The 56,480-nt window shown below is 71.7% G+C and carries 55 protein-coding genes and 1 pseudogene (2 of these 56 cut by a window edge); 40 read left to right on the top strand and 16 right to left on the bottom strand.

What is annotated here, in order from left to right; all coding sequences use genetic code 11:
• From proS to ABT084_RS09260, 18 genes and pseudogenes are all read left to right on the top strand, one after another.
• Positions 1–377 carry the 3' portion of a proline--tRNA ligase gene (gene proS, locus ABT084_RS09345; RefSeq protein ID WP_351039996.1) on the top strand. 1,036 nt of this gene lie to the left of the window's left edge, so 377 of the gene's 1,413 nt are visible here — the last part of the coding sequence; the start codon falls outside the window, past its left edge; its stop codon occupies positions 375–377.
• A 199-nt stretch (positions 378–576) separates the two neighbouring features.
• Complete coding sequence (locus ABT084_RS09340) at positions 577–1,176, top strand: hypothetical protein (protein ID WP_351039994.1); 600 nt, start codon at positions 577–579, stop codon at positions 1,174–1,176.
• A 200-nt stretch (positions 1,177–1,376) separates the two neighbouring features.
• Positions 1,377–1,817, top strand: coding sequence for a 30S ribosomal protein S16 (gene rpsP, locus ABT084_RS09335; protein ID WP_330332868.1), 441 nt, complete (start codon positions 1,377–1,379; stop codon positions 1,815–1,817).
• A 2-nt stretch (positions 1,818–1,819) separates the two neighbouring features.
• A complete protein-coding gene (locus ABT084_RS09330; RefSeq protein ID WP_030011889.1) occupies positions 1,820–2,059 on the top strand; it encodes an RNA-binding protein in 240 nt (79 codons plus the stop codon).
• A 96-nt stretch (positions 2,060–2,155) separates the two neighbouring features.
• On the top strand, positions 2,156–2,737 hold the full coding sequence (gene rimM / locus ABT084_RS09325) for a ribosome maturation factor RimM (RefSeq protein ID WP_351039989.1): 582 nt from the start codon (positions 2,156–2,158) through the stop codon (positions 2,735–2,737).
• Positions 2,737–3,558 (top strand): tRNA (guanosine(37)-N1)-methyltransferase TrmD, encoded by an 822-nt coding sequence (trmD, locus tag ABT084_RS09320; protein ID WP_351039986.1) that lies wholly within the window; start codon positions 2,737–2,739, stop codon positions 3,556–3,558. The genes rimM and trmD overlap by 1 nt, the downstream gene beginning before the upstream one ends.
• A gap of 141 nt (positions 3,559–3,699) precedes the next feature.
• Positions 3,700–4,050 carry a 50S ribosomal protein L19 gene (gene rplS / locus ABT084_RS09315; protein ID WP_351039983.1) on the top strand — a complete coding sequence of 117 codons (351 nt, stop codon included), beginning with the start codon at positions 3,700–3,702 and terminating at the stop codon, positions 4,048–4,050.
• 46 nt (positions 4,051–4,096) lie between these two features.
• A complete protein-coding gene (gene lepB, locus ABT084_RS09310) occupies positions 4,097–4,861 on the top strand; it encodes a signal peptidase I (protein ID WP_351039981.1) in 765 nt (254 codons plus the stop codon).
• A pseudogene (lepB, locus tag ABT084_RS09305) lies at positions 4,854–5,935 on the top strand (signal peptidase I). Before lepB (ABT084_RS09310) ends, lepB (ABT084_RS09305) begins: the two are co-directional and overlap by 8 nt.
• The gene (gene lepB / locus ABT084_RS09300; protein ID WP_351039978.1) at positions 5,904–6,776 is read left to right on the top strand and encodes a signal peptidase I; all 873 of its coding nucleotides are present in this window, start codon (positions 5,904–5,906) and stop codon (positions 6,774–6,776) included. The pseudogene lepB (ABT084_RS09305) and the gene lepB (ABT084_RS09300) overlap by 32 nt, the downstream one beginning before the upstream one ends.
• Positions 6,777–6,821: 45 nt before the next feature.
• Positions 6,822–7,601 carry a signal peptidase I gene (gene lepB, locus ABT084_RS09295; protein ID WP_351039975.1) on the top strand — a complete coding sequence of 260 codons (780 nt, stop codon included), beginning with the start codon at positions 6,822–6,824 and terminating at the stop codon, positions 7,599–7,601.
• Positions 7,582–8,079, top strand: coding sequence for an NUDIX hydrolase (locus ABT084_RS09290; protein ID WP_502968875.1), 498 nt, complete (start codon positions 7,582–7,584; stop codon positions 8,077–8,079). The genes lepB (ABT084_RS09295) and ABT084_RS09290 overlap by 20 nt, the downstream gene beginning before the upstream one ends.
• A gap of 55 nt (positions 8,080–8,134) precedes the next feature.
• Entirely contained in the window at positions 8,135–8,443 is a 309-nt protein-coding gene (locus ABT084_RS09285; RefSeq protein WP_005311352.1) for a DUF2469 domain-containing protein, read from the top strand.
• A gap of 191 nt (positions 8,444–8,634) precedes the next feature.
• Positions 8,635–9,033 (top strand): YraN family protein, encoded by a 399-nt coding sequence (locus ABT084_RS09280; RefSeq protein ID WP_351040111.1) that lies wholly within the window; start codon positions 8,635–8,637, stop codon positions 9,031–9,033.
• Positions 9,033–10,658 carry a YifB family Mg chelatase-like AAA ATPase gene (locus ABT084_RS09275; protein WP_351039969.1) on the top strand — a complete coding sequence of 542 codons (1,626 nt, stop codon included), beginning with the start codon at positions 9,033–9,035 and terminating at the stop codon, positions 10,656–10,658. Before ABT084_RS09280 ends, ABT084_RS09275 begins: the two co-directional genes overlap by 1 nt.
• On the top strand, positions 10,655–11,860 hold the full coding sequence (dprA, locus tag ABT084_RS09270) for a DNA-processing protein DprA (RefSeq protein WP_351039966.1): 1,206 nt from the start codon (positions 10,655–10,657) through the stop codon (positions 11,858–11,860). Before ABT084_RS09275 ends, dprA begins: the two co-directional genes overlap by 4 nt.
• Before the next feature lie 209 nt (positions 11,861–12,069).
• A complete protein-coding gene (gene whiG / locus ABT084_RS09265) occupies positions 12,070–12,903 on the top strand; it encodes an RNA polymerase sigma factor WhiG (protein ID WP_351039963.1) in 834 nt (277 codons plus the stop codon).
• A 52-nt stretch (positions 12,904–12,955) separates the two neighbouring features.
• Positions 12,956–13,513 (top strand): TetR/AcrR family transcriptional regulator, encoded by a 558-nt coding sequence (locus tag ABT084_RS09260; protein ID WP_351040108.1) that lies wholly within the window; start codon positions 12,956–12,958, stop codon positions 13,511–13,513.
• Positions 13,514–13,523: 10 nt separating this feature from the next.
• Here the strand turns inward: ABT084_RS09260 and ABT084_RS09255 are convergent, their stop codons facing one another.
• Entirely contained in the window at positions 13,524–14,069 is a 546-nt protein-coding gene (locus tag ABT084_RS09255) for a M23 family metallopeptidase (RefSeq protein ID WP_351039960.1), read from the bottom strand.
• A 250-nt stretch (positions 14,070–14,319) separates the two neighbouring features.
• On the opposite strand from ABT084_RS09255, the gene rpsB reads away from it, so the two are divergent.
• From rpsB to ABT084_RS09210, 9 genes are all read left to right on the top strand, one after another.
• On the top strand, positions 14,320–15,228 hold the full coding sequence (gene rpsB / locus ABT084_RS09250; protein WP_351039957.1) for a 30S ribosomal protein S2: 909 nt from the start codon (positions 14,320–14,322) through the stop codon (positions 15,226–15,228).
• A gap of 162 nt (positions 15,229–15,390) precedes the next feature.
• Positions 15,391–16,227 carry a translation elongation factor Ts gene (gene tsf / locus ABT084_RS09245; RefSeq protein ID WP_351039954.1) on the top strand — a complete coding sequence of 279 codons (837 nt, stop codon included), beginning with the start codon at positions 15,391–15,393 and terminating at the stop codon, positions 16,225–16,227.
• A 162-nt stretch (positions 16,228–16,389) separates the two neighbouring features.
• Positions 16,390–17,172, top strand: a complete 783-nt coding sequence (gene pyrH, locus ABT084_RS09240; RefSeq protein ID WP_351039951.1) for a UMP kinase — start codon at positions 16,390–16,392, stop codon at positions 17,170–17,172.
• A gap of 68 nt (positions 17,173–17,240) precedes the next feature.
• The gene (gene frr / locus ABT084_RS09235) at positions 17,241–17,798 is read left to right on the top strand and encodes a ribosome recycling factor (protein WP_351040105.1); all 558 of its coding nucleotides are present in this window, start codon (positions 17,241–17,243) and stop codon (positions 17,796–17,798) included.
• Positions 17,798–18,865 (top strand): phosphatidate cytidylyltransferase, encoded by a 1,068-nt coding sequence (locus ABT084_RS09230; RefSeq protein ID WP_351039948.1) that lies wholly within the window; start codon positions 17,798–17,800, stop codon positions 18,863–18,865. The genes frr and ABT084_RS09230 overlap by 1 nt, the downstream gene beginning before the upstream one ends.
• Before the next feature lie 130 nt (positions 18,866–18,995).
• Positions 18,996–20,108 (top strand): dual-specificity RNA methyltransferase RlmN, encoded by a 1,113-nt coding sequence (rlmN, locus tag ABT084_RS09225; protein ID WP_351039945.1) that lies wholly within the window; start codon positions 18,996–18,998, stop codon positions 20,106–20,108.
• Between the two features lie 266 nt (positions 20,109–20,374).
• The gene (locus ABT084_RS09220; protein WP_351039942.1) at positions 20,375–21,463 is read left to right on the top strand and encodes a thiamine ABC transporter substrate-binding protein; all 1,089 of its coding nucleotides are present in this window, start codon (positions 20,375–20,377) and stop codon (positions 21,461–21,463) included.
• 89 nt (positions 21,464–21,552) lie between these two features.
• Entirely contained in the window at positions 21,553–23,169 is a 1,617-nt protein-coding gene (locus ABT084_RS09215; RefSeq protein WP_351040103.1) for an ABC transporter permease, read from the top strand.
• Positions 23,169–24,206 carry an ABC transporter ATP-binding protein gene (locus ABT084_RS09210; RefSeq protein WP_351039940.1) on the top strand — a complete coding sequence of 346 codons (1,038 nt, stop codon included), beginning with the start codon at positions 23,169–23,171 and terminating at the stop codon, positions 24,204–24,206. The genes ABT084_RS09215 and ABT084_RS09210 overlap by 1 nt, the downstream gene beginning before the upstream one ends.
• Positions 24,207–24,826: 620 nt before the next feature.
• Here the strand turns inward: ABT084_RS09210 and ABT084_RS09205 are convergent.
• From ABT084_RS09205 to ABT084_RS09180, 6 genes are all read right to left on the bottom strand, one after another.
• Positions 24,827–25,729, bottom strand: coding sequence for a DMT family protein (locus ABT084_RS09205; protein ID WP_351039937.1), 903 nt, complete (start codon positions 25,727–25,729; stop codon positions 24,827–24,829).
• Between the two features lie 33 nt (positions 25,730–25,762).
• Complete coding sequence (locus ABT084_RS09200) at positions 25,763–26,908, bottom strand: LOG family protein (protein ID WP_351039934.1); 1,146 nt, start codon at positions 26,906–26,908, stop codon at positions 25,763–25,765.
• 26 nt (positions 26,909–26,934) lie between these two features.
• A complete protein-coding gene (locus tag ABT084_RS09195) occupies positions 26,935–28,014 on the bottom strand; it encodes a hypothetical protein (protein WP_351039931.1) in 1,080 nt (359 codons plus the stop codon).
• Complete coding sequence (locus ABT084_RS09190) at positions 27,996–28,826, bottom strand: ABC transporter ATP-binding protein (RefSeq protein WP_351039928.1); 831 nt, start codon at positions 28,824–28,826, stop codon at positions 27,996–27,998. Before ABT084_RS09190 ends, ABT084_RS09195 begins: the two co-directional genes overlap by 19 nt.
• 170 nt (positions 28,827–28,996) lie before the next feature.
• Positions 28,997–30,376 carry an aspartate aminotransferase family protein gene (locus ABT084_RS09185; protein ID WP_351039925.1) on the bottom strand — a complete coding sequence of 460 codons (1,380 nt, stop codon included), beginning with the start codon at positions 30,374–30,376 and terminating at the stop codon, positions 28,997–28,999.
• Complete coding sequence (locus tag ABT084_RS09180; protein ID WP_037791052.1) at positions 30,361–30,864, bottom strand: Lrp/AsnC family transcriptional regulator; 504 nt, start codon at positions 30,862–30,864, stop codon at positions 30,361–30,363. The genes ABT084_RS09185 and ABT084_RS09180 overlap by 16 nt, the downstream gene beginning before the upstream one ends.
• A 169-nt stretch (positions 30,865–31,033) precedes the next feature.
• Between ABT084_RS09180 and ABT084_RS09175 the strand changes: the two genes are divergently transcribed.
• The 3 genes from ABT084_RS09175 (at position 31,034) to ABT084_RS09165 (ending at position 34,370) form a co-directional block, all read left to right on the top strand.
• A complete protein-coding gene (locus ABT084_RS09175) occupies positions 31,034–32,473 on the top strand; it encodes a gamma-aminobutyraldehyde dehydrogenase (protein WP_351039921.1) in 1,440 nt (479 codons plus the stop codon).
• Between the two features lie 99 nt (positions 32,474–32,572).
• Positions 32,573–33,751 carry a polyamine ABC transporter substrate-binding protein gene (locus tag ABT084_RS09170; protein ID WP_351039918.1) on the top strand — a complete coding sequence of 393 codons (1,179 nt, stop codon included), beginning with the start codon at positions 32,573–32,575 and terminating at the stop codon, positions 33,749–33,751.
• 124 nt (positions 33,752–33,875) lie between these two features.
• Positions 33,876–34,370: a hypothetical protein gene (locus ABT084_RS09165; RefSeq protein WP_351039915.1), complete on the top strand. Its 495-nt coding sequence runs from the start codon at positions 33,876–33,878 to the stop codon at positions 34,368–34,370.
• On the opposite strand, the gene ABT084_RS09160 is transcribed toward ABT084_RS09165, so the two are convergent.
• The 5 genes from ABT084_RS09160 to ABT084_RS09140 form a co-directional block, all read right to left on the bottom strand.
• Positions 34,360–35,556 carry a serine hydrolase domain-containing protein gene (locus ABT084_RS09160; protein WP_351039912.1) on the bottom strand — a complete coding sequence of 399 codons (1,197 nt, stop codon included), beginning with the start codon at positions 35,554–35,556 and terminating at the stop codon, positions 34,360–34,362. The two genes, ABT084_RS09165 and ABT084_RS09160, sit on opposite strands and share 11 nt — an antisense overlap.
• Before the next feature lie 126 nt (positions 35,557–35,682).
• Positions 35,683–36,450: a response regulator gene (locus tag ABT084_RS09155; protein WP_351039909.1), complete on the bottom strand. Its 768-nt coding sequence runs from the start codon at positions 36,448–36,450 to the stop codon at positions 35,683–35,685.
• Positions 36,447–37,673, bottom strand: coding sequence for a sensor histidine kinase (locus ABT084_RS09150; protein ID WP_502968874.1), 1,227 nt, complete (start codon positions 37,671–37,673; stop codon positions 36,447–36,449). Before ABT084_RS09150 ends, ABT084_RS09155 begins: the two co-directional genes overlap by 4 nt.
• Positions 37,670–38,368, bottom strand: a complete 699-nt coding sequence (locus ABT084_RS09145; protein WP_351039906.1) for a glycerophosphodiester phosphodiesterase — start codon at positions 38,366–38,368, stop codon at positions 37,670–37,672. The genes ABT084_RS09150 and ABT084_RS09145 overlap by 4 nt, the downstream gene beginning before the upstream one ends.
• Positions 38,369–38,401: 33 nt before the next feature.
• Positions 38,402–39,427, bottom strand: coding sequence for an adenosine deaminase (locus ABT084_RS09140; RefSeq protein WP_351039903.1), 1,026 nt, complete (start codon positions 39,425–39,427; stop codon positions 38,402–38,404).
• 110 nt (positions 39,428–39,537) lie between these two features.
• On the opposite strand from ABT084_RS09140, the gene ABT084_RS09135 reads away from it, so the two are divergent.
• Complete coding sequence (locus ABT084_RS09135; RefSeq protein WP_351039901.1) at positions 39,538–40,272, top strand: DUF4190 domain-containing protein; 735 nt, start codon at positions 39,538–39,540, stop codon at positions 40,270–40,272.
• Between the two features lie 74 nt (positions 40,273–40,346).
• Here ABT084_RS09135 and ABT084_RS09130 read toward each other — a convergent pair whose 3' ends face one another.
• Positions 40,347–41,963 carry a TROVE domain-containing protein gene (locus tag ABT084_RS09130; RefSeq protein ID WP_351039898.1) on the bottom strand — a complete coding sequence of 539 codons (1,617 nt, stop codon included), beginning with the start codon at positions 41,961–41,963 and terminating at the stop codon, positions 40,347–40,349.
• Between the two features lie 337 nt (positions 41,964–42,300).
• Positions 42,301–42,852 carry a riboflavin biosynthesis intermediates N-glycosidase gene (ybiA, locus tag ABT084_RS09125; protein ID WP_351039896.1) on the bottom strand — a complete coding sequence of 184 codons (552 nt, stop codon included), beginning with the start codon at positions 42,850–42,852 and terminating at the stop codon, positions 42,301–42,303.
• 174 nt (positions 42,853–43,026) lie between these two features.
• Between ybiA and ABT084_RS09120 the strand changes: the two genes are divergently transcribed.
• The 8 genes from ABT084_RS09120 to ABT084_RS09085 all read left to right on the top strand — a co-directional run bounded on the left by ABT084_RS09120 (position 43,027) and on the right by ABT084_RS09085 (position 52,850).
• Complete coding sequence (locus ABT084_RS09120; protein WP_351039893.1) at positions 43,027–44,541, top strand: gamma-aminobutyraldehyde dehydrogenase; 1,515 nt, start codon at positions 43,027–43,029, stop codon at positions 44,539–44,541.
• A 48-nt stretch (positions 44,542–44,589) separates the two neighbouring features.
• Entirely contained in the window at positions 44,590–45,843 is a 1,254-nt protein-coding gene (locus tag ABT084_RS09115; RefSeq protein ID WP_351039891.1) for a polyamine ABC transporter substrate-binding protein, read from the top strand.
• Between the two features lie 63 nt (positions 45,844–45,906).
• A complete protein-coding gene (locus ABT084_RS09110; RefSeq protein WP_351039888.1) occupies positions 45,907–47,058 on the top strand; it encodes an ABC transporter ATP-binding protein in 1,152 nt (383 codons plus the stop codon).
• The gene (locus ABT084_RS09105; protein ID WP_351039885.1) at positions 47,055–47,981 is read left to right on the top strand and encodes an ABC transporter permease; all 927 of its coding nucleotides are present in this window, start codon (positions 47,055–47,057) and stop codon (positions 47,979–47,981) included. Before ABT084_RS09110 ends, ABT084_RS09105 begins: the two co-directional genes overlap by 4 nt.
• Positions 47,981–48,787: an ABC transporter permease gene (locus ABT084_RS09100; RefSeq protein ID WP_351039882.1), complete on the top strand. Its 807-nt coding sequence runs from the start codon at positions 47,981–47,983 to the stop codon at positions 48,785–48,787. The genes ABT084_RS09105 and ABT084_RS09100 overlap by 1 nt, the downstream gene beginning before the upstream one ends.
• A gap of 42 nt (positions 48,788–48,829) precedes the next feature.
• Positions 48,830–50,248: an NAD(P)/FAD-dependent oxidoreductase gene (locus tag ABT084_RS09095; RefSeq protein ID WP_351039880.1), complete on the top strand. Its 1,419-nt coding sequence runs from the start codon at positions 48,830–48,832 to the stop codon at positions 50,246–50,248.
• 246 nt (positions 50,249–50,494) lie between these two features.
• On the top strand, positions 50,495–50,971 hold the full coding sequence (locus ABT084_RS09090; RefSeq protein WP_351039877.1) for a hypothetical protein: 477 nt from the start codon (positions 50,495–50,497) through the stop codon (positions 50,969–50,971).
• A gap of 70 nt (positions 50,972–51,041) precedes the next feature.
• A complete protein-coding gene (locus ABT084_RS09085; protein ID WP_351039874.1) occupies positions 51,042–52,850 on the top strand; it encodes a chitinase in 1,809 nt (602 codons plus the stop codon).
• On the opposite strand, the gene ABT084_RS09080 is transcribed toward ABT084_RS09085, so the two are convergent.
• On the bottom strand, positions 52,789–53,343 hold the full coding sequence (locus ABT084_RS09080) for a phosphatase PAP2 family protein (protein WP_351039871.1): 555 nt from the start codon (positions 53,341–53,343) through the stop codon (positions 52,789–52,791). The two genes, ABT084_RS09085 and ABT084_RS09080, sit on opposite strands and share 62 nt — an antisense overlap.
• Before the next feature lie 477 nt (positions 53,344–53,820).
• Positions 53,821–55,155: a 4-aminobutyrate--2-oxoglutarate transaminase gene (gene gabT / locus ABT084_RS09075; RefSeq protein ID WP_351039868.1), complete on the bottom strand. Its 1,335-nt coding sequence runs from the start codon at positions 55,153–55,155 to the stop codon at positions 53,821–53,823.
• A 251-nt stretch (positions 55,156–55,406) separates the two neighbouring features.
• Here gabT and ABT084_RS09070 point away from each other — a divergent pair, with 251 nt between their 5' ends.
• Positions 55,407–56,480 carry the start of an ATP/GTP-binding protein gene (locus ABT084_RS09070; RefSeq protein WP_351039865.1) on the top strand. 1,380 nt of this gene lie beyond the right edge of the window, so only the first 1,074 of its 2,454 coding nucleotides appear in the window; the start codon lies at positions 55,407–55,409; the stop codon falls past the right edge of the window.

Raw genomic sequence — 56,480 nt, 5'->3', positions numbered from 1 at the left:
AGATCGGCCCCCGCGACCTGGAGGCCGGCACCGCGATGCTGGCCCGCCGGATCCCGGGCGGCAAGGAGCCGGTGCAGATCACGGCCCTGGCCGAGCTGCTGCCCAAGGTGCTGGAGGAGGACCAGGCGCAGCTGCTGCGCGAGTCCCGCGAGCGCCGTGAGTCCCGTACCTCCGACGTCGCGACCATCGGGGAGGCCGCCGAGGCCGCCGTCGCCGGTGGCTGGGCGCGCATCCCGTGGGCCGACCTGGGCCCCGAGGGCGAGGCGAAGCTCGCCGAGCAGGCCGTCTCCGTACGCTGCCTGGTCGCCGAGGACGGATCGGTCCCGCTGACGGACGACGCCCCGGGAACCCTCGCCATCGTGGCGCGTTCCTACTGATGTGACCTGAAGTGACGCTGGGGGTGCCCCCGGAAGGTGACTGACCACCTCCGGGGGCACCCCCATACGTACCGACTCCTCCGGAGATCTGCGCACCCGGCCTCATCAGGACGCATGAGACTGAACTGACTGGTACGTGCAAAAAATTTGGAATGGCCCGGAATCGGAACACCGGGGCACCCCGGCTCGTTGTCACGACGTGAGCACGACACCACCTGTTCTCGCCGCAGAGCTGGCGCAGGCGTGGGCCGATATTCAGCGGTACCACCCCGAGCTGCCTGACCTTGCCGCGCCCGAGTCCCTGATCGGAGAGTCCTCGTCCGCATGCGGCGCGGAACTCTCCTTCGAGCGACTGCTGCACGAGGCAGTCCACGGCATCGCCGCAGCCCGCGGTGTCCGTGACACTTCGCGTGCCGGCCGCTACCACAACCGCAGATTCCTCGCGATCGCCGAGGAAATGGGCCTGGACCACTCCGAAGAGCCGCATGCCAGCAGCGGCTTCTCGCTGGTCGCCCTCAACCCCGAGGCGAAGAAGCGGTACCGGCCGACCATGGAGCGCCTCCAGCGCGCCCTGAAGGCCCACACCGCCGCCACCGCCGCCGACACCAAGCGCAGTTTCCGCGGCCCGGCCGCCCGGCACGGCTCCTCCGGCGGCGGTGTGCGGGTCAAGGCCGTCTGCGACTGCGGGCGCAACGTCCGGGTCGTGCCGTCGGTGCTCGCCCAGGCCCCGATCGTGTGCGGCGGCTGCGGCAAGCCCTTCCGCATCCCCGAGGTGGCCGTCTCCGCCGCGGCCTCCTGAGCGCGGTCCGGGTGCGGGCCGGGCGGGGACGGCCCCGGGTCGAAGCGCCGCAGGCATGTGGCACAATGGCTAGCTGTACTCGACAGTCGAACAGGACCCCTCTCTCCTACGGCTGACGCGTCCATCGGGCACCCGAGTACCGCAACCCCACGTGGCATCTCATGTGCCCAACCACGTCAAGTTCAGGAGACACCACTCCAGTGGCAGTCAAGATCAAGCTCAAGCGCCTCGGCAAGATTCGCCAGCCGCACTACCGCATCGTTGTCGCCGACTCGCGCACCCGCCGCGATGGTCGTGCGATCGAGGAAATCGGTCTGTACCACCCCACGTACAACCCCTCGCGCATCGAGGTCGACGCGGAGCGTGCGCAGTACTGGCTCTCCGTCGGCGCCCAGCCGACCGAGGCCGTCCTCGCCATCCTGAAGCTCACCGGTGACTGGCAGGCGCACAAGGGCCTCCCGGCCCCCGCGCCGCTGCTGCAGCCGGAGACCAAGGAAAGCAAGCGTCGCACCTTCGACGAGTTCGCCAAGGCCCTCGAGGGCATCGGCGAGACCAAGGGCGAGGCCATCACGCAGAAGGCCAAGAAGGCCGACAAGAAGGCGGACGAGGCTGAGGCCGCCGCCGAGTCGACCGAGGCCTGATCATGCTCGAGGAGGCTCTTGAGCACCTCGTGAAGGGCATTGTGGACAACCCCGACGAAGTGCAGGTCGCCTCGCGCAACCTGCGTCGTGGGCAGGTGCTCGAGGTCCGGGTCCACCCGGATGACCTCGGAAAGGTGATCGGCCGCAACGGTCGCACCGCACGTGCCCTGCGTACCGTCGTGGGCGCCATCGGGGGTCGTGGAATCCGCGTCGACCTCGTTGACGTGGACCAGGTCCGCTGAGACCGCGTCCACCGCAGGAATGAAACACCGGCACGGGCCGGGGAGGGCATCTGTGCCCTTCCCGGCCCGTCGTCGTCTGAACAGGAGAAAGCAAGCGTGCAGCTCGTAGTCGCGCGGATCGGCCGCGCCCATGGGATCAAGGGTGAGGTCACCGTCGAGGTCCGCACCGACGAGCCGGAGCTGCGGCTCGGCCCCGGCGCCGTCCTCCAGACCGAACCGGCCTCGGCCGGTCCGCTGACCGTCGAGACCGGCCGGGTCCACAGCGGTCGGCTCCTGCTCCGCTTCGCCGGCGTCAAGGACCGCACCGGTGCCGAGGCGCTCCGCAACACCCTGCTGATCGCCGAAGTGGACCCCGCCGAGGTCCCGGAGGACCCGGAGGAGTTCTACGACCACCAGCTGATGGACCTGGACGTGGTCCTGGCCGACGGCACCGTGGTCGGCCGGATCACCGAGATCTCCCACCTGCCCTCGCAGGACCTGTTCATCGTCGAGCGGCCGGACGGCACCGAGGTGATGATCCCCTTCGTCGAGGAGATCGTCCTGGAGATCGACCTGTCGGAGCAGCGCGCGGTCATCGACCCGCCGCCGGGGCTGATCGACGACCGGGCCGTCATCGCGTCCGAGCGCGACGCCGAGGGCGATGCCGAGCGCGACACCGACGCCGAGGGCGATGCCTGATGCGGCTGGACGTCGTCACGATCTTCCCGGAGTATCTCGACCCCCTCGACGTCTCGCTCGTCGGCAAGGCCCGCGCCCGCGGCCAGCTCGACGTGCACATCCATGACCTGCGGGAATGGACGTACGACCGGCACAACACGGTCGACGACACGCCCTACGGCGGCGGCCCCGGCATGGTCATGAAGACCGACCCGTGGGGCGAGGCGCTGGACAGCGCCCTCGCCGACGGCTACGAATCCGGCGCCCACGGCCCGGTCATGGTCGTCCCCACCCCGAGCGGGCGCCCGTTCACCCAGGAACTCGCCGTCGAGCTGGCCGAGCGGCCCTGGCTGATCTTCACGCCCGCCCGGTACGAGGGCATCGACCGCCGGGTCATGGACGAGTACGCGACGCGCATGCCGGTCTACGAGGTCTCCATCGGGGACTACGTGCTGGCGGGCGGCGAGGCGGCCGTCCTGGTCATCACCGAGGCCGTGGCCCGGCTGCTCCCGGGGGTCCTCGGCAACGCCGAATCGCACCGGGACGACTCCTTCGCCCCCGGTGACATGGCGAACCTGCTGGAGGGGCCGGTCTACACGAAGCCCCCGGAGTGGCGCGGCCGCGGCATCCCCGAGGTGCTGCTCAGCGGGCACCACGGGAAGATCGCCCGCTGGCGCCGGGACGAGGCCTTCCGCCGTACGACGCTCAACAGGCCCGACCTGATCGAGCGTTGCGAGGCGTCCGGCTTCGACAAGAAGGACCGCGAGATCCTCTCCGTCCTGGGCTGGACCCCGACGGCCGACGGCCGATTTTGGCGCAGGCCCCCCGCCGTGGAAGAATAGGCGGCTGCTGTACTGCTGTACGCCCACGCGCGCCCCTGCCACAGGGGGACCGTCGCCCGTCGGGCGGGACAGCACCCGAATTCTCTCCGGAAAACCCGCTCGGCGGCCTGTGGCGTCGTGCGAAGAAAGCAGACGAAGAACATGTCTCACGTGCTCGACGCCGTCACCGCCGGCACCCTGCGTACGGACCTCCCGGCCTTCCGCCCGGGTGACACCGTCAACGTCCACGTCCGCGTGATCGAGGGCAACCGCTCCCGTATCCAGCAGTTCAAGGGCGTCGTCATCCGTCGCCAGGGCTCTGGCGTCAGCGAGACCTTCACGGTCCGCAAGGTCTCCTTCAGCGTCGGCGTGGAGCGTACCTTCCCGGTGCACTCCCCGATCTTCGAGAAGATCGAGCTCGTCACCCGCGGTGACGTGCGTCGCGCCAAGCTGTACTTCCTCCGTGAGCTCCGCGGCAAGGCCGCGAAGATCAAGGAGAAGCGCGACCGCTGAGGTCCCCTCCGGTGTCCGGAGGCGGCCGGATAGGCTCGCCCCCGATATGGACACCGAGGCATCTCACACGCAACGCGGCCACTCTTCCCCCGTCGAGGGGGAGGGGCGGTCGCGTTCCGCGTTTTCCGGGGCGGCGGCGCTGTTCGCGCGCCCCGGCTGGTTCACCTGGCGCCGCGCCGGTCTGCTCGGGATCGTCTGCACCGTCTTCCTGCTGCTGCTCAGTAATTTCGTGGTGCAGCCGTTCCTGATCCCGAGCCGCTCGATGGAACCGACGCTGGCGACCGGGGACCGGGTGCTGGTCAACAAGCTGGCGTACGGGTCCGGCGGCGGGCCGAAGCGCGGGGACGTGGTGGTCTTCGACGGCACCGGGTCCTTCGTACCGGAGCACGCCGGTGACGGCGGCAATCCGGTCGGCGAGGCCCTGCACGGCGCCGCGTCGGCCCTCGGGCTCGCCGAACCCTCCGACACGGACTTCGTGAAGCGGGTCATCGGCGTCGGCGGCGACGACGTGGTGTGCTGCGACGCGGGCGGGCGGCTGAAGGTCAACGGGGTCCCGCTCGACGAGCCGTACCTGTATCCCGGGGACGCGGCCTCGAAGGTGCCCTTCCGGATCGTCGTACCGCTTGGCACCCTGTGGGTGATGGGCGATCACCGCTCCCAGTCCCGGGACTCCCGGGACCACCTCGGGGAGCCGGGCGGCGGGATGGTGCCGGTGGACAAGGTGATCGGACGGGCCGACTGGATCGGCTGGCCGGCGTCCCGCTGGGGGGCGCCGGGAGCCGCGGGAGGTTCCGGTGGCGGACATGGGTAGCCGGGGGCGGGAGCGCGGCGGGGAGCCGGAGCCCGTCCGTACGGCCGGGCAGGCGCGGACACAGGCGCAGGCGCGGGCCTGGGCAGCGGATCGGCAGCCGGCGGATCCGCAGGTCGCGGATCCCCAGGCCGCGGATCCGGCGGTGGCCGTGCTCGGCGGCCGCGCCGAGCGGCGCAGGCTGGCCCGCAAGGTCCGACGGCGCAGACGCACCCGGCGGGCCGGTGAGCTGCCGCTGCTGGTCGTGGTGGCGCTGTGCATCGCCCTGATCCTCAAGACCTTCCTCGTCCAGGCCTTCTACATCCCGTCGGGCTCGATGGAGCAGACGATCCGGATCGGCGACCGGGTCCTCGTGGACAAGCTGACGCCCTGGTTCGGCTCCAAGGTCGAGCGCGGTGACGTCGTGGTCTTCAAGGACCCCGGCGGCTGGCTGCGCGGCGAGTCCTCCCGGCCCGCGCCCGACCCGGTGGTCGTCAAGCAGATCAAGCAGGGGCTGACCTTCATCGGCCTGCTGCCCTCGGCCAGCGAGCAGGACCTCATCAAGCGGGTCATCGGGGTCGGCGGGGACACCGTCAAGTGCTGCGACACCCGGGGCCGGGTCACCGTCAACGGAGCGCCGCTCGATGAGCCGTACGTGTCTCCCGGCAATGCCCCTTCCGAGATCATGTTCGAGGTGAAGGTGCCCGCCGGGCGACTGTTCGTCCTGGGTGATCACCGGGCCAACTCGGCAGACTCCCGCTACCACCTCGACGAGGCCTTTCACGGCACGATCGCCGAGAGCGGAGTCGTGGGGCGGGCCGTCGTGATCGCCTGGCCCTACGGCCACTGGGGGGAGTTCGATCAGCCCGCCACGTTCCTCTCCGTCCCGGACCAGGCGCGCCGGGGCCGTCGCGGGCGCCGCGGGCGTCGGCGGGGGTCCGCGTTCGCATAGTGTGTCCTAGGTCTCCCACGCCTTACTTGGGGAACTCCCGCTCGTTAAGGGAGGGGAGGGCCCCGCCGGTTCGGCGCGGGCGGCACATCGGAGTGAGGAGTGGATGTGGGGGACGTGGCGGTAGGCGCGCGATCCGGACGCGATGAACCCGAGGATGAGCGGCCGGAGGCGGCAGTCGAGGGCGAGGCCCACGACGAAGACGGCGCCCCGCCCGCGCACCGCTCCTTCTGGAAGGAGCTGCCCCTCCTCATCGGCATCGCGCTGGTGCTGGCCCTGCTGATCAAGACCTTCCTGGTCCAGGCCTTCTCGATCCCGTCCGAGTCCATGCAGAACACGCTGCAGAAGGGCGACCGGGTCCTCGTCGACAAGCTGACCCCGTGGTTCGGCTCGGAGCCCGAGCGCGGTGAGGTCGTGGTCTTCCACGACCCGGCGGACTGGCTGGCGGGCGAGCCGACCCCGGACCCGAACGTCGCGCAGAAGGTGCTCAGCTTCATCGGTCTGATGCCCTCGGCCGAGGAGAAGGACCTGATCAAGCGGACCATCGCGGTCGGCGGCGACACGGTGGAGTGCAAGAAGGGCGGACCGGTCGTCGTCAACGGCAAGCAGCTCGACGAGCCGTACATCTTCCCGGGCAACACCCCGTGCGACGACAAGCCGTTCGGCCCGCTGACGGTGCCCAAGGGCAAGATCTGGGTGATGGGCGATCACCGCCAGAACTCGCAGGACTCGCGCTGGCACCAGGAGGACTCCACCGGCGGTTTCGTCCCGGTCGACAAGGTCGTCGGGCGCGCCGTGGTCGTCGCCTGGCCGGTGACCCGCTGGGCCACCCTGCCGGTGCCGGACACCTTCGACCAGCCGGGCATCGACAAGAAGCCCGCGGCGACCGCGCTCGGCGCGGCTGCTCCGGCCGGACTGGGCCTCGCGACGGCGCTGCCGATCGTGCTGTGGCGCAGGCGGAAGCTGACCAACGGGCCTACCGCCGGGTAGGGTGCCGCCCAGGTCGACGATCTCCGAGGTGCTGGGGGCGCTGTAATGGGCGGTTCACAAGGTTCGATACGTGGCAGGGACGGCCGCGGCGGCCTCGGCAATGTCTTGTCGGGGATCGCCGTGGCCATTGGTTTTGCCCTCTTCCTCGGCGGTTTCGTGTGGGGCGCGCTGGTGTACCAGCCGTACACCGTGCCGACCGAGTCGATGGTCCCGACGGTGCAGGCCGGGGACCGGGTGCTGGCGCAGCGGATCGACGGCTCCCAGGTGCGCCACGGGGACGTGGTGATCTTCACTGATTCCGTCTGGAGCGACTCGCCGATGGTCAAGCGCGTCGTCGGGCTCGGCGGCGACACGGTGCGCTGCTGTGACGCGGCGGGCCGGCTGACCCTGAACGGCAAGCCGCTGGTCGAGTCCTACATCGCGGACCCGGAGTCCACGCTGACCGGCACCGGTTCGGGCAAGGCCTCGGACGTCACCTTCGAGGTGACCGTGCCGCAGGGCAAGCTCTTCCTGCTCGGCGACCGGCGCTCGATCTCCCTGGACTCCCGGGCGCACCTGCAGGAGGCCGGGCAGGGCATGGTCCCGCTGACCTCCGTGAGCGCGCGGGTGGACGCGCGGGCCTGGCCGGACCCCGCGATGCTGGCGCGGCCGACGACGTACGCCGCGCTGCCGGGCGGCACCTCCAGCCCGGGCCCGCTGCGGCTCCAGGTGACCGCCGTGGTGGCCGGAGCGGCGCTGGTGGTCCTCGGGGCCGCCTACGGGCCCCTGGCGCGGGTCCTCGGGCGCACGGGGCGGCGGCGGGAGCGTGCCGGTGCCCGGGGCTGAGGTCCGCAAGGTGTCCCGGGTGATCCTGCTGGACCCGGCGGACCGGATCCTGCTGCTGCACGGCTTCGAGCCGCGGGACCCGGCCGACAGCTGGTGGTTCACCCCCGGCGGCGGGCTGGAGGACGGCGAGAGCCGTGAGCGGGCCGCGCTGCGGGAGCTGGCGGAGGAGACCGGGATCACAGAGGTGGAGCTGGGCCCGGTGCTCTGGCAGCGCCGGTGCGCGTTCCCCTTCGACGGGCGCCGCTGGGAACAGGACGAGTGGTACTTCCTGGCCCGTACCGACCGCACGGAGGTGGCCTCGGACGGCTTCACCGAGCTGGAGCGGCGCAGCGTCAGCGGAGCCAGGTGGTGGACCTCCGAGGAACTTCTCGCGGCCCGTGAGACGGTGTACCCGACCAGACTCGGCGAGCTGCTGCGCACGCTGCTCGCCGAGGGTCCGCCGGATGCGCCGGTGATCCTGGCCCCGGAAATCGTTTAGGGGCGGACGGGCCTGGCGCACAATAGGGGGACGCACGGCTGAAGGGGAACATGCCATGAGCGCCGAGGACCTCGAGAAGTACGAGACCGAGATGGAGCTGAAGCTCTATCGGGAGTACCGCGACGTCGTCGGGCTGTTCAAGTACGTGATCGAGACCGAACGTCGTTTCTATCTGACCAACGACTATGAGATGCAGGTGCATTCGGTCCAGGGCGAGGTCTTCTTCGAGGTCTCGATGGCGGACGCCTGGGTCTGGGACATGTACAGGCCCGCGCGGTTCGTCAAGCAGGTCAGGGTGTTGACGTTCAAGGACGTGAACATCGAGGAGCTGAACAAGAGCGACCTGGAGCTTCCGGGCAGCTGACGCACCCGAAAGGGTGAGCGAGTTGTCCACAACGCCCTGGTTGTCCACCAAGATCCACAGGGTGGGCGGGGCCGCGGGATCGTCGGTACCGGAGGTGGTGCCGGATGGACGCGAAGGGCGTGGCACAGAGGGAGGCGTCGGTACGGGCGGCGTCCGCGGTACGGGCGTCGTCGGGGCCGGGGTCGGGGCCTTTGGGGCGGCCGACCCCGGGGCGGGCGGCGGCCCGGCAGGCGCTCGGGCGGTACGGCGAGGAGCTGGCCGCCCGGCGGCTGACCGGGGCCGGGATGACCGTGATCGCCCGGAACTGGCGCTGCCGGGGCGGTGAGATCGACATCGTCGCCCGCGAGGGGGACACCCTGGTGGTGTGCGAGGTCAAGACCCGGCGCGCCGGGCCCCGCGGCCGGCCGATGTTCGAGCACCCGATGGCCGCGGTCCGCCCCGGCAAGGCCGACCGTCTGCGGCTGCTCGCCGGGCGCTGGCTCGCCGATCACGGCGGACCACCCCCGGGCGGGGTCCGCATCGACCTGGTCGGGGTGGTGCTGCCCCGGCGTGGGGCGCCCCTGGTGGAACACGTCAGGGGGGCGGCCTGATGGGCTTCGCGCGCACCTGCTCGGTGGCGCTCGTGGGTGTCGAGGGCGTGGTGGTCGAGGTCCAGGCCGACCTGGAGCCGGGGGTGGCCGCCTTCACCCTGGTCGGGCTGCCCGACAAGACGCTCGTGGAGAGCCGGGACCGGGTCAGGGCCGCCGTGGTGAACTCCGGGGCCGAGTGGCCCCAGAAGAAACTCACGGTCGGGCTCAGCCCGGCCTCCGTGCCGAAGTCCGGCTCGGGGTTCGACCTCGCGGTGGCCGCGGCCGTCCTGGGCGCGGCGGAGCGCGTGGACCCGGCGGTGATCGCGGACCTGCTGCTCATCGGGGAGCTCGGGCTCGACGGGCGGGTCCGGCCGGTGCGCGGGATCCTGCCCGCCGTGCTCGCCGCCGCCGAGGCGGGCTACCGGCAGGTGGTGGTGCCGCAGCAGTGCGCGGCCGAGGCCGCGCTGGTGCCCGAGGTGTCGGTGCTGGGGGTGCGGAGCCTGCGCCAGCTGATCGCCGTCCTGACCGACGGGGAGGTGCCGGACGAGGGGCCCCCGGACGCCTTCGGGCGGCCCGATCCGATGACGGCCGGGCTGGTGGTCCCGGGAGCCGGTCTCGGAGCGGGGCTGGCGAGCACGGGGTACGGAGCGTGCGCCCCGCCCGACCTCGCGGACGTGGCGGGGCAGCGCGGGGCCCGGCGCGCGCTGGAGGTGGCCGCCGCGGGCGGGCACCACCTGTTCCTGACCGGCCCCCCGGGCGCGGGCAAGACCATGCTGGCCGAGCGACTTCCCGGGATCATGCCGCCCCTCACCCGGCAGGACTCCCTGGAGGTCACCGCCGTGCATTCGGTGGCGGGCATCCTGCCGCCCGGCGAACCCCTGGTCACCGCCGCGCCGTACTGCGCCCCGCACCACTCCGCGACCATGCAGTCGCTGGTCGGCGGCGGCAATGGACTGCCCCGGCCCGGAGCCGTGTCGCTGGCCCACCGCGGGGTGCTGTTCCTGGACGAGGCCCCCGAGTTCAGCGGGCGGGTGCTCGACGCGCTGCGCCAGCCGCTGGAGTCCGGTCAGGTGGTCATCGCGCGGGCCGCGGGGGTGATGCGGCTGCCGGCCCGGTTCCTGATGGTCCTCGCCGCCAACCCCTGCCCGTGCGGTCGGCACACCCTGCAGGGCGCGGGCTGCGAATGCTCGGCCGCGGTGGTCCGGCGCTACCAGGGGCGGCTGTCCGGGCCGCTGCTGGACCGGGTGGACCTGCGGGTCGAGGTGGAGCCCGTCACCCACTCCGACCTCGTGGGGGAGGGCGGCCGGGGCGAGAGCAGCGGGGCCGTCGCGCAGCGCGTCGCCGGGGCCAGGGCGCGGGCGGCGGACCGGCTCGCCGACACCCCCTGGCGGATCAACGCCGAGGTGCCGGGACACGAGCTGCGCACCCGCTGGCTGCCCGCGCCGGGCGCCCTGGCGCAGGCAGAGCGCGACCTGGAGCGGGGCCTGCTCACCGCGCGCGGTCTCGACCGGGTGCTGCGGGTCGCCTGGACCGTGTCCGACCTGGCCGCCAAGGACCGGCCCGACGCGCGGGACGTGGCGGTGGCCCTGGAACTGCGCACCGGCATCTCCCGCGGTGTTCCCCTCGCGCGGGGTTACGCGTCATGACCGCGGCAGGAGCCGCCCCGTGGAGCGGAGCGGGCGGCCCGGAGGAGGAGCGGCGGGCGCGGGCCGCGCTCACCGGTGTGCTGGAGCCCGGCGACGAGCGGGCGGGGCGGCTGGTGCGGGAGTGGGGCGCGGTCGGGCTGATACGGGAGCTGACCGCGCCCGGCCGGGGGCCGCAGGCCCCGGCCGCGGCGGACCGGCGCCGGCTCGACGGGTACCGCGGGCGCGCGGCGACCGCGGACCCCGACCGGTACCTGGCCACCGCGGCGGCGGTCGGCGGCCGGTTCGTCTGTCCGGGCTCGCCGCAGTGGCCGACGCAGCTCGACGACCTGGGGGACGCCCGCCCCGTCGGCCTGTGGCTGCGGGGCCTGCCCGACCTGCGGACCTGGGCCCTGCGTTCGGTCGCGGTGGTCGGGGCCCGCGCCTGTACGCCGTACGGGGCGCACATGGCGCAGAGCCTGGCCGCCGGGCTCGCCGAGCGCGGCTGGGTGGTGGTGTCCGGTGCGGCGTACGGGATCGACGGCGCGGCCCACCGCGGGGCGCTCGCCGCGGGCGGGGCCACGGCGGCCGTGCTGGCCTGCGGGGTGGATGTCGCCTACCCCCGCGGACACGCCGGGCTGCTCGGCCGGATCGCCCAACAAGGGCTGGTGATCGGTGAACTGCCACCGGGCAGCCATCCCACGGCCGGCCGCTTCGTCCTGCGCAACCGTGTCATCGCGGCCCTGACCCGCGGGACCGTGGTCGTCGAGGCCGCCCATCGCAGCGGGTCCCTGGTCACCGCCCGGCGGGCGCAAGGACTCGGCCGCTTCACCATGGGCGTCCCCGGGCCCGCCACCAGCGGGCTCTCGGCCGGGGTGCACGAACTGCTGCGCGGCGAAGGGGTGCTGGTCACGGACGCCGAGGAGGTGATCGAGCTGGTCGGAGGAATGGGGGAGCTGGCTCCCGCGCGGCGCGGCCCGGTGCTCGCCCGGGACCTCCTGCACCCGGACACCGCCCGAGTCTTGGACGCCGTACCGGCCGTGGGGAGCGCCCGGGCGGCTGACCTCGCACATGCCGCGGGCACGGGCACCGATGAAGTCATCGGCAGACTGTACGAACTTCACTCTCTGGGGTTCGTCGAACGGCAGGGCGACGGCTGGCAGTTGACCAGGCGGACACCTGGAGGAGCCACTCGAACCGGTGGCACCCGGCGAGGCGGTCATTGACCTGGGGCGTTCCGGTGAAAGAGTGAAGCCGATGAGAGACGCGGTCTTCCCGGTGGCAGCCGCCGGGACCGTGCGCGAGGCGCCGGTCCCGGACCTCCCGCGCGAAGCGGGCGGCCTCGGCGCCCCCGCGCGATCCCGTACTCTTCGCGCACCGCGACACTCTCGTCACGCTACGCTCCCCACGAATCCGGCTCCGGCAAAGGCGAAGCATGCCCCAGCACACCTCAGGGTCTGACCGCGCTGCGGTGCCCCCCGCTGCCCGGGGCAGCGCGCGGACCACCGCGCCCTCCTCCCTGGACGTGCTCTGGCGCTCGTACAAGGAGTCGGGGGACGAGCGCCTGCGGGAGCAGCTGATCCTGCACTACTCGCCCCTCGTCAAGTACGTGGCCGGCCGGGTCAGCGTGGGCCTGCCGCCCAACGTCGAGCAGGCCGATTTCGTCTCCTCCGGGGTCTTCGGACTGATCGACGCCATCGAGAAGTTCGACATCGAGCGCTCCATCAAGTTCGAGACGTACGCGATCACCCGGATCCGGGGCGCGATGATCGACGAACTGCGGGCCCTGGACTGGATCCCGCGCTCGGTCCGGCAGAAGGCGCGGGCCGTCGAGCGCGCCTACGCCACGCTCGAGGCCCAGCTGCGCCGCACACCGACGGAGATCGAGGTCGCCGACGAGATGGGGGTGGCGCTGGAGGAACTCCACGCGGTCTTCAGCCAGTTGTCGCTGGCCAACGTGGTCGCGCTGGAGGAGCTGCTGCATGTCGGCGGGGAGGGCGACCGGCTCTCGCTGATGGACACGCTGGAGGACACCGCCGCCGACAACCCCGTGGCGGTGGCCGAGGACCGCGAGCTGCGCAGGCTGCTCGCGCGGGCCATCAACACGCTGCCCGACCGGGAGAAGACGGTGGTGACCCTCTACTACTACGAGGGCCTCACCCTGGCCGAGATCGGTCACGTCCTCGGGGTCACGGAGAGCAGGGTCAGCCAGATCCACACCAAGTCGGTCCTGCAGCTGCGGGCCAAGCTGGCGGATGTGGGGCGCTGAGCCCCCGGCACCTCCGTAGAGTGGTCGCGTGCCCAGGATTCGAGCGGCCTCAGTGGCCGAGCACCGGACGATGCAGCGAGGCGCCCTGCTGGACGCCGCGCGTTCCCTGCTGTCCGAGGGCGGGACGGAAGCGCTGACCTTCCCCGCCCTCGCCGAGCGGACGGGTCTGGCCCGGTCCTCCGTCTACGAGTACTTCCGCTCCCGCGCGGCGGTGGTCGAAGAGCTGTGCGCGGTGGACTTCCCCGTCTGGGCCGCCGAGATCGAGGCCGCGATGGAGCGGGCCGCGACGCCGGAGGCCAAGATCGAGGCGTACGTCCGCAGCCAGCTGGGTCTGGTGGGCGACCAGCGGCACCGGGCCGTGGTCGCGATCTCCGCCAGCGAGCTGGACGCGGGCGCGCGGGAGAAGATCCGCGCCGCGCACGGGGGACTGATCGCGATGATCGTCGAGGCCCTGGCGGCCCTGGGCCAGGAGCACCCGCGGCTGGCCGCGATGCTGCTGCAAGGAGTCGTGGACGCCGCGGTGCGCCGGATCGAGCTGGGCGCGGGCGAGCATCCGGCCGAGGTGACCGAGACGGCCGTCGCCATGGCCCTGCGGGGCGTCCGGGGCTGAGGCCCCACCGTCAGGGAGCCCGCGGCAGCAGCCGCGGAGCCGGGCGCGGGACCAGGGTCAGTGGGTTGAGGTAGGTCTCTCCCGCCAGCAGCCCCCAGTGCAGACACGGGGTCGCGCAGTGGCCGCCCGCCTCGAGGACCGCCACCGGGCGGCCGGTGGTCACCTCCTCGCCTTCGGCGACGAGCGGGCGCACCGGCTCGTACGTGGTGCGCAGGCCGCCCGGGAGGGTGAGCGAGAGCACCCCGCGCCCCGCCACCCGTCCGGCGTAGTGGACCCGGCCCGCACCCACCGCCCGGATCTCCGTGCCCACCGGCGCGGCCAGGTCCACACCCCGGTGGCCCGCGGCGTACGGCGTGGGCGGCGGATCCCACCACCGCACCACCCGCAGCGGCGCGGGCAGCGGCCGCCCGCCGCCCCCGGTGGGCCCGGCCCCGGCGGCACCCACCCCGGACATCACGGACAGGGGCCGGGCTGACGGCGCGGGCGCGGGCGCCGGAGCGAGCGCCGCCACCGGCGCCGTCAGCAGGGCCATGAGCAGCAGGGTCACGGTCTTCATGCCCCCACGGTCGCGCCCCGGGGCCGCCCGTGCGCCGGCCTGTGGACGACCGGGCCGTTGTGGAAATCGGCGTCACCCGGCACACCGCCGGGTCCCGTACACTTCTTGTGGCGATCCGGGTCACCGGGTCGACTTCGCACGCCCCAGCACCGGCCTCTCTGGCCGGGTGGCAGCGCCTCTCGGTCCCCTCTTCAGGGGGCAGGGCGCGATGGGACGTCAGGAACCAAACCGAGAAAACAAGGAGATGGCCATGGCCGTCGTCACGATGCGGGAGCTGCTGGAAAGCGGCGTCCACTTCGGTCACCAGACCCGTCGTTGGAACCCGAAGATGAAGCGCTTCATCTTCACGGAGCGCAACGGCATCTACATCATCGACCTGCTGCAGTCGCTGTCGTACATCGACCGCGCCTACGAGTTCGTGAAGGAGACCGTCGCCCACGGCGGTTCCATCATGTTCGTCGGTACCAAGAAGCAGGCCCAGGAGGCCATCGCCGAGCAGGCGACGCGCGTTGGTATGCCGTACGTCAACCAGCGGTGGCTGGGTGGCATGCTCACCAACTTCTCCACCGTCTACAAGCGCCTTCAGCGTCTGAAGGAGCTTGAGGCGATCGACTTCGAGGACGTCGCGGCCTCGGGTCTCACCAAGAAGGAGCTCCTCGTGCTCTCGCGCGAGAAGGCCAAGCTGGAGAAGACCCTCGGCGGTATCCGCGAGATGTCGAAGGTTCCCAGCGCCGTCTGGATCGTCGACACCAAGAAGGAGCACATCGCCGTCGGTGAGGCGCGCAAGCTCCACATCCCGGTCGTCGCGATCCTCGACACCAACTGCGACCCCGACGAGGTCGACTACAAGATCCCGGGCAACGACGACGCGATCCGCTCCGTCACCCTGCTCACCCGCGTGATCGCCGACGCCGTCGCCGAGGGCCTCATCGCCCGTTCCGGTGCCGCCACTGGCGACTCGAAGCCGGGCGAGAAGGCCGCCGCCGAGCCGCTCGCCGAGTGGGAGCGCGACCTGCTCGAGGGCGACAAGAAGGCTGACGACGCCGCCGAGGCTCCGGCCGAGGCCGCTGCCGAGGCCGTCGAGGCCCCGGCCGCCGAGGCCGAGGTTGCCGCCGAGACCGTCGTCGAGGCCCCGGCCGCCGACGCCGAGCAGGCCTGACCCACTGAGAGCGCCCGGCGTTCACCCGCCGGGCACTCCCAGCACGGACGATGACGGCGGGGGAGCCGCGCCACGAGCGCGTCTCCTCCGCCATCCCCCAGCTACCGCTGGGAGGGGCCCCCAGCCCGCAGATCTACGACTTCGAGAGAGAATCACAGACTCATGGCGAACTACACCGCCGCTGACGTCAAGAAGCTCCGCGAGCTGACCGGCGTCGGCATGATGGACTGCAAGAACGCTCTGGTCGAGTCCGACGGCGACGTCGACAAGGCCATCGAGGCGCTCCGCATCAAGGGTCAGAAGGGCGTCGCGAAGCGCGAAGGCCGTTCTGCCGAGAACGGCGCCGTCGCCTCGCTCATCGCCGACGACAACACCTCCGGTGTCATCGTCGAGCTGAAGTGCGAGACGGACTTCGTCGCCAAGGGCGACAAGTTCCAGGCCGTCACCAACCAGCTGGCCGCCCACATCGCCGCGTCCACCCCGGCCGACCTCGAGGCGCTGCTCGCGTCCGAGATCGAGCCCGGCAAGACGGTCCAGGCGTTCGTGGACGAGGCCAACGCCAACCTCGGCGAGAAGATCGTCCTGGACCGCTTCGCGCAGTTCACCGGCGGTTACGTCTCGGCGTACATGCACCGCACGATGCCCGACCTGCCGTTCCAGATCGGCGTCCTGGTCGAGCTCGACAAGGAGAACGCCGAGGTCGCCCGCGGCGTCGCGCAGCACATCGCCGCGTTCTCCCCGAAGTGGCTCTCCGAGGACGAGATCCCGGCCGAGATCCTCGAGTCCGAGCGTCGCGTCGCCGAAGAGGTCACCCGCGCGGAGGGCAAGCCCGAGGCGGCTCTGCCGAAGATCGTCGAGGGTCGTGTCAAGGGCTTCGTCCGCGACAACACCCTGCTCGGCCAGGCCTACGCCCTGGACGCCAAGAAGTCCGTCCAGAAGGTCCTGGACGAGGCCGGTGTCACCCTGGTGCGCTTCGCGCGCATCAAGGTCGGCATCTGAGTCCGTCCGTACGCGACGGACACCGGACCCCGGTAGGGTCTGAAGCAGTCGCCTGCGTTCGCGCCGGACGACCGCAGATCTGACGAGGAGGCCATTGCCGTAGAGGGAACCGCGAGGACCCACCGGCAATGGCCTCCTTCGTATGTGCACGAGGAGATCTCCATGAATCAGGGCGTGGACCCCCACACCACCGCTTCCGACGACAAGAGCGACCACGAGAAGAAGGGTCGCCGCTTCATGCTCAAGCTGTCCGGCGAAGCCTTCTCGGGTGGCGGCGGGCTGGGTGTCGACCCCGACGTCGTGCACGCCATCGCCCGCGAGATCGCGGCCGTGGTCCGCGACGGCGCCGAGATCGCGATCGTGATCGGCGGCGGCAACTTCTTCCGCGGCGCCGAGCTCCAGCAGCGCGGCATGGACCGGGCGCGGTCCGACTACATGGGCATGCTGGGCACGGTCATGAACTGCCTCGCCCTCCAGGACTTCCTGGAGAAGGAGGGCATCGACTCCCGTGTCCAGACCGCCATCACGATGGGCCAGGTCGCGGAGCCGTACATCCCGCTGCGCGCCGTGCGCCACCTGGAGAAGGGGCGCGTCGTGATCTTCGGCGCGGGCATGGGCATGCCGTACTTCTCCACCGACACCACCGCCGCCCAGCGCGCCCTGGAGATCGACGCCGAGGCCCTGCTGATGGGCAAGAACGGCGTGGACGGGGTCTACGACTCCGACCCGAAGAAGAACCCGGACGCGGTGAAGTTCGACGCGCTGGAGTACAGCGAGGTGCTGTCCCGCGACCTCAAGGTCGCCGACGCGACCGCCATCACGCTGTGCCGCGACAACAAGCTGCCGATCCTGGTCTTCGAACTGCTCGCCGAGGGCAATATCGCCCGCGCCGTCAAGGGTGAGAAGATCGGCACGCTCGTCAGCGACCAGGGCACCCGGGCCTGACACGGGCGCCCGGGGCCGGCCGGCCCCGCCAGCCTGAACCATCCATTCAAGACATGCAGGAGCACGTGGTGATCGAAGAAACCCTCCTCGAGGCCGAGGAGAAGATGGAGAAGGCCGTCGTCGTCGCCAAGGAAGACTTCGCGGCGATCCGCACCGGCCGCGCGCACCCGGCGATGTTCAACAAGATCGTGGCCGAGTACTACGGCGCGGTCACGCCGATCAACCAGCTCGCCTCCTTCGCGGTGCCCGAGCCGCGCATGGCCATCGTGACGCCGTTCGACGCGTCGGCCCTGCGCAACATCGAGCAGGCCATCCGCGACTCCGACCTCGGCGTCAACCCGAGCAACGACGGCCGCATCATCCGGGTCACCTTCCCCGAGCTGACGGGGGAGCGCCGCAAGGAGTACATCAAGGTCGCCAAGACCAAGGCCGAGGACTCCAAGATCTCCATCCGTTCCATCCGCCGCAAGGCGAAGGACACCCTCGACAAGATGGTGAAGGACAAGGAGGCCGGCGAGGACGAGGTGCGCCGCGCCGAGAAGGAGCTCGACGACGCCACCGCGAAGTACGTCGCGCAGGTGGACGAGCTGCTGAAGCACAAGGAAGCCGAGCTGCTCGAAGTCTGATGAACGACTCTCCCTGGCGGGCGGAGCCGGTTCCGGCGGGTCCCGCATACGATGCGCGGGTGGGCCCGCACACTCGGCCCATGCCCATCGTGCCCGATGCCGCCGGCCGTGACTTCGACGACCGGGAAGCACGCGATCCGGGGGCCGCCGATGCGGGCGGCCCCCTGTTCCGCGCCGAGACGCCGCCGCAGGAGCCCATGTCCACCCCACCTTCGCAGGCCCCGCAGGACGCCTCGCAGCCCCCGCAGAAGAAGCGGGCCGGCCGTGACCTGCGCGCCGCCATAGGGGTCGGCATCGGCCTCGGCGCGGTGATCTTCGCCTCGCTGTTCATCGTCAAGGCCGTCTTCGTCGGCGTCGTCGTCGTCGCGGTCGTCGTGGGGCTGTGGGAGCTGACCTCCCGCCTGCAGGAGCAGAAGGGCATCAAGGCCCCGCTGGTACCGCTCGCGGTCGGCGGCGCGGCCATGGTCATCGCGGGATACGTCCGCGGGGCCGAGGGCGCCTGGGTGGCGATGGCCCTCACCGCGCTCGCCGTGCTCGTGTGGCGGATGACGGAACCGCCGGAGGACTACCTCAAGGACGTCACGGCGGGTGTCTTCGCCGCGTTCTACGTGCCCTTCCTGGCCACCTTCGTCGCGATGCTCCTCACCGCCGACGACGGACCGCAGCGTGTGGTGACCTTCCTGCTGCTGACCGTGGTCAGCGACACGGGCGCGTACGCGGTCGGCTGGCGCTTCGGCAAGCACAAGCTGGCCCCGCGCATCAGCCCCGGAAAGACCCGCGAGGGGCTCTTCGGCGCGGTGGCCTTCGCGATGGCGGCCGGCGCCCTGTGCATGGAGTTCCTGATCGACGACGGCGCCTGGTGGCAGGGCCTGCTGCTGGGCCTGACGGTCGCGGTCAGCGCCACGTTGGGCGACCTCGGCGAGTCGATGATCAAGCGGGACCTGGGCATCAAGGACATGGGCACGCTCCTTCCGGGGCACGGCGGGATCATGGACCGCCTGGACTCGCTGCTGCCGACCGCACCCGTGGTGTGGCTGCTGCTGGCGGCGTTCGTCGGTACCGCCTGACCCGTCGCGGGGACCGGGGAACGGACCGGGGAAATCCGCCCGAGAGGGGCGGATGCGCCCGGGCGGTTACCCTAGAAAGGCGCGCTGCTTCTTGCGGTGCGCCTTTCGTCTTTACCGAGGAGTACCTGCCATGGCCCGCCCCGTTCCGGGAGAGCTCACTTTCGTCGCCCCTCGTGGAGCCAAGAAGCCCCCGCGGCACCTGGCCGACATGACCCCCGAGGAGCGGCGCGAGGCGGTCGCCGCGATCGGTGAGAAGCCCTTCCGGGCCAAGCAGCTCTCGCAGCACTACTTCGCCCGGTACAACCACGACCCGGCGCAGTGGACCGACATCCCCGCGGCCTCCCGCGAGAAGCTCCGCGACGAGCTGCTCCCGGACCTGATGTCGGTGATCCGGCACATCTCCTGCGACGACGACACCACGCGCAAGACGCTGTGGAAGCTGCATGACGGCACGCTCGTCGAGTCCGTCCTGATGCGCTACCCCGAGCGGGTCACCATGTGCATCTCCTCGCAGGCCGGCTGCGGCATGAACTGCCCGTTCTGCGCCACCGGCCAGGCGGGCCTGGACCGCAACCTCTCCACCGCGGAGATCGTGCACCAGATCGTCGACGGCATGCGCGCCCTGCGCGACGGCGAGGTGCCCGGCGGTCCGGCGCGCCTGTCGAACATCGTCTTCATGGGCATGGGCGAGCCGCTGGCCAACTACAACCGCGTCGTCGGCGCGATCCGCCGGCTGACCGACCCCGAGCCCGACGGCCTGGGCCTGTCGCAGCGCGGGATCACCGTCTCCACCGTCGGCCTGGTCCCGGCCATGCTCCGGTTCGCCGACGAGGGCTTCAAGTGCCGCCTCGCCGTCTCACTGCACGCGCCGGACGACGAGCTGCGCGACACCCTGGTGCCGGTGAACACCCGCTGGAACGTCCGCGAGGTGCTGGACGCGGCCTGGGAGTACGCCGACAAGTCCGGCCGCCGGATCTCCATCGAGTACGCGCTGATCCGTGACATCAACGACCAGGCCTGGCGCGGTGACCGGCTGGGCCGCCTGCTCAAGGGCAAGCGCGTCCACGTCAACCTGATCCCCCTGAACCCGACCCCGGGCTCCAAGTGGACCGCCTCGCGCCCCGAGGACGAGCGTGCCTTCGTCCAGGCCATCGCGAACCACGGCGTACCGGTGACCGTGCGCGACACCCGCGGCCAGGAGATCGACGGCGCCTGCGGCCAGCTCGCCGCATCGGAGCGCTAGCTTCCGGGTTTCCTCCGGTGGTTCCGGCCGCGGGGTACCCTGTGGCCGGAACCAACTGCATATTCCGACAGGGGAGCGCCACAGCGCTGAGAGTGCGGTAACCGTCACCGCAGACCCTCTGAACCTCGCCCGGGTCATTCCGGGTAGGAAGTTCGGTCATCACTCAAGCTGTTGCGCCCTGCCCGGCGACCGCTCTCGCGTCCATGTGACGCGAGGCGCCGGGCAGGGCCGCGTCTTCTCCTGGTCATCCCAGGAGGAAGCATTCAATGAGCACCACCAAGAAGATCGCGGGCAGCGCGCTCGCCGTCGCGCTCGGCGTCAGTACGCTCGCCGCGTGCGGCGACGGCGGCAGCGGCACCGCCACCGGCGAGGCCAAGCCGAAGACGATCACCCTCGTCAGCCACGACTCCTTCAACGTGACCCCGGCGGTCCTGAAGGACTTCGAGCAGCAGAGCGGCTACACCGTCAAGGTGCTCAAGAGCGGCGACGCGGGCGCCGCCCTCAACCAGGAGATCCTGACGAAGGGCTCGCCGCGCGGCGACGTCTTCTTCGGCGTCGACAACACGCTGCTCTCCCGCGCGCTCGACAACGGCATCTTCACCCCGTACGAGGCCAAGGGCCTGGCCGGGGTCGGCGCCGAGTACCAGCTCGACAAGGAGCACCGGGTCACCCCGGTCGACTCCGGTGACATCTGCGTCAACTACGACAAGGCCTACTTCGCCGAGAAGAAGATCGCCCCGCCGCAGACGCTGGACGACCTCATCAAGCCGGAGTACAAGGACCTGCTGGTCACCGAGAACGCCGCGACGTCCTCGCCCGGTCTCGGCTTCCTCCTCGCCTCCGTCGGCAAGTACGGCGACGGCGGCTGGAAGGACTACTGGACCAAGCTCAAGGCCAACGGCGTCGAGGTCGTCGACGGCTGGGAGCAGGCCTACAACGAGCGGTTCTCCGGCTCCGCGGGCGGCAAGAAGGCCAAGGGCGACCGCCCGCTCGTCGTCTCCTACGCCTCCAGCCCGCCGGTCGAGGTGCTGTACGGCGAGCCGCAGCCGGCCGAGGCGCCCACGGGTGTCGCCACCGGCACCTGCTTCCGCCAGGTCGAATTCGCGGGCCTGCTCAAGGGCGCGAAGAACGAGGAGGGCGGCAAGGCCCTGCTCGACTTCCTGGTGAGCAAGAAGTTCCAGGAGGACATGCCCCTCCAGATGTTCGTGAACCCGGTGGTCAAGGACGCGAAGCTGCCCGAGATCTTCACGAAGCACGGTGTGGTGATCGAGAAGCCGGAGACGGTCGCTCCCGACGCCATCGCGAAGAACCGTGAGCAGTGGGTCAAGGCATGGTCCTCGCTCGTCGTGAAGTAAGCGCCGAGGCGGGGTCCGGCGCGGCGTCGGGGGGCGCGGCGCCGGGCCCCGGCGGGGGGCGCCGGGGGGTCGCGGTGCGGCTCGCCCTGATGGCGGTACCCCTCGTCTTCTTCGCCCTCTTCTTCGCCTATCCGGTCGCCGCGATCGTCGGCCGCGGGCTCAAGAACGACGACGGCTGGCAGTTCGGCCGGATCGGCGAGGTGCTCGCCCGGCCCGACATCGGCGACGTCCTGTGGTTCACCACCTGGCAGGCGCTGGCCTCCACCGCGCTGACCCTGCTGATCGCGCTGCCCGGCGCGTACGTCTTCGCGCGCTTCGAGTTCCCCGGCAAGCAGCTGCTGCGGGCGGTCGTCACCGTTCCGTTCGTGCTGCCCACGGTGGTCGTCGGCACCGCCTTCCTGGCCCTGGTCGGCCGCGGCGGAATGCTGGACGAGCTGTGGGGCGTACGGCTGGACACCACCGTCTGGGCCATCCTGCTCGCCCACGTCTTCTTCAACTACGCCGTGGTGATCCGCACGGTCGGCGGCCTGTGGGCGCAGCTCGATCCGCGCCAGGAAGAGGCCGCCCGGGTGCTCGGCGCGGGACGGTTCGCCGCCTGGCGCCGGGTGACCCTGCCCGCGCTGGGCCCGGCCGTCGCCGCGGCCGCCCTGATGGTGTTCCTGTTCACCTTCACCTCCTTCGGCGTCGTGCAGATCCTCGGCGGACCGGCGTACTCCACCCTGGAAGTGGAGGTCTACCGCCAGACGGCGCAGCTCCTGGACCTGCCGACCGCCGCCGTCCTGACCATGGTGCAGTTCGTGGCCGTCGGCGCGGTCCTCGCCGTCCACGCCTGGACCGTGCGCAAGCGGGAGACGGCCCTGCGGCTCGTCGATCCCGCGCGGACCGCGCAGCGGCCGCGCGGCGCGGGGCAGCGGATGCTGCTCGGCTCGGTGCTCCTGACGGTGGCCCTGCTGATCGCGGCGCCGCTCGCGGTGCTGGTGGAACGGTCCTTCGACGCGCCCGGCGGGTACGGGCTCGGCTTCTACCGGGCCCTGCAGGACGTGGGCGCCGGGGGCGGAACCTTCCTGGTGCCGCCGCTGGAGGCGATCTGGAACTCGCTCCAGTACGCCGTCGCCGCCACCGCCATCGCCCTGGTCATCGGGGGGCTCGCGGCCGCGGCGCTCACCCGGCGCGGGGGCCGCTTCGTGCGCGGGTTCGACGCGCTGCTGATGCTTCCGCTGGGCGTGTCCGCCGTGACCGTCGGTTTCGGCTTCCTGATCACCCTGGACGAGCCGCCGCTCGATCTGCGGACGTCGTGGATCCTGGTGCCGCTGGCCCAGGCACTGGTCGGCGTCCCCTTCGTCGTACGCACCATGCTGCCGGTCCTGCGCGCGGTGGACGGGCGGCTGCGCGAGGCCGCGGCCGTGCTCGGGGCGTCGCCGCTGCGGGCCTGGCGGGAGGTGGACCTGCCGCTGGTGCGGCGGGCGCTGCTGATCGCGGCCGGATTCGCCTTCGCGGTCTCGCTCGGCGAGTTCGGGGCGACCGTCTTCATCGCCCGCCCCGACCACCCGACGCTGCCCGTGGCCGTGGCGCGGCTGCTGGGGCGCGCGGGCGAGATGAACTACGGGCAGGCGATGGCCCTGAGCACGATCCTGATGCTGGTGTGCGCGGTGTCCCTGCTGGTGCTGGAGCGACTGCGCCCCGACAAGACCTCCGGAGAGTTCTGATGACCCTGCTGGAACTGAGCGGAGTCTCGGTGCGCTTCGGCGAGCGGGCGGTCGTGGACGCGGTGGACCTGGCGGTCGCCGAGCACGAGACCGTGTGTGTGCTGGGGCCCAGCGGGAGCGGCAAGTCCACGCTGCTGCGGGTGGTCGCCGGGCTCCAGGCGACCGCCGCCGGGCGGGTGCTGCTCGGTGGCGAGGATCAGGGCGGGGTGCCGGTGCACCGGCGCGGGGTGGGCCTGATGTTCCAGGACCACCAGCTCTTCCCGCACCGGGACGTCGGCGGGAACGTGGCCTTCGGGCTGCGGATGCGGGGTGCGGCGCGGTCGTCGTACGAGGCCCGGGTGGCCGAGCTGCTGGAGCTGGTCGGGCTCCCGGGTGCGCAGCGCCGGGCCGTGGCCTCCCTGTCCGGCGGTGAGCAGCAGCGGGTGGCGCTGGCCCGGGCGCTGGCGCCCTCGCCGCGGCTGCTGATGCTCGACGAGCCGCTCGGGCAGCTGGACCGGGGGCTGCGGGAGCGGCTGGTCGTCGAGCTGCGGGGACTGTTCTCGCGGCTCGGTACGACCGTGCTGGCCGTGACCCACGACCAGGGGGAGGCCTTCGCGCTGGCCGACCGGGTGGTCGTCATGCGGGACGGGCGCATCGCGCAGGCCGGGACGCCGCTGGAGGTCTGGCAGCGGCCGGCGTCGGAGTTCGTGGCGCGATTCCTCGGCTTCGAGAACGTCGTCTCGGCGGTGGTGTCGGGGGGCGTGGCCGACACCGTGTGGGGCAGGATCCCGGTTCCGGCCGGGTCGCCGGAGGGGCCTTGCCGGGTGCTGGTCCGGCCGGCGGGTGTGGTGCCGGGGAGTGTGGTGCCGGGGGGTGTGGGGCTGCCGTGCGTGGTGGAGGGCCGGACCTTTCGGGGGACGCATGTGGCCCTGCTGCTGCGGGGGGTGGCGGGGCCGGTGCTGGAGGCCGAGTGCGCGCTGGCGGGGGCCCCGGCGCGGGGCGACCGCGTGGCGGTCACCTTCACCCCGTCCGAGGTGGTGGTCCTCCCGCCGGAGTAGCCGCCTCGCCCGCCCCCGGCCCGCGCCCGGGCGCGCCTCAATCGCCGGCGGGGCCGGCGGGGCCGGGGTGGGGCGCCGCCCGGCTCGGCAGCGGGGCGGGGGTGTGGCTGGCCTGGGCTGGTCGCCTGCGGCTGGGCCTGCCCTCCGGGGGCGCCTCAAACGCCGGCGGGGCTGGATTGGGTTGCCCGGGTTGGCAGCGTGCTGGTGCGTGGTGTGCCTGGGGCGGTAGCGGGGGTGGGGTGTGCGGGCCTGGGGCGGTGGCCTGCGGCTGGGTGTGCCCTCCGGGGGCGCCTCAAACGCCGGCGGGGCTGGATTGGGTTGCCCGGGTTGGCAGAGTGCTGGGGTGGGCCCGGGCCTCAATCAGCCTGCCCGGCGTTTGAGGGCCCGCCGGAGGCGACGTCAGCTTGCGTGGCGATTGAGCCTGCCAGCGGCCAGGTGCCAGATTCAGCCCGCCCGGCGTTTGAGGGCTCGCCGGAGGCGACGTCGGGCAGGGTGGTGATTGAGTCGGCAGGCGGCCAGGTGCCAGATTCAGCCTGCCCGGCGATTGAGGGCTCGCCGGAGGCGGGGTACGGCGGAGCGGGGTGGGGCCGGGCGGGTGGGGGGCCCGCCCGGGCCGGGGGTCAGGGGACCGGGACCGGGGTGGCGGCGGTTTCCGGGGCCGGGGTGTCGTGGTTTCCGTACCAGGCCACGGCCACCGCACCCGCCACCGCCAGGGCGAAGCCCAGGACGGCCAGCCACGCCAGCCCGGGACGGGACGCGTCCCCGAGCCACAGGACACCGATCGCCCCCGGCAGCACGGTCTCGCCGACGACCAGCGCCGCCGTCGCCCCGTTCACGGAGCCGATCTGCAGGGCGACCGTGTGCAGGTACATGCCCCCGGTGCCGGCGAGGAGGATCGCGTACAGCGCCGGGTCGGCCAGCAGCGCGTCCAGCGCGAAGGGCCCGACGCCGTCGAGGATCCGTACGCCCACCCCCATCGCGCCGAAGGCGAGCCCCGACAGCAGACCCGCCAGGATCGCGGCCCGCCCGCCGAGGAACCGTACGGCCACCGTCCCGCCGACGATGATCAGCGCGGTCACCGCCAGCAGCCACCAGTGCGTCGCCGCCGGGGCGTAGTGCCCGCCCTCGTGCCCCGCGGCGGTCGCCAGCAGCACCAGCGCGCCGCAGACGACACCGATCGAGGTCCACTCCTTGCGGGTCAGCCGGATGCCGAGCATCTTGACGCTCAGCACGGCGGTGATCACCAGGTTGGCGCTGATGACCGTCTGGGACAGGAACAGCGGCAGCAGCCTCGCGGCCAGCGCGCCGAGCCCGAAGCCCAGGAAGTCCAGGATCGTGCCGACGATGAACTCCCAGGTCATCGCGGCCTTCGCGGTGGAGGCGAGGTTCGGGCCGCCGTGCTGGGTGACCCCCGCGCCGGCAGCGGAACTCCGGGCCGCCTTGCGGGATCCCACGGCTTGCAGGACGGATCCCGTGCCGTAACAGATGGACGCCGCGACAGCGGTCAACAGGCCTATGAGCACAGAGGGCTCCGTTCACGTCTGGCAGGTTTTTGCTTACCTATTACCTATGCCAGACGACGGAACGGCCCCTGGAGTTGCCTCGTACGGCTCACCGAATGACGCGAGCACCGCGGGAACCTCGTCGACGGAGTCGACCAGCGCGATCCGGGCCTCCATCGGACGGCCCGCGGCCAGGGCCTGCAGCAGCGGCCACGCCGGCAGCCGCTCGGTCCAGTGCGCGCGGTCGACCAGGACCATCGGGGCGGGCTCGCCGTGGGACCCGTAGTAGTTCGGGGTGGCGGCGTCGAAGATCTCCTGGACCGTGCCGGCCGCGCCCGGCAGGAACACCACGCCCGCGTTGGACCGGGCCAGCAGGCCGTCCTCGCGGACGGCGTTCGCGAAGTACTTCGCGATGTGACCGGCGAAGGGGTTCGGCGGCTCGTGACCGTAGAACCAGGTCGGAATGCCCACCGAGTCGCCGCCGCCGGGCCAGCGTTCCCGCACGGCGAAGGCCGCCCGCGCCCAGTCGGACACCGAGGGGACGAAGGACGGAGCCTTGGCCAGCATGTCCAGGGCCTCCGCGAGGGCGTCGTCGGCCGCCGGAGCCAGGTACGCGCCGAGGTTGGCCGCCTCCATCGCGCCCGGGCCGCCACCGGTGGCCACGGTCAGACCGGTCCGCGCCAGAGCGCGGCCGAGGCGCGCCGCGCCCGCGTAGTCCGCGCCGCCGCGGGCCATGGCGTGGCCGCCCATGACGCCCACCACGCGCGCGCCCCTCAGGTGCTCGTCCAGCGCGTCCGAGATGGCGTCGTCGTGGATGGACCGCAGCATGGAGGAGAAGACGTCGCCGTCGGCCTTCGTCTCCTGGAACCAGGAGTACGCCTCGGCGTCCGGGGTGGCCTCGTATCCGGAAGGGAGCGAGGCGAACAGCTCCTCCGGGGTGTAGAGCAGCCCCCGGTACGGGTTGAACGGCAGGTCGGGCACCGGGGGGAAGACCAGGGCTCCGTCGGCGCGCACCTTCGCGGCCGCGTCCGGCTCCATGGGGCAGCCGAGGAAGACGGCCGCCGAGGTGTCGGCCGACAGCAGGGCCAGGGTCCGTTCCAGCAGATTGACCGACTGGATGCGGTAGCCGCTCAGGTCGCCGCGGGCGACGACCTGGTCGAATTCGGCGAGGGTCTCGATCTCGATGTCCGGGTAAGCCATTTCGCCCACCCTAAGGGCTGTACCGGTCAGCGGGTCAAAGCCAGCACCGTCAGCTGCGCCACACCCCAGCTGAGCGGGGCGCAGACGGCGAGGAGCGCGACGGCCCGCAGGACCACGGCGCCGCGCAGGACGCCGGCCGCCCCGCCCAGGCCGCGCAGGGTCTCGCGGGCCCCCGCCCGGGCCTGGCGGATCTCGACGGCCGTGGTCAGCAGGGTCGCGGCCGCGCAGGCGCCGACCAGCGCGGCCGTCGGCCCGGTCAGCGGCCCCAGCGGCACGTGCAGCCCGCCGCTCCCGCGCAGGGCCAGGGCGGTCAGGGCGCCCGCCGCCACCGCGCACAGCACGCCGAGGGGACGGCCGACCCGGGGCGCCTCCTCCTGGAGGGTCCGCCCGGCGAGGAGCCGCAGCGCTCCGGGGCGCACCGCCTGGACGAGGGCTCCGCAGGCGTAGGCCAGGCCAGGCCCGGCCAGGGACAGCCCGACCGCGGTCAGCGCCCAGCCCGTGAGCATCCCGGGCCCGCCGGGGCCCGCGTAGGCCTCGACGGCCAGTCCGCAGGCGGTGAGTGAGATGCCCCACGGCAGCTCGGCCTGCGGGGTACGGGGCCCCCGGGCCCCGGGCCGCAGGGCGAGGGCGGCCGACGCCGAGGCGATGAGCGGCACCAGCGCGAGCAGGGTCAGCGCCGCGGCGACCGGGACCGGCTGGTCCGCGTGCAGCAGCGAGGCCCCGGCGCCGTCGAAGGGCAGGCCGGAGACCTCCCCGCGCAGGTGCAGGAAGACGGCCAGCGCGAGCGCGCTGCCCAGGGCGCAGGCGATGGCGGTGGAGATCGCCGCGACGAGCCCGCGCCGTACGGGCCCCAGCCCGGCCGCGTCCATCCCCTCGCGGGGCCGGGTCGCGGGGTCCGTACGGGCCACCGCGACGGCGAAGTGCACGGTCGTGGCGAGCGGTACGAGGGTCCACAGCAGCCGGGGGAACGATCCGGCAGGCCCGGCGAGCGCCCCGGCCAGCACGTACAGCAGCAGGAACCCGGTCCCGGCGGAGGCGGCCGCGACCAGCAGGCGGCGGAACTGGACGAGCGGCCGGGAGCCCCGGGTCAGGCGGAGAGCGAGCACGCGCCCTGGCCTTCCGCCTCGGTCGGCAGCCCGGGGTCCGCCGCGCCGGGGTCCGTGCCCGAGTCCGTACCCGTGTCGGCGCCGGCTCCGGTGTCCGTGTCCGCGTCGGGGTCCATGGCTCCGTCGGCGGAGGTGCCCGGGGCCGGACGCCCGTCGAGGAGGGCCACCCGGCGGTCGGCGGCCCCGGCGGTCCGCTCGTCGTGGGTGGCCAGCAGCACGGTGATCTCGTGCGAGCGGGCGGCGGTGGTGAGGGTACGCAGGAGGGTGGCCTGCTCGGCGCGGTGCAGCGGGGCCGTCGGCTCGTCCGCGAAGATCACGGAGGGCTCGCCGACGAGGGCCCGCGCCAGCGCGACCCGCTGCGACTCGGCGCGGGTCAGGGCGGCGGGACGCTTGCGGGCGAAGGCGCCGATGTCGAGCCGGTCCAGCCATTCGCAGGCGGCGTGCTTGGCGGCACGGTGCGAGGCGCCCGAGAGGAGCAGCGGCAGCGCCGCGTTCTCCCACACCTTCAGCTCGGGCAGCAGCCCGGGCTCGGGGCCGATCCAGCCGAACCGGTCGCGGCGCAGCCGTTCCCGGGCCAGCGCTCCCATGGTGTGCACGGGAACGCCGTCGAACCAGACCTCGCCCTGTTCGGGCACGAGCCGCCCGGCCAGGCAGCGCAGCAGGGTGGTCTTGCCGCTGCCGCGGGGTCCCGTGACGGCGACGATCTCGCCCTGGCGGACGCCGACCGAGACACCGATGAGGCCGGGCGAACCGCTGTGGGAGTAGTGCAGGGAGCGTGCCCAGAGCACGTCGTTGTCCGGTGGAGCAACCATGGCGTACACCTCCGTCCGGGGGAACGAAGCGGAGCCCGCTTGGTCACTGGCACCGCAATGAGATGTAAAGAGACGAACGACTTGGTCGGCTACAGCACACGGCCCGGACCTTCCGTTCTCACTCGAACGGAGGATCCGGGCCGTGGGGACCGGCGGAGCCGGGAACCGGTCTAGAGCTTGGTCCACGCCTCGGTGAGGACCGAGCGCAGGATGCCCTCGATCTCGTCGAAGGTGCCCTGGTCGGCGATCAGCGGCGGGGCCAGCTGGATGACCGGGTCGCCGCGGTCGTCGGCACGGCAGTACAGGCCGTTCTCGAAGAGCGCCTTGGAGAGGAAGCCGTAGAGCACGCGCTCCGTCTCCTCGTCCGTGAAGGACTCCTTGGTGTTCTTGTCCTTGACCAGCTCGATGCCGTAGAAGAAGCCGTTGCCGCGGACGTCACCGACGATCGGCAGGTCGTGCAGCTTCTTCAGGGTCGAGAAGAAGGCGTCCTCGTGGTCCAGCACGTGCTGGTTGAGGCCCTCCTTGTCGAAGATGTCGAGGTTGGCCAGGGCCACCGCCGAGGAGACCGGGTGGCCACCGAAGGTGTAGCCGTGCAGGAAGGTGTTGTCACCCTTGTAGAACGGCTCGGCGAGCTTGTCCGAGATGATGCAGGCACCGATCGGGGAGTAGCCCGAGGTCATGCCCTTGGCGCAGGTGATCATGTCCGGGATGTAGTCGAACTTGTCACAGGCGAACATCGTGCCGAGACGGCCGAAGGCGCAGATCGTCTCGTCGGAGACGAGCAGCACGTCGTACTGGTCGCAGATCTCGCGGACGCGCTGGAAGTAGCCGGGCGGCGGCGGGAAGCAGCCACCGGCGTTCTGTACCGGCTCGAGGAAGACGGCGGCGACGGTGTCCGCGCCCTCGAACAGGATCTCCTGCTCGATCTGGTCGGCGCACCAGCGGCCGTAGGCCTCCGGGTCGTCGCCGTGGATCGGGGCGCGGTAGATGTTGGTGTTGACCACCTTGTGCGCGCCGGGGACCAGCGGCTCGAAGGGGGCCTTGAGGGCCGGCAGACCGGTGATGGACAGGGCGCCCTGCGGGGTGCCGTGATAGGCCACCGCACGCGAGATGACCTTGTACTTGGTGTGCTTGCCCTGCAGCTTGAAGTACTGCTTGGCGAGCTTCCAGGCGGTCTCGACGGCCTCGCCGCCACCCGTGGTGAAGAAGACCTTGTTCAGGTCGCCGGGGGCGTAGTGGGCGAGGCGCTCGGCCAGCTCGACGGCCTTGGGGTGCGCGTACGACCAGATGGGGAAGAACGCGAGTTCCTGGGCCTGCTTGTAGGCGACCTCGGCCAGTTCCTTGCGGCCGTGACCGGCGTTGACCACGAACAGTCCGGCGAGACCGTCCAGGTAGCGCTTGCCCTTGTCGTCCCAGATGTAGGTGCCCTCGCCCCGGACGATGGTGGGGACGGGCGCGTTCTCGTAGGACGACATGCGGGTGAAGTGCATCCACAGGTGGTCGTACGCGGTCTTGGAGAGGTCCTGGCTCACGGTTATCGGGTTCCCCACATGTAGGTCTGCTTCTTCAGCTTCAGGTAAACGAAGCTTTCGGTGGATCGCACGCCGGGGAGCGCGCGGATCTTCTTGTTGATCGTGTCGAGCAGGTGGTCGTCGTCCTCGCAGACGATCTCCACCATCAGATCGAAGGAGCCCGCGGTCATCACCACGTACTCGCACTCGGCCATCGCTGTCAGCGCGTCGGCCACCGGATCGAGGTCCCCCTCGACATTGATGCCGACCATCGCCTGACGTCGCAGACCCACGGTGAGGGGGTCGGTGACGGCCACGATCTGCATGACGCCCTGGTCGAGCAGCTTCTGTACGCGCTGGCGCACAGCGGCTTCGGACAGGCCGACGGCCTTGCCGATCGCTGCGTAGGGACGGCGTCCGTCCTCCTGCAGTTGCTCGATGATCGCCAGGGACACAGCATCGACCGAAGGGGACGGTTGTCTGTTCCTGGAATCTGCGCTTCGACTGACCACGACCTCACTGTGCACGAGGAGTCGTCTGTTCCGCAAGCGGTAACCGATGTAATTCGTTGTTAGAGGTCTCGGATTACGCGGATTTCGCAGTTCGTGGCCGCTGGCTCTGTCGAAAGCGTCTCCCGAGGAGCTAGGCTGGGGTTTTGTCTCAACCATTGGACATGTGATCAGGAGAGTGGCCGTAGTGACCAGCGAACTGCGTCGTCTGCGCAACTACATCGGCGGGGAGTTCAAGGACGCCGCCGACGGGCGGACCACCGAGGTCGTCAACCCCGCCACGGGCGAGGTGTACGCCACCGCCCCGCTGTCCGGGCAGGACGACGTCGACGCCGCCATGGCAGCCGCCGCGGCCGCCTTCCCGGGCTGGCGCGACACCACCCCCGCCGAGCGCCAGAAGGCCCTCCTCAAGATCGCGGACGCCTTCGAGGCGCGCGCGGAGGAGCTGGTGGCCACCGAGTCCGAGAACACCGGCAAGCCGCTGGGCCTCACGGCCAGCGAGGAGCTGCCGCCGATGGTGGACCAGATCCGCTTCTTCGCCGGCGCCGCCCGTCTGCTCGAGGGCCGCTCGGCCGGCGAGTACATGGAGGGCATGACCTCCATCGTGCGCCGCGAGCCGGTCGGCGTCTGCGCCCAGGTCGCGCCGTGGAACTACCCGATGATGATGGCCGTGTGGAAGTTCGCCCCGGCCATCGCCGCGGGCAACACCGTGGTCCTCAAGCCCTCGGACACCACCCCGGCCTCGACGATCCTGATGGCCGAGATCATCGACTCGATCCTGCCCAAGGGCGTCTTCAACGTCGTGTGCGGCGACCGCGAGACCGGCAGGGCGATGGTCGAGCACAGCACCCCGGCGATGGCCTCCATCACCGGCTCGGTGCGCGCGGGCATGCAGGTCGCGGAGAGCGCGGCCAAGGACGTCAAGCGCGTACACCTGGAGCTGGGCGGCAAGGCTCCGGTCGTCGTCTTCGAGGACGCCGACATCGCCAAGGCCGCCGAGGACATCGCGGTCGCGGGCTTCTTCAACGCGGGCCAGGACTGCACCGCGGCCACCCGCGTCCTCGTCCACGAGTCGATCCACGACGAGTTCGTCGCGGCGCTCGCCAAGAACGCGGCCGACACCAAGACCGGCCAGCCGGACGACGAGGACGTGCTCTACGGCCCGCTGAACAACCCGAACCAGCTGAAGCAGGTCGCGGGCTTCATCGAGCGCCTCCCCGCGCACGCCAAGGTCGAGGCGGGCGGCCACCAGGTCGGCGAGAAGGGCTACTTCTACGCCCCGACCGTGGTCTCGGGCCTTCAGCAGGACGACGAGATCATCCAGAACGAGGTCTTCGGCCCGGTCATCACCGTCCAGTCCTTCACGGACGAGGCGCAGGCCCTGGACTACGCGAACGGCGTCGAGTTCGCCCTCGCCTCCTCGGTGTGGACCAAGAACCACGGCCGCGCGATGCGCATGTCCAAGAACCTGGACTTCGGCTGCGTGTGGATCAACACCCACATCCCGCTGGTCGCCGAGATGCCCCACGGCGGCTACAAGAAGTCCGGCTACGGCAAGGACCTCTCCGCCTACGGCTTCGAGGACTACACCCGGATCAAGCACGTGATGACGTCGCTCGACGGCTGATCCCGCGGCGGCGCATCGATCACCGCCGTTCGCTCAGGGGGTGGGCAGTAGACAACATGTCTATTGCCCGCCCCTTCGCCGTTCGCCCAGTCTGTGCGCATGCCTGAACTCGCTCTCTCCCGCCGCGCGGCGCTGCGCGGCCTCGGTGCCGCGGGCCTGCTGGCCGGCCTCGTCGGCTGTGGTGTGCCCGCCGCTTATGTCCCGGAGGGCCGACGGGAAGGCACGGACCGGTCCGCTGAGGACCGGAGCCTGGCCTTCGCCAACTGGCCGCTCTACATCGACACCGACGAGGAGGACGAGACCCGGCGCCCGACGCTGGACGCGTTCTCGAAGCGGACCGGGATCGAGGTGAAGTACACCGAGGAGATCAACGACAACGACGAGTTCTTCGGCAAGGTCAGCCCGGCCCTGATGAACCACCAGGAGACCGGCCGCGACCTGATCGTGGTCAGCGACTGGATGGCGGCACGGTTCGTGCGGCTGGGCTGGGCCCAGACCATGAACCGCGCGGCGCAGCCGAACGTGGCGAAGTACCTCGACCCGCAGCTGCGCTCCCCGGCCTTCGATCAGGGCCGCCTGCACACGGTTCCCTGGCAGTGCGGGATCACCGGCATCGCCTACAACCGCAAGGCGCTGGGCCGGGAGATCAAGTCCACCAAGGATCTGTGGCACCCCGACCTGGCGGGCAAGGTGACGCTCTTCTCCGGGCTGGACGAGTCCTTCTCCCTGCTGATGCAGGGCAACGGCGTGGACGTCACGCGGTGGACCGAGCCGGACTTCCACCGCATGTGCGACCAGGTGGAGGAGATGGTCCGCAAGAAGCACATCCGCCGCTTCACCGGCAACGACTACACGTCGGACCTCAGCAAGGGCGATGTGCTCGCCTGCCAGGCCTACTCGGGCGACGCCATCCAGCTCCAGGCCGACAACCCCGACATCGCGTTCGTGGTGCCGGAGGAGGGTGCCGAGCTGTGGGCGGAGAGCCTGATGATCCCCAACCTCGCCCGCCACAAGGCCAGCGCCGAGGCCCTCGTCGACCACTACTACCAGCCCGAGATCGCCGCCGAACTGGCCGCCTCCGTCAACTACGTCTGCCCGGTCCCCGCGGCCCGCGAGGTGATGGCCGCGTCCGGCGACAAGGACACCGCCGAACTGGCGGAGAACCCGCTGATCTTCCCCGACGACGAGATGCGCAAGCGGCTCGTCGTGGCCCGGGACATCGCGACGGCGGAGCGGCGGTCCTTCGCGAAGCGCTGGAACGCCATCGTCGGTCTCTGAGCGCCGCGGGGCGCGGTCACGGGCACGATGACAGTCACGGTCACAGTCACGGTCCGGCCACAGAACTGAACATGTTCAGGGATTTTTGCTGAACGCGTTCAGAATTCGGCGTACGCTTCGATCCATGATCGAAAGCAGCGTGCTCCTGCGTCGGATCAGAGCCTGGCTGGCCCTGTTCATCGTCTGCCTCGTCCTCAGCGGGCTCACCGCCTTCCCCCTGGTCAGTGAGCTCCACTGGGCCAACTCCCTGGTCTCCCACGAGTGGCTGCGGCGGGTCGGCGAGGGCCTGGAGCGGGCCGACGCGGACTACCCCTTCCTCCTCTACGGAACCGACTGGCTCGCCTTCGCCCACCTGGTGATCGCGGTGTTCTTCTACGGGGTCCACCGCGACCCGGTCCGCAACATCTGGATCGTCGAAGCGGGCATGATCGCCTGCGCCGGAATCATCCCGCTGGCCCTGATCTGCGGCCCGATCCGCGGCATCCCGATCTGGTGGAGCGTCATCGACATGTCGTTCGGCGTCTTCGGGGTGATCCCCCTGCTGGTGCTGCGCCGCATGATCAAGCGGCTGGAGGCGATGACCGGCGCACCGGCGGGGGCGGCCGCCGCTACTTCTTGAAGGCCGCCATCACCAGCGCCAGGGCTATCGGATTCATCTCCTTGCCCTTCGCGTCCGTGGAGTTGACCGAATAGACCAGGGTGCGGGAGAGGTCGCGGGTGCCGCCGATCGCCGTGTTGTACCCGTACCGGCCACCGGTCTTGCCCCAGGCGACCACCCCGTCGGGGAGCACGAAGCGCTTCATGCCCGCGCTCAGGTCCGCGTCCGCACCGTCGACCGTCTTCACCTTCGGCACGGTGAACATCTCCTCCAGCTGCGCCTTCGGCACGATCCGCCCGCTGAACAGGGCCACGGTGAAGCGCTCCAGGTCCGCCGTGGTCGAGATGAGGTCGCCCGCGGCGAACTCGCCGGAGGCGTTCCACTCGGTCACATCGACCAGCTCACGGCTCCCGTCGGCCTGCGGCACCGCCTGGTAGCCGTGGTTGTGCGGCCCTCGGATCCCGACCCGGGCCGGCCCCGGGAACGAGGTGCCGCGCAGCCCCAGGGGCTTGATGATCCGCGCCTCGACGGCCTGTGCGTACGGGGTGTGGGTCAGCTTCTCGATCAGCACGCCCAGGATCGTGTAGTCGATGTTGAGGTAGTCCTGCTTGGTCCCCGGGTCGAACGCAGGCCCCTTCGCGACCGCGTTGGCGATCATGGCGTGCGGGTCGTTGATGTCGAACCGGTGGGCGAAGGCGTCGGAGAAGGCGTCCCCCGGACCGTCGGCCGACTGGATGCCACTCGTGTAGTTGAGCAACTGGCGCACCGTCACGGGCTTGAACGTGCCCGGCAGCAGGCCCGGCAGGTACCGCTGGACCGGCTCGTCCAGGCTCACCTTGCCCTCGGCCGCCAGCTGGAGGACCACCGCCGAGGTGAAGGTCTTGGTCACCGATCCCACCCGGAACCGCCCCTCGACGACCGCCGCCCGGCCGCTGCGGACATCCGCGACGCCCGAACCGCCCTGCCAGCTCCCGCTCGAACCGCCCACCCGCACCAGCGCGGCGGTCGCGTCCTTGTTCCCGGCGCCGAGCCCCGCGATCGCCTGCGCCAGCGCCGCCGCGTTGGGCGGAGTGGAGACCGTGGGCTGCGCGACCCCGGCCGGAGCCGCGCTCCGCGCCGGAGCCGGAGCCGCGTGGGCGACGACCGGACCGGAGGCGATGCCCAGGACCAGAGTGGCGGCGATCAGTGTGCGCGTACGAGCGTTCATGGTGGTTCCCCCTGCGAGTCCGCTGCTGTGTTCCGGCGGCCACCGCGGCCCCCGATGACTCAATGGTGCTGCTCACAGGGGGTGTTGTGGATCACCAGTGAGAGGGGTCTTCACCGGTGTGACAACTCACCGGCGCGGGGGAGTCGCCACGCCCGACTCTCCCTCTCCAGAGGGAGAACCCTGCGAGGGAGCCACCGTCCCCGCCGTGATCAGCCCCGTCTCGTACGCGCAGATCACCGCCTGGATCCGGTCCCGCAGCCCCAGCTTCGCCAGCACGTTCCCCACGTGCGACTTGACCGTGTGCTCGCTCACCACCAGCGCCGCCGCGATCTCCGCGTTCGACAGCCCCCGCCCCAAGTGCAGCAGCGTCTCCCGTTCCCGGGCCGTCAGCCCCTCCAGCCGCCGCTCCGCCCCGGCGGCCCCCGCAGCCGCTCCTGCCCCCGCGGCCCCGCCGGCGAGCCGGCCGTGCGCCGTCGCCGCCGTGTACTCCTCGATCAGCCGCCGCGCCACCGACGGCGCCAGCAGGGACTCGCCCGCCGCCACCACCCGCACCGCGTGCACCAGATCGTCCCGCCGCACGTCCTTCAGCAGGAACCCGCCGGCCCCCGCGTGCAACGCCTCGTACAGGTACTCGTCGGCGTCGAACGTCGTCAGCATCACCGTCCGGCAGGCGCTCCGCGCCGAGATCTCCCGGCACGCCTCGATCCCGTCCAGCACCGGCATCCGGATGTCCAGCAGCGCCACGTCCGGCGCCAGCTCGCGCACCGCCGCCACCGCCGCCGCGCCGTCACCCACCTCGGCGACGACTTCGATGTCCTCCTGGACGTCCAGGATCATCGCGAAACCGCTGCGCACCAGCTCCTGGTCGTCCGCGACCACCACACGGATCGTCAATTCCCCACCTCCGGCGGCGAGGTTACAAGGCTGACGCGCAGCTCGAAGCCGCGGCCGCCCGGCGCCGGACCGGACCGGGCCGTTCCGCCGTGGGCCGCCGCCCGCTCCCGGATACCGATCAGGCCGTGTCCATGACCGTTCCCCCCAGGCCCGTGACCGGGACCGCGCCCCTGCCCACCGCCCGCCGCGGCGGGCACCGCCCGGGCCGGTCCCCGGCCGTCGTCCGTCACCGTCACCCCGAGTGCGTGGGGCCCGTACTCCAGCGTGACCGCCACCCGCGACGCCCCGGCGTGCTTCACCACATTCGTCAGCGCCTCCTGGACCACCCGGTGCACGGTCGCCTCCAGCGCGGCGGGCAGCGCCCGCACCGCGCCGGTGCGCTCGTACGCCACCTCCAGACCGCTGCCCCGGACCCGGTCCAGCAGGTCCGCCAGCTCCTCGATCCCCGGCGGCGGCCGCCGGGGCGAGGCGTGGTCCGTCCGCAGCACCCCGAGCATCGTCCGCAGCTGGGCCATGGCGTCCCGCCCGGTCTCCGCGATGGCGTCGAAGGCCGCCTCCGCCCGCTCGGGGGCCCGCCGGACCGCCACCGGGCCGGCCTCCGCCTGCACGATCATGATGCTGACCGCGTGCGAGAGGATGTCGTGCATCTCCCGGGCTATCCGCGCCCGTTCCCGGGCGGCCGCCTGCTCCGCCTCGATCCGGTTCGCCCGCTCCAGCTGCTCCGCCCGGTCCTCCACCGCGGCCGTGTAGGCCTGCCGGGTGTGCTGCAGCCGCCCCAGCGCGTACGCCGCGCCGGAGACGAAGAGGGTGAACAGCAGCTCGCGCGCGGTCCCCGTGTTCCAGCCCACCGAAAGGGCCACCGCGAGGACCGTGAGCCCGCCCACCGCCAGCCGGACCCGGGCCGCGCACAGCAGGGCGACCGTGTAGAAGGCGATCAGCGCCGCGTACGGGAGCGGTTGCCCGGGCCCGTCGATCGTCAGCTTGTACGCGCCGCCCACCGCCAGGATCGTGACCAGCACGGTCACCGGAGCCCGCCGCCGCCAGACGAGCGGAAGCACGCCGAGCGTGGTCATCGCGTACGAAGCCCAGTCGGCGGGCGGCGCATCGGCCGACCGGGGCACCACGAAGGGCATGGTGACGGCCAGTTGCACCAGCAGCGTCAGCCCCAGGTCCTGCCACCGCGGGTCGGCGCGCCGCACCCGCTCCCCCCAGGCGCGTATCACGAGCCGGACCCGGCCCGCTCGGCCCGCACGGCCGCCAGCGCGTCCACGCGGTTCGTGGTGACCGAATCCACGCCGGCCGCCAGCACCTTGCGCATCGACCGCTTGGTGTCCGGGGTCCACACCGACACCAGCAGCCCGTCCGCGTGCAGCGCGTCGACCAGCCCCCGGTCCACCAGCCCGAAGCGGTAGTTGAGCCAGGCGGGCGCCACCGCGTCGAGGAGCACCCGGCGCGGCGGGCTCAGCGTGGTCCAGGTCAGCGCGATCTCCGCGCCCGGATCGGCGGCCCGGACGGCCAGCATCGTGTTCGGGCCCGCGCAGTAGTACGAACGCTCGCGCGCCCCGCATTCGCGCACCTGGCCCACCACCGTCCGTACCGCCTCCGCGCTCGCGCCCGGCAGGTCGATCATCACGCGTGCCGCGCCCGTGGCCATCAGGGCCTCCCGCAGGGTCGGCACCCGGCCCTCCGTCAGCTCCCGCAGCTGCGCCGCGGTCATGGCGTCGAGCCGCACGTCGTGGCCCCACAGCCGCTTGAGGGTGTCGTCGTGCAGCAGCACCGGCACCCCGTCGCGGGTCAGGCGCACGTCGATCTCGACGGCGTCCGCTCCGCGCGCGAACGCGGAGCGGAGCGAGGGCAGGGTGTTCTCACGGACGCGATAGGGATCACCGCGGTGGCCGACTGCAGTCAGAGTGCGCATGATCCCCATTCTCCGCGGGTGCCCGGGAGCCTGTCAGGGAGCCAGCCACGCGGCGGTGTACGTGTCGATCTCCGCCGTCAGCTTCGCCTTGCCCGCCGGGTCCAGGAAGGACGCCTCGACGGCGTTCTTCGCGAGCTGGGCCAGGCCGCGCTCGTCCAGCTCCAGCAGGCGCGCGGCCACCGCGTACTCGTTGTTGAGGTCGGAGCCGAACATCGGCGGGTCGTCGCTGTTGATGGTGACGAGCACGCCCGCCGCGACCATCTCCTTGACCGGGTGTTCGTCCAGGTCGGTCACCGCGCGCGTGGCGATGTTGGAGGTCGGGCAGACCTCCAGCGCGATGCGGTGCTCGGCGAGGTAGGCGAGCAGCTCCGGGTCCCGGGTGGCGCTGGTGCCGTGGCCGATGCGCTCGGCGCCCAGCTCGTGGATCGAGTCCCAGATGGTCTCCGGACCGGTGGTCTCGCCCGCGTGCGGCACGCTGTGCAGACCGGCCGCGCGGGCCTGGTCGAAGTACGGCTTGAACTGCGGGCGCGGCACGCCGATCTCGGGGCCGCCGAGGCCGAAGGAGACCAGGCCCTCGGGGCGCAGGTCCACGGCGAGCCGCGCGGTCTCGGCCGCGGCCTCCAGGCCGGCCTCGCCCGGGATGTCGAAGCACCAGCGCAGGATGACCCCGAGCTCGGCCTCGGCGGCCTTGCGGGCGTCCTCGATGGCCGCCATGAAGGCCTTCTCCTCGATGCCCCGGCGGGTGGAGGAGTAAGGGGTGATGGTCAGTTCGGCGTACCGGATGTTCTGCCGGGCCATGTCGCGGGCGACTTCGAACGTCAGGTGCCGGACGTCGTCCGGGGTGCGGACCAGGTCGACGACCGAGAGGTACACCTCGATGAAGTGCGCGAAGTCGGTGAAGGTGAAGTAGTCGGCGAGCGCCTCCGGGTCGGTGGGGACCTTGGAGTCGGGGTGCCGGGCGGCCAGTTCGGCCACGATGCGCGGCGAGGCCGAACCGACGTGGTGGACGTGCAGTTCGGCCTTGGGCAGCCCCGCGATGAAGGGGTGCAGATCGGGCATGAGGAGTCTCCGTCGGGACGCGCGTGCGGGCAGGTCTGGGGTTCATCGTAGGCAGCCCCGGGCCTGTCGGCGGCAGCCCGTAGCATGGCTGTACGAGAGGGGGGCGCCGCATGACCGAACACAGCCCCGAGCCCAACGACCCGTGGGCGCCGCCGGAGCGGCCCGCGGTGGAGCTGGGCAAGCAGCAGGGTGCGCCGGGGGGCGCGCCCGCACCGGGCGCGCCCGGCACGTCGGGTGTCCACGACCAGCCGACCATCATGGGCATGCCGGGCGCCGACGACACGGGCCGGCCGTTCGGCACGGCGGGCGGGTCCTTCGGCGGCGCGCCGCAGCAGCCGATACCCGGGGCCGCACCGATACCGGGGGCCGGGCCGTCGATGCCCGCCTACGGCTATCCGGCGCAGCCCGCCCCGCCCGCGGCCGGTCAGTACGGCTATCCGGGCCAGCCCGATCCGAGCGCGTACGGATACCAGGGGGGCTATCCGGGGTACCCGGGCTACCCCGGCTACCCGGGCGGTTACGCCGCTCCGCGCAACGGCTTCGGCGTCACCGCGCTGGTCCTGGGCATCCTGTCCGTGGTCGGCTGCATCACCAGCGTGTTCGCCGTCGTCCTGGGCATCCTCGGCGTGGTCTTCGGCGTCCTGGGCCGCCAGCGCGCCGCCCGCGGCGAGGCCAACAACTCCGGGATGGCGCTGGCCGGGATGATCCTCGGCATCGTCGGGATCGTGCTGGGCGGGCTCATGTTCGCGGCGATCCTGACCGACTTCATGGACAAGAGGGGCAGCGACCGGTACGGCACGGACTACCACTCCCCGTCCTCGGTCTCGACGCCCTTCGGGACCTGAGGCCTCGCACACCCCACGGCATGCGAGAGGGCGGGCCGGGGATCACCCCGGCCCCGCCCTCTCGCCGTATCCCGTCAGGCGGCCCGCGCCTCCCAGGGCCAGCGCGCGTCGCGCCCGTCCTCCAGCAGGGACACCATGCGGAACGCCGCGTCGGTGAGCCCGCCGAAGACGTGCCGGCCCGCGGTGCCCGAGGGGCCGTGGCCCACCCGGTGCCCGGCCAGGTTCCAGGTGTAGACCGGGACCTGGGGCGGTACCTGCGCCGTCGGGTCGCCGGCGTGGTGGTGGGCCGCCTGCTCGTCGGTGACGATCAGCACCCGGTCGTGCCCGGCGTAGTGCGTGCGCACCGCCTCGGTGGTGTTCGTGCCGCCGAGATCGCCGAACCGGTCCAGCAGCTTCAGTACCGACTCGCCCTTGGCGTACGGGACGGCCGCGCTGCCCGTACCGAACTGGACGAGGTCCGCGTCGGCCGCCCGCAGCGCGAGCGCCGAGCCGAAGACCGCCGCCGCGTCCGCCCGGTTCAGCTTCGAGCGGTCCGACAGCGAGGTCCACATGGACCCCGACCGGTCGACCAGGACCAGCGTCCGCCCGGGCAGCGCCGGTACGGACGCCAGCGAGTGCCCCAGCGCCCGCTCCAGCGGGTAGGCCCAGCGCAGCGACGGCGCGTGCTGGTAGGCGGCCAGGTAGCGGAAGGGGAACTGACGCGACCGGGCGACGGCCTCCGGGTCGCTGATCCGCTCCGCGACCGTCGCCGCGACCTCGTCCGAGACGCCCGCCTCGTCGAAGTTGCGCAGGTTCCGCAGCAGCGCCATCGGCCCCATGGAGGGGATGACCGCCTCCCAGGCGGCCGCGTCCAGCGGCCCCTGCAGCCAGCCGGCCAGCGCCTCCCAGGTCATGGCCGCCGCCGCGAGCCGCTCCGCGCCGCCGGGCCCGGTGACCACGGCCCGCCGCTCGGCGACCGGCAGCTCCATGAGCGCCCGGTGGGCGGTCAGCGTACGGGCGCCCTCGGGCGGTACGGCCGCCTCCGGGTGGTGGCGGCGGTCCAGGGCGTACCGGAACAGCTCGCCCTGCCAGGCCTTGGCCGGGTCGGGCGAGGCGTGCACGAGGTTGAGGACGTCGCCGAAGCGGTATCCCCGGCGGGCGGATGCGGCGTCGTACTTCAGGAGCGAGGAGGCGGAGTAGAGGCGGCGCACCGCGTCGGCGATGCCGCGCTTGACGGGCTTGGGCACAGCGCGGCCGTGGACCGCGGTCCAGTACGCGAGCAGTTCGCCGGGCTCGTCGGGACGCCGCAGCACCGAGTCGATGACCTGCCGGTTCGACGGTCCTTGCACGGCGCAGGCCGCCGCGTCCGGCGCGTCGAGGCGGGCCTTGACGTACTCCGCGGCGCCGACCAGCGCGGCGGTGCGCATCTGGGCGTCCCCGCGCAGCCAGCCCAGCAGCCCGGCGGTCCAGCGCGGGTCCTCGACCGCGAGCCGGCGCACCAGCGCGGTGTAGCGGTCGTCCCGGTCCGCGGCGTCCTCGTGGTGGGTCTGCTGCGTCACGAAGTGGGCGACGGCGAGCAGGAAGAGTTCGGAGCGCGCGTCGCGCAGCCGGCCCTGGCCGCCCCGGGCGGTGACGGCCGGCGCGGTGCTGCGTACGGGCGAGCGCGGCGCGGCGGGCGCCGACGTGGGCGTACGCCGGTTGAAACGAGACATGTGAATCCCCCCGAATTCATGGAACGGGCCGATGACCGGGGGAGGCGCGCGTGGGGGATGCCCGAGATCAAGGTCGGTGACGGTGTTTGTCGTCTGCTCTACCAGACTGAGCTACCGGCCGAGGCCGGGCGGGATTCGAACCCGCGACCCGATGATCCGGAAGGAACCGTCGCCTGCGCACCGGGCATCCTCCACGCGCGCCTCCCGAGATCAGAGGGGCAGCGGCGTTTTTCGTGGAAGAAGGAGCCGCGGCCCGCGCACCGGGAGGTGCGAAGCGCCTGTGTCCAGAGCCTAGGAGAGCGCCCGGCCCCCGCGCCACGCCTTTAATCCGGCCCGCTCAGCCCTGCTCGGCCAGCAGCTCCCGGGCCTCCATCAGTGCGAAGCCCAGCAGGTTCAGGCCGCGCCAGCGCGCCGGGTCCAGCGCCGCCGCGTCGTCGGCCGCCAGCCCGATCCCCCAGATCCGGTCCAGCGGGGAAGCCTCCACCAGCACCCGGTCCCCGGTGCCCAGGAGGTACGCGCGCAGCTCGGGCGAGGAGGCGAACTTGGCCACGCTGCCCGCCACCACGATCCCGAAGCGCGCGCGCTCCCACGTGTCCGCGTCGAAGCCGCGCACCAGCCGCCCGGCCTTCTTCGCCGCGGCGGGGCTGCTCGCCGTCAGCGCCGCGCGCTCCGCGTCCGCGTCCCCGAACAGGCGTGCCTTCTCGGCCATCATCCAGTGCTCGGCGGTGGCGTAGCCGACTTCACGCACGGTGAAGGGGGCGGGCCACCACTGGCTGAGACAGCTCGGCCCGAGGGTCCCGTCGCGCCGGGGCGCGTGTCCCCAGAACGGCAGATACTTGACTCGTTCACCCCTGTTGACCTGCTCGATCAGTTCGTTGATCCGTTCCATGCACGCGAGTCTGGCAGCCGCCACTGACACTTCGTACGGGATTTACGGTCCGCCTCGACACATGGTCGACCGATTCCGTCGCGTAATCAAAAGGCAACAACGGAATCACTTGGCGGAGGGGAACCCCTCTGCCAGGATCGGCAGTCAATTCGAGCTGTAGCTACGGAGACCGCGATGGGCAACCGCTTCCAGGTCAAAGACCGATTCGCAGACGGCGCGCAGTACATCGACGGCCGGCTGAGAGCCGGTACCTCGGGCGCGTCCCACACCGTCGTCGACCCGGCCACGGGTCAAGAGGTCCTCACGTACGAACTGGCGGGCACGGCCGACGTCGACGACGCCGTGGCCGCCGCCAAGCGGGCCTTCCCCGGCTGGTCCGCGGCCACCCCGGGCGAGCGCTCGGACGCCCTGCACCGGCTGGCCGCCGTACTGGCCGAACAGGCCGCGGACTTCGCCTACGCGGAGTCGCTGCAGTGCGGCAAGCCGATCAAGCTGTCCACGGAATTCGACGTACCGGGGACCATCGACAACACCGCCTTCTTCGCGGGCGCCGCCCGCCACCTCCAGGGGCAGGCCGCGGCCGAGTACTCGGGCGACCACACCTCCTCCGTCCGCCGCGAGGCGATCGGCGTGGTCGGCTCCATCGCCCCCTGGAACTATCCGCTCCAGATGGCGGCCTGGAAGATCCTCCCGGCGATCGCCGCGGGCAACACGATCGTCCTGAAGCCGGCCGAGCTGACCCCGCTGACCTCGCTGATGTTCGCCCAGGCGGCCCAGCTGGCCGGGATTCCCGACGGCGTCGTCAACATCGTCACCGGGGCGGGCCGGACCGCGGGCGAGCACCTCGTGGGCCACCCCGACGTGGTGATGACCTCCTTCACCGGTTCCACCGGCGTCGGCAAGCGGGTTGCCGAGATCGCCACCGCCACCGTCAAGCGGCTCCACCTGGAGCTGGGCGGCAAGGCGCCCTTCCTGGTCTTCGACGACGCCGACCTGGAAGCCGCGGCCCACGGCGCGGTCGCCGCCTCCCTGATCAACACCGGTCAGGACTGCACCGCCGCCACCCGCGCCTACGTCCAGCGGCCGCTGCACGACGCCTTCGTCGCCCGGGTGGCCGAACTGATGGAGACCGTCCGCCTCGGTGACCCCTTCGACCCCTGCACCGACCTCGGCCCGCTGGTCTCGCACGCGCAGCGCGACCGGGTCGCCGGTTTCGTCGAGCGCGCCCGCGGCTACGCCACCGTGGTCACCGGGGGCGAGATCCCGGGCGGCGACCTCGCCGACGGCGCGTACTACCGCCCCACGCTGATCTCCGGCGCGGCCCAGGACAGCGAGGTCGTCCAGTCCGAGATCTTCGGCCCCGTGCTCGTCGTCCTGCCCTTCGACGGCGACGACGAGGGCATCGCGCTGGCCAACGACACCCCGTACGGCCTCGCGGCCTCCGCCTGGAGCCGCGACGTCTACCGGGCCGGGCGGGCCACCCGCGAGCTGAAGGCGGGCTGCGTATGGGTCAACGACCACATTCCGATCATCAGCGAAATGCCCCACGGAGGCTACAAGGCGAGCGGTTTCGGAAAGGACATGAGCGCTTACTCCTTCGAGGAGTACACGCAGGTCAAGCACGTCATGTACGACATCACAGCGGTCGCCGAGAAGGACTGGCACCGCACGATCTTCGGGGACAGATAACCATCGCTGCCTGACCAGCGGCCCACCCCTCCCGAAAGGGCACAGCTCATGGAGCAGTTCGAGCCCGACCGCCTCTCGGCGGCGCAGCTCACCGCGATGCGGCGCAGTCTCACCAGCGGCCGCGGCGCCCTGACCCGCCGCTCGCTGTTGCGCGCCTCCGGAGTCGGAGCGCTCACCCTCGGTGGTCTGTCGGCGCTGAGCGCCTGCGGCATCCCGCCCGCCAAGCGGGCGGGTACGGGCGAGCAGGCGGCCTCGGACGACCACTCGGACCGGGAGAAGGAGATCAACTTCTCCAACTGGACCGAGTACATGGACACCAGTGACGACCAGAAGACCCGGCCCACGCTGGACGAGTTCACCAAGCGCACCGGCATCAAGGTCAAGTACACCGAGGACATCAACGACAACGTCGAGTTCTTCGGCAAGATCCGCCCCCAGCTCGCGGCCGGCCAGGACACCGGCCGCGACCTGATCGTCGTCACCGACTGGCTCGCCGCCCGGATCATCCGGCTCGGCTGGGCGCAGAAGCTCGACCCCGCGCTGCTCCCGCACGCCTTCGCGAACCTGTCCCCGCAGTTCCGCAGCCCCGACTGGGACCCGGGCCGCGCGTACAGCTACCCGTGGACCGGCATCTCCACCGTCATCGCCTACAACGCCAAGGCCACCGGGGGCAGGAAGGTCGACTCCGTCACCCAGCTCCTCGACGACCCCACGCTCAAGGGCCGGGTCGGCTTCCTCACCGAGATGCGCGACAGCGTCGGCATGACCCTCCTCGACCAGGGCAAGGACCCGGCGAACTTCACCACCGCGGACTTCGACGGCGCCATCGGCCGGCTCCAGAAGGGCGTGGACAGCAAGCAGATCCGCCGCTTCACCGGCAACGACTACACCGCGGACCTCGACAAGGGCGACATCGCCGCCTGCCTCGCCTGGGCGGGCGACATCATCCAGCTCCAGGCGGGCAACCCCGACATCAAGTACGCGATCCCCGCCGCCGGATACATCACCTCCAGCGACAACATGCTGGTCCCGGCCCACGCCCGGCACAAGGCCAACGCCGAGAAGCTCATGGACTACTACTACGAGCTGCCGGTCGCCGCCCAGCTGGCCGCGTACATCAGCTACGTCTGCCCCGTCGAAGGCGTCAAGGACGATCTCGCCAAGATCAACCCCGCGCTCGCGGACAACACCCTGATCGTCCCGGACAAGGCGATGACCGCCAAGTCCCACGCCTTCCGCTCCCTCTCCAGTGAGGAAGAGACGGCGTACGAGGAGAAGTTCACCAAGCTCATCGGCGCCTAGGCCCTGTCGTCTAGCCACCCCGCCTCCGGCCCCCTTGCCCGCACCCAACTCCGGGATCCCTCCATGACTGACAAGACCGAGGGCGGCGACGTCCGCCTCACCGGGATCAGCAAGCACTACGGCTCCTTCACCGCCGTGCACCCGCTCGATCTCACCATCCCCCAGGGCTCCTTCTTCGCCCTGCTCGGCGCCTCCGGCTGCGGGAAGACCACCACCCTGCGCATGATCGCGGGTCTGGAGGAGCCCTCGACCGGCACCGTCCACCTCGGGGACACCGCCGTCACGCACCTCCCGCCGTACAAGCGCCCGGTCAACACGGTCTTCCAGAGCTACGCGCTCTTCCCCCACCTCGACGTCAGCGAGAACATCGCCTTCGGGCTGCGCCGCCGCGGCATCAAGTCCGTGAAGAAGCAGGTCGACGACATGCTCGAGCTGGTCCAGCTCGGCCAGTTCGCCCAGCGCAAGCCGCACCAGCTCTCCGGCGGCCAGCAGCAGCGCGTCGCCGTCGCCCGCGCCCTGATCAACCACCCCCAGGTGCTGCTCCTCGACGAGCCGCTCGGCGCCCTCGACCTCAAGCTGCGCCGCCAGATGCAGCTGGAGCTCAAGCGCATCCAGACCGAGGTGGGCATCACCTTCGTGCACGTCACGCACGACCAGGAAGAGGCCATGACCATGGCCGACACGGTCGCCGTGATGAACGGCGGCCGGGTCGAGCAGCTCGGCGCGCCCGCCGAGCTGTACGAGAACCCGCGCACGACCTTCGTCGCCAACTTCCTCGGCACCTCCAACCTCATCGAGGCCGAGGTCCTGGAGAGCGGCGCCGACGAGATCACCGTCCGCTCGGCGGGCAGCACGCTGAGGCTCCCCGCGCCGCGATGTTCGACCACGCCCCGCACCGGCGGAAAGCTGCTGGTCGGAGTGCGTCCCGAGAAGATCTCCCTGGCCCACGCGGACGAGGAGCACACCATCGCGGCCGGCCGCAACAAGGTCCCCGGCCGGATCGTCGACTCCTCCTTCATCGGGGTCTCCACCCAGTTCGTCATCGACAGCCCGGTCTGCCCCGAGCTGGAGGTCTACGCCCAGAACATCGAGCGGGACGCGCGCCTGACCCCCGGCGCCGAGGTGATCCTGCACTGGAACCCCGAGCACACCTTCGGGCTCGACGCCGACCAGGACATCGACGCCGGCGCGCTCACGGTGGAGGAGGGGGTATGACCGCCACCGAAGCCCCGCCCCGGGCCGCCGCCGCCGAACCCCCGGTCCACAAGCCCTCGATGCGCAAGCGGCTCGTCCCGTACTGGCTGCTGCTCCCCGGCATCCTGTGGCTGCTCGTCTTCTTCGTCCTCCCGATGGTCTACCAGGCCTCCACCTCGGTGCAGACCGGTTCCCTGGAGGAGGGCTTCAAGGTCACCTGGCACTTCCAGACCTACTGGGACGCCTTCACCGAGTACTACCCGCAGTTCCTGCGCTCGCTGCTCTACGCGGGCACCGCGACCGCCCTGTGCCTGCTGCTCGGCTACCCGCTGGCCTACCTGATCGCCTTCCGGGCGGGCCGCTGGCGCAACCTGCTGCTCATCCTGGTGATCGCGCCGTTCTTCACCAGCTTCCTGATCCGCACCCTGGCCTGGAAGACCATCCTGGCCGACGGCGGTCCGGTGGTCGGCGCCCTGAACAAGATCGGGTTCCTGGACGTCACCAGCTGGCTCGGGATGACCGAGGGCGACCGGGTGCTCGCCACCCCGCTCGCCGTGGTCTGCGGTCTGACGTACAACTTCCTCCCCTTCATGATCCTGCCGCTCTACTCCTCGCTGGAGCGGATCGACACCCGCCTGCACGAGGCGGCCGGGGACCTGTACGCCCGCCCCTTCACCACCTTCCGCAAGGTCACCTTCCCGCTGTCGATGCCCGGTGTGGTCTCGGGCACCCTGCTCACCTTCATCCCGGCGAGCGGCGACTACGTCAACGCGGAACTGCTCGGCTCCACCGACACCCGGATGATCGGCAACGTCATCCAGTCCCAGTACCTGCGGATCCTGGACTATCCGACCGCGGCCGCGCTGTCCTTCATCCTCATGGCCATCGTGCTGGTCATGGTCACCATCTACATCCGCCGAGCGGGGACGGAGGACCTGGTCTGATGAGCGCTCTCTTCACCCGGCTCCAGCGCAATCTGGTCGTCTTCGCGGGCCTCGGCACGCTCGCCTACATGATCCTGCCGAACGTCGTCGTCACGGTCTTCTCCTTCAACAACCCCACCGGGCGGTTCAACTACGCCTGGCAGGAGTTCTCGCTCGACGCCTGGAAGGACCCCTGCGGGGTCGCCGACCTGTGCGGCTCGCTCTCGCTCTCCCTCCAGATCGCGGTGTGGGCCACCCTCGGCGCGACCGTCCTCGGCACGGCGATCGCCTTCGCCCTGGTCCGCTACCGCTTCCGGGCGCGCGGCGCGGTCAACTCGCTGATCTTCCTGCCGATGGCCATGCCCGAGATCGTGATGGCGGCCTCGCTGCTCGCCCTCTTCCTCAACATGGGCATCCAGCTGGGCTTCTGGACGATCCTGATCGCCCACATCATGTTCTGCCTCAGCTTCGTCGTCGCCGCCGTCAAGGCCCGCGTCCTGTCGATGGACCCGCGGCTGGAGGAAGCCGCCCGCGACCTCTACGCGGGACCCGTGCAGACCTTCCTGCGGGTCACCCTGCCGATCGCGGCCCCCGGCATCGCGGCGGGCGCGCTGCTCTCCTTCGCGCTCTCCTTCGACGACTTCATCATCACCAACTTCAACTCGGGCAACACCGTCACCTTCCCCATGTTCGTGTGGGGTTCGGCCCAGCGCGGTACGCCCGTGCAGATCAACGTCATCGGTACGGCGATGTTCGTCATCGCGGTGCTGGTGGTCCTCGCCGGCATGACGATCGGCAACCGCCGCAAAAAGGCGCAACCCAAGTAGCGCGCCACCCAAGTAACCGTATTCCGTAGGGAGTTGGAAGACATGGCCCCAGTCGCCATGCGCACCGCTGTACGATCACTCTCCGAAGCACTGCCGGTCTCGTACTGGCTGGACGACCCCGGCAAGCCCGCCCCCGAGCCCGCCCTCACCGGCGACGAGCGCTGCGACCTGCTCGTCATCGGCGGCGGCTACAGCGGACTGTGGACCGCGCTCATCGCCAAGGAGCGCGACCCCGGCCGGGACGTCGTCCTGATCGAAGGCCACGAGGCGGGCTGGGCCGCCTCGGGCCGCAACGGCGGATTCTGCGCCGCCTCCCTGACCCACGGACTCGCCAACGGCCTCGCCCGCTGGCCCGGCGAACTGGCGAAGCTGGAGGAGATGGGAGCCCGCAACCTCGACGAGATCGAGGCCGCCGTCGCCCGCTACGCCATCGACTGCGACTTCGAGCGCACCGGCGAGATCGACGTCGCCACCGAACCGCACCAGGTCGAGGAGCTGCGCGAGCTCCACCAGGAGGCGCAGCGCCTCGGCCTCGCGGACGGCTCACAATGGCTGGAGCGCGACGCGCTGCGCGCCGAGGTCGACTCCCCGACCTTCCTCGCCGGCCTCTGGGACCGCGAGGGCGTGGCCATGCTGAACCCGGCCAAGCTGGCCTGGGGCCTCAAGCGCGCCTGCCTGGGCCTCGGCGTGCGGATCTACGAGCACACGCGCGGCCTGGACCTGGCCGCCTCCGGCGCCGGGATGGCCGTCCGGACCCCCTACGGCCGGATCTTCGCGCGCCGGGTGGCGCTCGGCACCAACATCTTCCCCAGCCTGGTCAAGCGGATCCGCCCGTTCACCGTGCCGGTCTACGACTACGCGCTGATGACCGAGCCGCTCAGCCCCGAGCAGCTCGCCGCCGTCGGCTGGAAGAACCGGCAGGGGCTCGGCGACAGCGCCAATCAGTTCCACTACTTCCGGATCACCGCCGACCACCGGATCCTGTGGGGCGGCTACGACGCCATCTACCCCTACGGCGGCAAGCTGGACCCGGAGCGCGACCACCGCCCCGAGACCTACCTCAAGCTCGCGGAGCAGTTCTTCACCTGCTTCCCGCAGCTGGAGGGCGTGCGGTTCAGCCACGCGTGGGGCGGGGCGATCGACACCTGCTCGCGGTTCTCGGCCTTCTTCGGCACTGCGCACGCGGGCAAGGTGGCCTACGCCGCCGGCTTCACCGGGCTCGGGGTGGGCGCCACGCGCTTCGGCGCGGACGTGATGCTGGACCTGCTGGACGGCGTACGCGGCGAGCGCACCGGCCTGGAGATGGTCCGCAGCAAGCCGTTGCCGTTCCCGCCCGAGCCGTTCGCCTGGACCGGGATCGCGCTGACCAAGTGGTCCCTGGCGCGCTCCGACGTCCGGGGCGGGCACCGGAACCTGTGGCTCAAGACGCTGGACCGGTTCGGCCTCGGTTTCGACAGCTGATCACCGGACGGTCGGATCACCGGACGTTCGGATCGCCGGACGGTCGGATCGCCCGACCGGCGGTTCACCGGATCATCAGCCGACCGGACCACCCGATGATCCGGTCGAGCGCCCGGCGCACAACCGCGATCACCGTGTGACCCGGTTCACCACCAAGGGGTCACGCAACCCGCGTCATCCCCGCCCCCGGCCCCGCTCTCTCCCTGTGAGGACCTTCCTCGACACGGAGTGATCGGAGGCCGGGCGATGACCGTCCCGGAAACCAAGACGGCAGTGGAGTGGCTGGTATCGGTGGCGCCGGACCCCGACGCCTGCCGGTGGGAATGGGAGCGCAATCCCCTCGGGGTGGCGCTGCTGCCCGCCGGGCGGCGCTGGGACGTGCTGATCCTGCCGGGGGAGCTGGGGCAGGTCACCCTCGAGGTCCTCGGCCTGCTCATCGAGAAGCCCGGCCCGGTGCTCGCCGATTTCGGCGACGCCCGGCTGGGCTTCTTCGTTCCCGCGGGCACCGCCTCCCGCTGGCTCGGTACGGGCGTGCGCGGCGCCGGGCGCGGCACCTGGATCGTGGTCCCCTACCCCGGCCGGGCCACCGGCGGGGTGCGCTGGCTGGTGCTCCCGGACGGGCGGGGCACGCTCACGGATCCGGCGGTGCTGGAGCTGGCGATGCACGAGGCCGCGGCGCGGGTGGCCGGGGCCGTGGCCACCAAGGAGGGCCGGAAGCCTTGACAAGAGCATTGGTCTGGACCATCTTGAGCGCCGCTACACCCCTCCATCCCCCCATGCACCGGAGGCAGTTGTGCGCAGAAGACTGTCCGTACTTACGGCCACCGCCCTGGCGGTGGCCGGTCTGCTGACCGCGGGGCCGCCCGCCGCGGCCGCGGACGCCGACCTCGCCCGCAACGGCGGCTTCGAATCCGGCCTCGACGGCTGGAGCTGCTCGGCGGGCAGCGGAGCCGTCGTCAGCAGCCCCGTCCACAGCGGGAGTTCCGCCCTCAAGGCCACCCCGGCCGGCCAGGACTACGCCCAGTGCGCCCAGAGCATCACCGTCAAGCCCGACGCGGTGTACACGCTCGGCGCCTGGGTGCAGGGCGGGTACGCCTACCTCGGCGCGACCGGGACCGGCACCACCGACGTGTCCACCTGGACCCAGTCCCCGGGTGCCTGGAAGCAGCTGGCCACCACCTTCCGCACCGGCCCCGCCACCACCTCGGTGACCGTCTGGACCCACGGCTGGTACGGCCAGGGGCCCGTCCTCACCGACGACCTCACCCTGGTCGGCCCCGATCCCGGCGGCACCGGCCCCGGACAGCCCCAGCCCCCGGCCGCCCCCACCGGCCTGACCGCGTCCGGAGCCACCGCGAACTCGCTGACCCTGTCCTGGTCGGCCGTCACCGGAGCCACCGGCTACACCCTCTACCGGGACGGCGCGGCGCCGCTGGCGGTCAGCGGGACCTCCGCGACCGTCACGGGGCTGGCCGCGTCCACGACGTACTCCTTCCAGGTCGGCGCGAGCAACGCGGCGGGCGAGTCCCCGCGCGGCCCGGCCCTCTCGGCGAGTACCACCGGCGGCGGGAACCCCGGCACGCCGGGGCTGCCCACCCACGCCCTGGTCGGCTACCTCCACGCGAGCTTCGCCAACGGCTCGGGCTACCTCAGGATGGCCGACGTACCCGCCTCCTGGGACGTCATCGACCTCGCCTTCGGCGAACCCACGTCGGTGACCTCCGGCGACATCCGCTTCCAGCTGTGCCCCGTCAGCGAGTGCCCGGGCGTGGAGAGCCCCGCCGAGTTCAAGGCGGCCATCAAGGCCAAACAGGCGGCGGGCAAGAAGGTCCTGATCTCCATCGGCGGCCAGAACGGGCAGGTGCAGCTGGCCACGACGGCCGCCCGGGACACCTTCGTCACATCCGTCAGCAAGATCATCGACGAGTACGGGCTCAACGGCCTCGACATCGACTTCGAGGGCCACTCGCTCTCCCTGGCCACCGGCGACACCGACTTCCGCAGCCCCACCACACCGGTGATCGTCAACCTCATCTCCGCCGTGAAGACCCTCAAGGCCAAGTACGGCCCGGGCTTCGTCCTGACCATGGCCCCCGAGACCTTCTTCGTCCAACTGGGCTACCAGTACTACGGATCCGGCCCCTGGGGCGGCCAGGACCCGCGCGCCGGGGCCTACCTCCCGGTCATCCACGCCCTGCGCGACGACCTCACCCTGCTCCACGTCCAGGACTACAACTCGGGCTCGATCATGGGCCTCGACAACCAGTACCACTCGATGGGCGGCGCCGACTTCCACATCGCCATGACCGACATGCTGCTCACCGGCTTCCCGGTCGCGGGCAACGCGGCGCGGGTCTTCCCGCCGCTGCGCCCGGACCAGATCGCCATCGGCCTCCCGGCCACCACCAACGCGGGCAACGGCCACACCGCGCCCGCCGAGGTGGACAAGGCGCTCGACTGCCTGACGAAGAAGACGAACTGCGGGACCTACCCGACCCACGGAAGCTGGCCCGCGCTGCGCGGGCTGATGACCTGGTCGGTCAACTGGGACCGGTTCGGCGGCTGGGAGTTCTCGAAGAACTTCCACGCGTACTTCGGCTGACCGCGCCGACGCACAGGAGGAGCGGCAGGCACAGCAGCCCACTGGCCAGCACGTCGAGCGGCCAGTGGAAGCCCCGCAGCACCAGCCCCGTGGCCGTCGCCCCCGCGAGCAGGAGGGCGGCGGCCATCGGCCACGGGCGGCGGGCGTACGGGCCCACGAGCAGCGCGGCGCCCACGTAGGCGACGGTCGCGGTGGCCGTGTGGCCGGAGGGGAAGTACCCGGCGGCCCACGGCTCCAGCGGCCCCGGCCGGGCGGTCCATTCCTTCAGCGGCACGATCAGCGCGGGTACGAGGGCCATCGCGAGCCCCGCCGCCAGCGCGGGGCGCCACCGCCGGGAGCGCCGGACGGCGTACGCCATGGCCAGCACCAGGACCGGTACGGCGACCTGGACGTTGCCGAGGTCGGCGAGGCGTTCGGTGACCGCGTCGGGCAGGCCGCGCAGCAGCGCGCGGCTGAGCCGGGCGTCCGGGGTGAGTAGTGGGCCCGTGGCCACGACCTGCCAGGTGATCAGCGCGAAGGCGGCCCATCCGGCGGCGCCGAGCGCGAGGAGCGAGCGGGCGGAGCCGGGGGAGCGCGGTGACCGAAAGGCCGGCCGTCCCGGAACAGGGGGGGTGGTTCCGGGGCGGCCGCCCGGACCGGGTTGCCGTCCACCCCGGGGGGTTTGGAGTGAACGGCTGTCCGATCGGTGAGGAGTGTGCGCGAACGCATGCCCAGTACGGCGCTGGGGAAGCCCGTTACCAGGGTCGCCCGTGGAATTCCGCGGGCGGGCTGTTTCACTCATCTGCAGAAACCGTACGGCAGCGAAAGGGGGACCGACAGCGAGAACGCGCTCCCGCCATCGGCCCCCCACACCTTCTTCACAGCGCCCGACCGTTACCGGCGGTATCGGTCGAGCAGGGGATCGAGCGCCGTGCGCGGGTGTTCGCCCGGGCCCGCACGCCGCTCACTCCCGCGGTGTCCTGAGCCGGCCTCAGATGGCCGCGAACGCGCCCTCGATGATGTCCAGGCCCTCGTTCAGCAGGTCCTCGCCGATCACGATCGGGGGGAGGAAGCGCAGCACGTTGCCGTAGGTGCCGCAGGTGAGGACCAGCAGGCCCTCGGCGTGGCAGGCCTTGGCCAGCGCGCCCGCGGCGGCCGCGTTCGGCTCCTTGGTCGCGCGGTCGGTGACCAGCTCGATCGCGATCATCGCGCCACGGCCGCGGATGTCGCCGATGATGTCGAACTTCTCCGCCATCGCCTCCAGCCGGGCCTTCATCAGGGACTCGATCCTCTTCGCCTTGGCGTTGAGGTCGAGCTCCTTCATCGTCTCGATGGAACCGAGCGCACCGGCGCAGGCCACCGGGTTGCCGCCGTAGGTGCCGCCGAGGCCGCCCGCGTGCGCGGCGTCCATGATCTCGGCGCGGCCGGTCACGGCGGCGAGCGGCAGACCGCCCGCGATGCCCTTGGCGGTGGTGATCAGGTCCGGGACGATGCCCTCGTCCTCACACGCGAACCACTGGCCCGTGCGGCAGAAGCCGGACTGGATCTCGTCGGCGACGAAGACGATGCCGTTGTCGTTGGCGAACTTCACGATCGCGGGCAGGAAGCCCTTGGCCGGCTCGATGAAGCCGCCCTCGCCGAGCACCGGCTCGATGATGATCGCGGCGACGTTGTCGGCGCCGATCTGCTTGACGATCTGGTCGATCGCCTGCGCGGCGGCCTCGGGGCCGCAGTTCTCGGCGCCGGTCGGCCAGCGGTAGCCGTAGGCGACCGGGACGCGGTAGACCTCGGGGGCGAACGGGCCGAAGCCCTGCTTGTACGGCATGTTCTTCGCCGTCATGCCCATGGTCAGGTTGGTGCGGCCGTGGTAGCCGTGGTCGAAGACGACGACGGCCTGGCGCTTGGTGTACGAACGGGCGATCTTGACCGCGTTCTCGACGGCCTCGGCGCCGGAGTTGAACAGGGCCGACTTCTTGGCGTGGTCGCCCGGGGTCAGCTCGGCCAGCGCCTCGCAGACCTCGACGTAGCCCTCGTACGGCGTGACCATGAAACAGGTGTGCGTGAAGTCGGCGAGCTGCGCGGCGGCGCGGCGCACGACGGCCTCGGCGGAGGCGCCGACCGAGGTCACGGCGATGCCGGAACCGAAGTCGATCAGGCGGTTGCCGTCGACGTCCTCGATGATGCCGCCGCCCGCGCGGGCCGTGAAGACGGGGAGCACGGAGCCCACGCCACCGGCCACCGTCTGGAGGCGGCGGGCCTGCAGCTCCTGCGACTTGGGGCCGGGGATCGCGGTGACGATGCGGCGCTCCTGCGGGACAGCGGTCATAGGGGGCTCCTGGGGGGTGTTTTCGGACGCACTTGTGTCTTTGTCCGCAGGCTAGGCCCGGGGGAGGGGGTACGGCATGCGCCGTTCGGGAGTGGTACCCGCGTGTCCTTGTCCGTGACGGCCATAGGAGGGATCCGGCGCGCGCCTCGTGGATCATGACGGGGTACGGGCCGCGGGGCGCCCCCGGCGACTAGATTGAGCGCGCGGCACGGCACGCGCGGCGCAGTGAACGGGCAGGGGGCTTGGGGTTCATGGACACCGACGGCACGCAGGGCGCGCACGGTGCGTACGGCACGCCCGACCCGGGCCCGGCCCGGGCGGGCCTCGGACCGGGTCAGGTCCCCCGGCCCGCCGGGCCACCGCCGCCGCTGCCCAAGGGGCTCCCGCTCCGCCCGGCCGGAGCCCCGTCGCCACCGCCCGTGCCCGGGTACGCGCCCGCGCCGGCCGGGGCGCACCCGGCTCCCGGCGCGCCCGCCTCCCCCTTCACCGCGTGGCTGCGGGTGCCCCGGCCGGTCGCGGAGCCGGGCGTCTGGCGCTACGGCCACGTGCCGGTCGTACCGAGGCCCGCCGGCTCCGACCGGCAGCTGCTCACCCGCGTCGTGATCGCTTTCCTCGTCTTCTTCGTGTGCTGGCAGGCCTTCCTCGACGGGAAGCTCCCCTTCCTCGGCGCCCCGCTCTACTACTTCACCCCCGACAGCTGGTGGACCCACGGCCTCGTGGCCGCCCCCGTCGACCACCGGGGGCAGGCGGCCCTGGAGCTGTACGAGCTGCTGGCCACCGTGGGGCTGTTCCTCGGCTTCGCCAGGATCGGCGGCTGGCGCACCGCCTTCGACCGCCTGATCGCCGACCGGGGCCCCTGGTACCGCGCGCTGGGAGCCGCCGCGGGCGCCGCCGTCGTCGTCGCACTGATCGAGAACCAGGTGCTGCCGGTCTACCCGCTCGCCTTCGCCCACCTGCCCTACGCCGAGCTCGGCGAGGCCGGCGCCTCGATCGTCACCTACGTCCTCTACGCGGTGATCTACCTCCCCGTCATCCTCGTCTTCGGACGGCTCGGCGACTGGCCGGGCCTGGCGCAGTCGGTCCTCGCGGGCCCCGCCGCCCCCTCCCGCGAACCCCTCCCCACGGTCCCGGGCGGCCCCGACGACCCCGCCGCCTGGCCGCAGCTGCGCGCCGCGGGACTGGCGGAGGCCGCCGACCGGCTGGCCGCCGAGGCCGCCGCCGGGCGGATGAACGACGTCGACCACGTCCGGATCCGCCGGGCCTGGGACTCCGTCCTGGTGGACCCCGCGCGCCGCACCGCCTTCGCCCGGGCCGTGCGGGACAAG

It is taken from the genome of Streptomyces sp. NPDC002138, assembly GCF_040296485.1.
Taxonomy (GTDB): Bacteria; Actinomycetota; Actinomycetes; order Streptomycetales; family Streptomycetaceae; genus Streptomyces.
Note: the sequence above shows the minus strand (reverse complement) of the source record. Positions and strands in the feature narration are given on the sequence as shown.

Coding starts and splice junctions, on each gene's coding strand:
- ABT084_RS09330 (WP_030011889.1), top strand. CDS start 1,820: ATGCTCGAGGAGGCTCTTGAGCACCTCGTGAAGGGCATTGTGGACAAC.
- trmD (WP_351039986.1), top strand. CDS start 2,737: ATGCGGCTGGACGTCGTCACGATCTTCCCGGAGTATCTCGACCCCCTC.
- rplS (WP_351039983.1), top strand. CDS start 3,700: ATGTCTCACGTGCTCGACGCCGTCACCGCCGGCACCCTGCGTACGGAC.
- lepB (WP_351039981.1), top strand. CDS start 4,097: ATGGACACCGAGGCATCTCACACGCAACGCGGCCACTCTTCCCCCGTC.
- lepB (WP_351039975.1), top strand. CDS start 6,822: ATGGGCGGTTCACAAGGTTCGATACGTGGCAGGGACGGCCGCGGCGGC.
- ABT084_RS09285 (WP_005311352.1), top strand. CDS start 8,135: ATGAGCGCCGAGGACCTCGAGAAGTACGAGACCGAGATGGAGCTGAAG.
- ABT084_RS09275 (WP_351039969.1), top strand. CDS start 9,033: ATGGGCTTCGCGCGCACCTGCTCGGTGGCGCTCGTGGGTGTCGAGGGC.
- dprA (WP_351039966.1), top strand. CDS start 10,655: ATGACCGCGGCAGGAGCCGCCCCGTGGAGCGGAGCGGGCGGCCCGGAG.
- whiG (WP_351039963.1), top strand. CDS start 12,070: ATGCCCCAGCACACCTCAGGGTCTGACCGCGCTGCGGTGCCCCCCGCT.
- ABT084_RS09255 (WP_351039960.1), bottom strand. CDS start 14,069: ATGAAGACCGTGACCCTGCTGCTCATGGCCCTGCTGACGGCGCCGGTG.
- rpsB (WP_351039957.1), top strand. CDS start 14,320: ATGGCCGTCGTCACGATGCGGGAGCTGCTGGAAAGCGGCGTCCACTTC.
- tsf (WP_351039954.1), top strand. CDS start 15,391: ATGGCGAACTACACCGCCGCTGACGTCAAGAAGCTCCGCGAGCTGACC.
- pyrH (WP_351039951.1), top strand. CDS start 16,390: ATGAATCAGGGCGTGGACCCCCACACCACCGCTTCCGACGACAAGAGC.
- ABT084_RS09230 (WP_351039948.1), top strand. CDS start 17,798: ATGAACGACTCTCCCTGGCGGGCGGAGCCGGTTCCGGCGGGTCCCGCA.
- rlmN (WP_351039945.1), top strand. CDS start 18,996: ATGGCCCGCCCCGTTCCGGGAGAGCTCACTTTCGTCGCCCCTCGTGGA.
- ABT084_RS09220 (WP_351039942.1), top strand. CDS start 20,375: ATGAGCACCACCAAGAAGATCGCGGGCAGCGCGCTCGCCGTCGCGCTC.
- ABT084_RS09215 (WP_351040103.1), top strand. CDS start 21,553: ATGGCGGTACCCCTCGTCTTCTTCGCCCTCTTCTTCGCCTATCCGGTC.
- ABT084_RS09210 (WP_351039940.1), top strand. CDS start 23,169: ATGACCCTGCTGGAACTGAGCGGAGTCTCGGTGCGCTTCGGCGAGCGG.
- ABT084_RS09200 (WP_351039934.1), bottom strand. CDS start 26,908: ATGGCTTACCCGGACATCGAGATCGAGACCCTCGCCGAATTCGACCAG.
- ABT084_RS09190 (WP_351039928.1), bottom strand. CDS start 28,826: ATGGTTGCTCCACCGGACAACGACGTGCTCTGGGCACGCTCCCTGCAC.
- ABT084_RS09170 (WP_351039918.1), top strand. CDS start 32,573: ATGCCTGAACTCGCTCTCTCCCGCCGCGCGGCGCTGCGCGGCCTCGGT.
- ABT084_RS09165 (WP_351039915.1), top strand. CDS start 33,876: ATGATCGAAAGCAGCGTGCTCCTGCGTCGGATCAGAGCCTGGCTGGCC.
- ABT084_RS09160 (WP_351039912.1), bottom strand. CDS start 35,556: ATGAACGCTCGTACGCGCACACTGATCGCCGCCACTCTGGTCCTGGGC.
- ABT084_RS09145 (WP_351039906.1), bottom strand. CDS start 38,368: ATGCGCACTCTGACTGCAGTCGGCCACCGCGGTGATCCCTATCGCGTC.
- ABT084_RS09140 (WP_351039903.1), bottom strand. CDS start 39,427: ATGCCCGATCTGCACCCCTTCATCGCGGGGCTGCCCAAGGCCGAACTG.
- ABT084_RS09135 (WP_351039901.1), top strand. CDS start 39,538: ATGACCGAACACAGCCCCGAGCCCAACGACCCGTGGGCGCCGCCGGAG.
- ABT084_RS09130 (WP_351039898.1), bottom strand. CDS start 41,963: ATGTCTCGTTTCAACCGGCGTACGCCCACGTCGGCGCCCGCCGCGCCG.
- ybiA (WP_351039896.1), bottom strand. CDS start 42,852: ATGGAACGGATCAACGAACTGATCGAGCAGGTCAACAGGGGTGAACGA.
- ABT084_RS09120 (WP_351039893.1), top strand. CDS start 43,027: ATGGGCAACCGCTTCCAGGTCAAAGACCGATTCGCAGACGGCGCGCAG.
- ABT084_RS09115 (WP_351039891.1), top strand. CDS start 44,590: ATGGAGCAGTTCGAGCCCGACCGCCTCTCGGCGGCGCAGCTCACCGCG.
- ABT084_RS09110 (WP_351039888.1), top strand. CDS start 45,907: ATGACTGACAAGACCGAGGGCGGCGACGTCCGCCTCACCGGGATCAGC.
- ABT084_RS09105 (WP_351039885.1), top strand. CDS start 47,055: ATGACCGCCACCGAAGCCCCGCCCCGGGCCGCCGCCGCCGAACCCCCG.
- ABT084_RS09100 (WP_351039882.1), top strand. CDS start 47,981: ATGAGCGCTCTCTTCACCCGGCTCCAGCGCAATCTGGTCGTCTTCGCG.
- ABT084_RS09095 (WP_351039880.1), top strand. CDS start 48,830: ATGGCCCCAGTCGCCATGCGCACCGCTGTACGATCACTCTCCGAAGCA.
- ABT084_RS09090 (WP_351039877.1), top strand. CDS start 50,495: ATGACCGTCCCGGAAACCAAGACGGCAGTGGAGTGGCTGGTATCGGTG.
- gabT (WP_351039868.1), bottom strand. CDS start 55,155: ATGACCGCTGTCCCGCAGGAGCGCCGCATCGTCACCGCGATCCCCGGC.